We start from the raw sequence: 56,387 nt of genomic DNA on the forward strand, positions 1-56,387 counted from the left end.
GCAGCTTTTGTGAACTGGCGAATCGTCGTTGCTGGCGGCACCCCGCTCCTGGCACTTGCTTTCAATGTTTAAGTGCTGGTGTGAAAAGGGGACAGATTTATTTTTCACACGCTGCCTTGACCACGCGTTGCACGGCGGCAAGCCTGGCGCGAGGTGGCTCGTCATCGCGGTGTTCGACGTAAATCAAACGGCTGCCGAACTGGAACTCGCATTGCCAGACACCCGAAGGAGTACGCCAGTGGCCAAGCATGGATTCGGTCAGTAGATTGATGTCCATATCGGTACTACACAGATGGGAAGGTGCTCAGGTTAACCTTACAAGCACCATCCTGGAAATGCCGTAGGCGCTTGGGCTATTTGTCCAACATCCACGGGATCTGACCGGCAGCATTGGTTCGATGGTAGCCCTTCGCGACAGACAGCAATCGGCCAAAAGTAGACCTTCAAAGCTAGCCCTCAAGGTCGCGCATTATTTCTAGGACCATCGGCTTCGTGTACTTCTCACTTGGGTCGGTACCCGGTGTGTCGTTACTGCGAATCCATTCGCCTTGATCGAACGCGTGATAGAGCGAGAAGGCTGGCTCTGGGAGATCGCCAACCATGCCCAAGTCAACTATGGCGCTTATGATCCCGTTCATGACACCGTCGCAAAACTCATAGGTCAGAGATCCCAATAGAAAGCCCTCGGCAACCTCAATGGATAGCTCGTTCAGCACTTCTTCTGGGGCAACTCCAAACTTCTGGCAAGTCGCATCAAGACTACTCAGCGTTAAATTACTTTCTTGAGCTTCAACTGATAGTGCCTGAAGTTCATTTTTCGGTAACACCCTAGTCATGAGGACCTCTTTCAGCTAAGGGCGAAGACGGTGCTGGTTTTCACTCATAAAACTTGCCGGCCAGCAGAATTGCCGCACAGCGCTGCCATACGTTCAATACAGCAACGTCTATCAGGGAACGTCTAGTACTGGCGGTTGCCCATGAAGCCGCGGCATCAAGAAACGAGTCAACCGACCCGTTCTCCCACCCCAAGGCACCTGGCCCATAGGGAGATGATGGAGAAGTCTCTTCCTGCAAACGCTCGCTGGCAAAATCAGAGCCAAGAGCCTCGATAAATCTGATGAAGGACTCCTCATCACTCACGCGTTCCAACAACTCATGAAGATCTATAGGCATAGGCATCCTGGCAGCGGCGTAATGACAAAATAGTGCTGAACGACATGCTGCTATGCAGCAACATAGGCGGTCAACCTCGGGTGAAAAGGAGACAGACTTACTTATCTGCCATCAGCCTCGACGCAATGAAAAATAAATCTGTCCCCATTTTCCCCGGTCCCCATTTTCCCCGATGGCCGTTAAGCCGTGCCGACTGGTTCAAACTCATAATCGCAGCCGCACGTGTACCGCTGCGTAAGGAGCCCGCGAATAGCCAGTTTGAACGCCCGAAAGCCCATGGCCGGATTTGATTTACACATCAGTGAATTGCTCCGGACTTGCTAGACACATGATGTTTGCTTTGGGTCGAAAGCAGCTTTTCGTGACTTGCAGCTATTGGCCGATAGCAGTCGCTTAAAAGCGACCGCTTACGGCCGAGGCTGTGTAAAAACTTTTTTGATCGTAATAGGTCGCTGAATTCGACACAAAAATTGCGCTCCTACGCAAATTTCAGGTCTGCTGAGTTGCCGAGTACCAGCATTCCTAGAGCTCCACTTTGTTGTTCGCGGACTGCGTCAAAAACTCGGTGATCAGTGACGTAACCTGCTGTTGGATTACCTCGCGTGGGCGAGCATTGTCGCCATCCCCGCAAATGATGCCATCGCCAGGAATGTCCTCTTCGAGCAATGCCACTGCACCTGGTTTGCAAATCGACAAGAAGCTGAAATGGCTGGCGTCACTTATCTCGACATAGCGGCTGGACGCTTGGGGCAGGCGTGTGGCCAGGTTGGCGGACTCCAACTGAGCAGGCAGTTCCACCGATGGTGCGCCGGCAGCGATAACTAGCACCGGCACCGGCAGTGCCGCAAGGCTCTCATCGGTCATCCCGCGCGAGAGTCCCAGGTCCAAAGAAACCACAGCGGTGACGCGTTGATCGCGCAAATCGCCGGCCAGACCAGCCTTTAATGCCGGAGTACTCTCAGGGTTGATCTTTTGATAATTGGTGCAACTGGATAACTGCGGATGGAGTTTGCAGTCACGGGCAAACAGGGCCGGGTCGAAACGAGCGCCGGCGATCTCCATTGCAGTCCAGCCGCCGAGTGAATGGCCCACTACAGCAATTTGACGCTTTGCGACCACGCCAAATTTTTCAGGTTGAGTGGTGACCGCCTCAATGGCCCGATGCAGGTCAATGGGCCGCTGCCATAACTGCGCCGCCGCTTGCGGGCTGCGATCATGGGTCGTGGTGCCGGGGTGGTTGACCGCTGCGACAATGTAACCCTTATGGGCCAATGCACTCGCCAACCAGTTCTGATTGTTCCAATTGCCTCTGAATCCATGGGAGAGCACCACCAATGGGTGCTCGCCAGCAGAGGGTGGCGCGTTGCGAACCGCAGAAGCACCGACAAACACCACATCGTCGCCGATCAACTGTGGGGTGACGGTCGTTGTACTGGGATACCAGACGACCATCTCCAGCGGACGCTCATTGTGTGGGTCCGGCAAGGTGGAGGATTGGAAGCCGACAGAGTTGACGTCAGCGAGAGCGTTGGTCGTCAGACAGGTTAAAAGCAGGACGCCGAGAGCTGTTTTCAATGGGGTTGTCTTCCTTGATTTAGAGAGGGATTCAGAACCTGAAACCCAACGATAGCGTGCATCACATCTCGCAAATTATAGAAATCCAGCGCCGTGAGCAGGTGAATCTGCAGCGACATTAAAGCCGATACTCCGACTGACATTCATAGTTTTCGTTATCTGCATTGACCGGTTGAGCGCGCCGTCCCCTTTTTCCCTTAATTCAAGCGCTGTTGTCGATTGATGGGTGATAAGGATTGAGCCTGCTAGCATTGAGTGTCAGAGAGCCTAGTAAGAGCACTGATGATGCAGATGATTAAAGTTGAGGCGAGCGGTTTGAATCAGCTCCGCGCGTCTTTGAGTCAAGCTGGATTGCCCTGCGATGATGTGAGCGATCCGCGACGGCAGTTCTACCGGTTCGACGTGGATGGGAAATTGGTTGCTTATGGAGGGTTGGAGGGTACTGGCCCCGATCTCCTGCTGCGCTCTATGGTCGTTTGCGCGGAGCATCGTGGAACCGGACTGGGTAAAGCGGTGTTGTCGGAACTGGAACAATACGCGGTCTCCCAAGGCGCAGTCCGACTGCATTTGTTGACCCAAAGCGCTGTTAATTTTTTCGCTGCCAACGGGTACGAACTGCTTGATAGGGGTCTGGCACCTGCCGCAATTACCCAGACAGCTCAGTTCAAGCATTTGTGCCCTTCATCAGCGAGCTACCTGCGGAAAACTTTAAGCGCTCCCCTCAGTGCTGAATGAGCCATCGAAACGCTTCTGGACCATAGCTAGTGTTGGTAGCCAATGATTGAAAAGTGGACAAATTTATTTTTCATCGCGTCGAGGCTGATGGCCGATAAATAAGTCTGCCCCATTTTCTTTTTTTAGATCCGCCACCGTTCAAGCAAGCGCCATCACCCTGTTTACCCGCCTCACCAACTGCCAGTGGACGATCCACAGCGGCAACGCCAAAGCTCCTCCCAGCGAACCAAGTTCGTTGGGCAGCAATGAAACAATCTGCGCGGTACACCACCCCAGCCCTGAGAACAGGCCAAAGCTTTTGAACGAGCCCAGAGCTTTGTTATGCCTGGCTTCACGCCGTAGCGATCGGGCCACGTGAACGACAATGAAAAAGTCTTCAATGAAGTTGTAAGGCAGCAGAAACATCAGCCATACACTTCGAGGCGACGCCACCCTGGATGGAGGTTTGACCAATGTCAGCGAACGCTGAAGGTCGCGGCAATAAAAGAATACGGCGATCAGGAACACCAGCGTCAATATCCACGCCCCGATGCTGCCCAATGCCTCCAGTTCGCTGAAGATTCCCCCGGCCACCGAAGGATGCACCAAGGGCCACGCCAACGCCCAGGCCACGGGGAGGGTCAGCAGAACCTTGAAGACGACGAGCAACATCGGCGAACCCTGCAATAAATGACAGTCGCCATTATGCCGCAGCGGATTTTGCCTTGAATGCGGTCACAGGTCGCAGGCGAGTCCCTACAACGGGGGACGGATTGATTTTTCCGGAAATAAATCTGTCCCCTATTTTTATATGATCCTCGCTACACATTGCGCCGATCTCAAAGGTGGAAGCTGTAGGAGAGAGGTTTTTTGGTGATGCGGGCGGCTTGTTCTGCTCTGGAGCTGGGGCTTGCTCGCGATAGCGGTCCAACTCCCAACCGGTCAATCACTGCCAAAACTGATAAGGACGCAGCTACGCTCGACTCCCTGGAAAAAATGCTCGCCAAGGGTGCCTGCTTAACTGACCGGCATTCACCGCTCCCCGCTCCAGCCAGATGAAATGATTTGAATCCAATACGCTCGTTGTAGAGAATCGCCACCTTTACCTCAAAAGGAAATGAGCGATGAAGTTCGAAGGGACTTTCCAATACATGGGCAATCACGGGATTGTCTTCAACATCTCGCAGATCACCCTCACCGACAGCGAACGTGGGCGCCTGCGCGAGCTGCATTTTGGCGAGGCAAAAAACGCCCACTATGAGGTCAACAGCAAGGTCGTCGAGGTGTACGACAAGATGCTGGCCAAAAACCTGCCGTGTGTGATGATGATCGGCATCTCCAAGCCGTTGACCCGGCAACAGGGCGATGCCCTCAACGCCCAGCGCACCACGATCGCCAACCTTGCAGCCACGGCCTTCACTGCCGCCGCCAAGGCCGTGGCCCCCTCTTACGTGGCGATATCTGTAGGGGCCGGTGTGCGCACGTATGCCAATGAAATCCTACCCACCTACCATGCTGGCGACGTACTGGTCAGCATCGAGGCGCAGGTCAACGGCGGTATCGGCCCGCAACGCACCCTCTCGACATTGATCATCAAGACCTGACTGGAGACGTACATGTCCGTAATTACTCAATTGGTCATTGCCTTGGTGTTGTCCTTTCTGCTCGATCAATTCCTCAAACCGTATCTGCTACGCAAGTGGCTAGGAGTGTTGTTGGTGGCGGCGGGTGCGGTTGGCTGCGTTGTGGCAGGTCAGATCCGCTTGTTGGGGTTTGATCTGGGGTTGCTGTCGGTTTTTGCCGTGGCGATGGGGATGGGATTGTTCATGAAGCGGCGGCGGTTTGAGTAGGTTGGCTGAGCGAGAAAGGCGGGCGGATTTAATATCAGAAAATAAAGCCGTGGTGCGCTCAACCGGTCGGCGCAACAAGACGTTGCAACCTATCAGCCGGTGTTTCGAAATCCAAGGTTTTGCGTGGTCGTTGATTCATCTGTAATGCAACGGCATTGAGATCGGATTGAGAATACCCACTCAAATCGGTGCCGTTGCGAAAGTACTGGCGCAATAAACCGTTGGTGTTTTCATTCGTACCACGCTGCCAAGGACTGCGCGGATCGCAAAAAAACACGTTGATGTTTGTGTCCAGCGTAAATCGTTTGTGCTGGGCAAGCTCTGTGCCTCGATCCCAAGTTAAGGAGCGCCAGAGCTGTTCTGGAAGTTGTTGGACCTCGCGTATCAGGCCATCCACAACACTCTTGGTATCTTTCCCCTCTACCCGGACAAGAACCAAAAATCGAGTGGTGCGCTCTACCAGCGTGGCAATGTGGCTGTTTTTAGAGCCGGTTATCAGGTCTCCTTCCCAGTGCCCTGGTATGGCCCTGTCAGCCACCTCAGCAGGGCGTTCGGATATCGAAACGGCATCAATGATATGACCTCTGGGTTGCCCCTTGCTCGTAGCAGTTTTTGCGCGGCGCATCATGCGTCTGGAGCGAAGTACGGCAACCAATTCCTTCTTCAAGACACCTCGTGCTTGAATAAACAGGCTTCGATAGAGCGTTTCATGGGAAATCTGCATGGCGGGAGCGTCGGGATATTCGCGTTTGAGCCAACCCGAGATCTGCTCGGGTGACCAGTAGAGCTTCAGCTTACTCGATACCACTTCGCACAGTTCAGGGGACTGATTCAATCGATACGGTTTGGGGCGAAGTCCGCGTGTCCAGGCTTGCGCATCTGCGTCCGTTGCGCGGTAAAGACCTCGTCCTTGGTTTCTCGATACTTCACGACTGACCGTTGAGGGCGAGCGGTTTAATTGGGCTGCGATGTGGCGAATGGAATGACCGATCGCCATTCCCCTGGAGATTTCTTCGCGCTCGCCCAGCGTTAAAGCAAGCCGAGAGCGGTGCCTGATTCGCGGGGAAATTCCCCCATTGCGAGCCAGTAATGTATGGACAGTGCCTGCTGGTTTTTGAATGGCCAGCGCTATTTTGCTGAGGGTTTCGCCCCTGCGCCACAACCGCCAAAGCTCTGATTTTTGTTCAGCAGAAAACCCATGTGTACCACTGCGTGCCATTTCTTACCATGCCCCAATCAACGAGCGGAAAGTGTACGTTGCGTTGACCGGTTGAGCGCGCCGTCCCCTTAAGTAGGCTCTACGGATTTCTGGGGAATCGAGGGATGTAATGAGCAACCTGATTTCAATCGCAAGCCATAAATCGAAGTACAGCATCGGCTTCTATCCGACTTTTGCCGTTGACGGAGTACCTCTGGAGGTTTGGCTGCCTAGGCATAACCCGGATGCTGAGCTTCATCTCGTAGCGGCCCATTCAGGCTTGTACAGCGATGAAGATACTTGGTTGATATGGGATCGGATCTATTCCACTGCACCGGGATGGAAGACCCTGGTTCCCTTGCTTGTCTGCTCTGATGACCTAGACCTGACCTGCACCGTTATTGTCGCTGAGCAGTGCGCTGATGAGCATCAACTCCAGTGGAGCCGATTTGGCTTGCTAAAGGATTTGATTACGCTGGAACTTCCATCTGTTGACTGGTACGACGCGATACCCTACCTGACCTTTGAAAGGTCCCATTATCAGAGCGTGCTGGACGAGTTCCGAAAACAAGAAAATATCAAAATGGACTGGGAATAGCTGCGTAAGCTATCTACCTGTGATTAATCTCGCCGTTTACTGAAAAGGGGACAGATTTATTTTTCATCGCGTCGAGGCTGATGACAGATAAATAAGTCTGCCCCATTTTCACTTTTTAGATCCGCCACCGCTCAAGCAAGCGCCATCACCCTGTTTACCCGCCTCACCAACTGCCAGTGGACGATCCACAGCGGCAACGCCAAAGCTCCTCCCAGCGAACCAAGTTCGTTGGGCAGCAATGAAACAATCTGCGCGGTACACCACCCCAGCCCTGAGAACAGGCCAAAGCTTTTGAACGAGCCCAGAGCTTTGTTATGCCTGGCTTCACGCCGTAGCGATCGGGCCACGTGAACGACAATAAAAAAGTCTTCAATGAAGTTGTAAGGCAGCAGAAACATCAGCCATACACTTCGAGGCGACGCCACCCTGGATGAAGGTTTGACCAATGTCAGCGAGCGCTGAAGGTCGCGGCAATAAAAGAATACGGCGCTCAGGAACACCAGCGTCAACATCGACGCCCCGATGCTGCCCATTGCCTCCAGTTCGCTGAAGATTCCCCCGGCCACCGAAGGATGTACCAAAGGCCACGCCAACGCCCAGGCCACGGGGAGGGTCAGCAGAATCTTGAAGACGACGAGCAACATCGGCGAACCCCGCAATCAATGACAGTCGCCATTATGCCGCAGCGGATTTTGCCTTGAATGCGGTCACGGGTCGCAGGCGAGCCCCTACAACGGGGGACGGATTGATTGTTCCGGAAATAAATCTGTCCCCTATTTTCTCAGATAATTCGTGGAGTAAGCGTAGAACTCTGGGCCGCCTGGAGCAGCCGTCCAGCGGGCTTGAGGATCCGTCAGCGATAGGCGTTTCGGTAGCGTTTCGGCCAGAGCCTCTTCATCGAGGGCTTCAAGATACTCACGCACGGCGCGGGTGCTCAGGGCCGGATCGCTCCAGTTGACCTGTTCATCACCCGGTACACCGCGCTGCCGACTCGCATCCGCTTTGATGATGCTGGCGTCCACGGCAAAGCCTTCACCTTTGACCAAGCCTGCGTCCATGCAACGACGCAGCACTTCATTGAACAGCCAGCGAAAGAGATCGCTGTCCCGAAAACGGCCGTGTCTATTTTTGGAAAAGGTCGAGTGATTGGGGACTTCATCTTCAAGGCTCAACCGGCAGAACCAGCGATACGCCAGGTTCAAATGGGCCTCTTCGCACAATCGCCGCTCTGAGCGAATGCCATAGCAGTAGCCCACGATCAGCATGCTAATCATCAGCTCAGGGTCAATCGAAGGACGCCCAATTGGGCTGTAAAAATCGGCGAGGTAATGGCGCAAGTCGCTCAGATCGAGACACCGATCAATGCTGCGCAGAGGGTGATTGGCTGGGATGTGATCTTCAAGGTTGAACGAGTAAAACAGTCGTTCCTGCCCACTCGATAACTGTCCCATCATGCTGCGTGCTTCCCTGCTGGCCAATGTAGCGATTTTGCCGCAGGCCAGACAGGGGAGCTACTTTTTCAACAGAATCGGCCAATAGCAGTCATTCGTATCTAATACGGAGCTCACTGCACGTCTGGTAATGTAGTTACCCACTCGTGATGCGGCACGGCGGTATCCTCCGCGACGACAGAGCAATCGAGGTCGAATTGCTCCAGCAGCGCACCCACCACATCTAAATAGCTAATTGCCACCAACAGGTTGTGTCGGTTAAAACGTTGTCATCAATCGCCATCCGTCGGGCGTCCCGCCCGATATGCTCGTATTAAGGTGGTTCACATGGACATGACGAACCGATGAACAAATTACATTTTCAGGTGGACTCACGCCTGGCAACTTTGCTCAGTCAGGAGTACGCCTCAACGGAGAAGGCGTTGAAAGAGCTGGTAGACAACGCTTGGGACGCTGATGCAGAACACGTATCGATCACTCTGCCATCCCCTCTCAGCAGTGATCCAATTCTGATCATTGATGACGGTACGGGCATGACCGCTCAGGAACTCTCCGCCCATTATCTAAAAATCGCATCCGATCGCCGTTCCAAACGAGGTCTGCGAACGGCTGGTAAACAGCGGCTGATCAAAGGCCGGAAAGGTATCGGTAAGTTTGCAGGCTTGATGGCAGCGTCAGTGATGAAATTAAAAACTCGGGCGCGAAGCAGTGAAGTCAGCTTCACGTTGAGCCTTAAGGCGCTAGAGGAGCAGTCTGATATTGAACACCTACCGATCGACGCCGAGGTGCAGCCATGTCCGCCGGACCTGCACGGCACATCAATTACCCTATCAGAACTGCATCAAGAACTCGCCTACCCTGATGCCAACAAGCTCCGCCAAATCCTTCTGCAAGAGTACGGTAGACAGAAAGACTTCAGTATCACGGTCAACGGCAAGCCGCTGGCCATCGATGACCTCTCTGGCACTTACAGCGAAGACAGTACCACTCTCCCGGAGGCAGGTGACGTAACTCTGCGCTTCGCCATCAGTGATGCCAAAGCTGGCCTGCGACAGCCGGGGATCACCTTGATGGTCGACGGAAAAGCGGTTGGAAAGCCAAGCTTCTTCGGCCTAGACGAATGCGATGATTTTCCGCCCAAGCTTCTCAGAAAGTTGTTTGGCGAAATTGACGCGGATGGTTTGAGCGAACAGGTCACTGCCGGATGGGATGCTGTGGTGGAGAACAGCGAGCTGTTTCATCAGGTTTCAGAGCACGTACAGGGGAAGCTAAGAGCTGCGTTTGTGGAAACACATGGAATGGAAATGCGTCTGGCCCATGCTCGACTGCAGAAGACAATCCATGAACGATTGGCTGGAATGCCAGAGTTCAAACGTGAGTACGCGGATCGCGCCATCAAGCGAATTTTAGAAAAGTATTATGACGAAGCACCGAGCAAGGTCGAGCCAATAGTATTCGTGATTTTGGAAGCGCTTGAGCGATCCGACTACCGGATTCTTCTTGAACATGTAGCAGAGGCAAAGCGTCGTGACATCTCTGCCGTGGTGGACTCACTAAGCGAATTTGGCCTTGCGGATATGGCCTTCCTGGTAGAACAAGCCAACGCTCGATCTGCTTACTTAGACCAACTCGAGATGTTGGCAGCAACGACCAATACGCTTGAGGCGACCATGCATCGAGCCATAGAAAACAGCCTCTGGATCCTCGGGGCCGAGTACTCGCTCTTCAGCTCGAACAAGACGCTGCAACGTCAGGTGGAAGACTACCTCGGCGACCGGTACGTAGGTGAGCTTGCCTCCAAGCGACCTGATCTCCTCCTGAGCGAAGACCTCAATGGAGAGTACCTGCTGATTGAGTTCAAGCGACCCAGTCACGCACTCAAATACGTCGATTACCAACAAGCCACCGGCTATCGCCATGACTTCGCCAAGCATGTCAGCAAGCCGATCAAGGTCCTGATAATAGGGGGCAAGCGGTCTGAGGACTTTCCGGTGGCAAACCTTGAACCTAACGTTTCGGCAATGCTGTTCGTCGATGTCTTTTCCACTGCAAGAAGACAAATCCAGTGGCAATTACGGTCACATCCGGCCTAATCCAGCCCCACTAGAAACCTTATCAGCAATGACACTCTTAACGATTACAGGAAGCCGGGACTATGATCTTTGACGCCAATAGGTATGCCGAAGCCTATTACCTAAATATCCAGCCCTCGCCGGGCAACGACTACCCACGACTCAAAGCCTGGGAGTTCCTTTACGAGTACATCTGGGACGAATCCCGTACTGACTGGGCTAACCTCATCTCAGAGGATCAGATAGAGACGACAGCGCTGCACATTGGTTTCTACCTAGCTAACTGGGGGATGTTCCGCGGTTCCTCAGGACTTCTACAGAACAGCAACCTTGATCTGATGAAAGCTTTAACCAAGCTTCTTTTCGAAGGACAAGGCCCGGAGCTGCTGGAGCTCTCTATGGATGATTTCGCCGAAGACGCTCCAAATTTGGCATACCACCAGCAACTGCTGGATTCAGTACTGGACTCTATGGAGTCGTTAGCATCTAACGTATCCTGGACAGATACTCTCAAGACCAAGATCCTGATGGGGATCTGGGGAGAATGCCCGGCCCTTGACCGATTTTATATCGCTGCTTGCCGAAATTTATTCCCACGTCGCCCCTCTATCACCACTGCCAGCGGGAAGGGCCTTACCGCTCTGGTCGGTGTGATTCAGGAGCTAGATACTCCCTCCCCGCCCCTGAAAACAGGACGTTTAAAACTTACTTACCCCACTGCTCGAGTTATGGACATGGCGCTATTCCAATACGGACTCGAACTACAGAGAGGAGAATGAGGGACAACGGCTATAAACAGTTGTCAATGAGCAGGGCTTATTTTAATGAAACGAATGAAAAGGGGACAGGCTATTTCTCTGTCACCAACCTTGACAGCAATGAAAAATAAATCTGTCACTTTTCCACCCTACTTTTTAAATTTTAATCAGTTAAAACCAGGAAATTATGGATTTTTCGAATCTTAATGGCGAGCAATTCGAGTCCTTGATTGAGGAAGTATTAATTGCGAAGGGCTTCACTGTCACCAGCAGACCAGCAAGAGGGCCAGATCAAGGTTGCGACATCATAGTAGAGAGATATGTGACAGATGATATGGGGCTATCACAACAAGAAGTCTGGCTAGTGCAGTGTAAAAACAACTCAGTTAGCGGAAAGTCGGTAAGAGAGAGCGATATCGGAAACTTTTATTTAAAAATGCAGCAACATAGAGCAAACCGATTCCTTCTAGCCACAACCACGACACCTGCGGAGACTGTGAAATCACAGTTTAAAGCGCTCAACGAAGATAGCTCGCTAAATAGAAAGGCTATATTTTGGAACTATCAGGACCTCATAATTATTCTTGATAAATTTGAAGAAATCAGAAATCGTTACCAATACTGGGACGCTGAGGCAGAAAACCTGTGCGAGCTTATAACTTCAGATCATAAACTTTTCTCCTATCATCGAGGTGTTATGCCTTGGGGCGACAAGAAAACTGCCATTTATGGAAACGACGGCTATGACCCGAATCCTGGAGAGCCAATAAACGAATTCACACGCCGTACTCGACGACAAGTTGAGATCCTCATCAAACTTGTCAAACAAGAGGATTTGCAGACACTAGCCTTCGGAAAGTCGAAAAGTGGTGCTACATGGGTTGTTCTAGTCAACTCAAACGATCAAGTCAAACTGAGCGAAATGCTTAATTCTGCCTTTTGGGCTGCTTATGAGGAACAGATTGGACAAAAAAATAGTGTAGAAAGGGAATAGATTTATTTATCTGCCGTCAACCTCGACGCAATGAAAAATAAATCTATCCCCTTTTACAATCGCCTCGTTACGGGGCTGGACAGCCTCTGACCGACTGACTGCTTCGGCCGATTCTGTTGAAAAAGTCGGTTTTCTGAAACGGCCAGGATAGCCATCGGTGAAAACGTCTTTTTAGGACGCTGCTACGTGAAATCTGAGTCCAGCAACCTCTCTCGAAGGTAAAGATTTCAATCTCAGACGCACGCTTTTCTGCTGCGGAAACCATGGCCGACTTTTTCAACAGAATCGGCCGAAAGCTGTCTGTCGCAAGCTGCTCCTAGCGCCCCATTGCTGCCGGTCAACATCGGCAGAGATCGGCCAGAGGCATTCATTCGGCTGAAGGCTAGTCATCAGCCTCCTCAGGGCGAAGTAAAAATCCTTAAATCCACATCTAATTCATCCGCAGTGCTCAGCCAATCCTCGATAAGCTGAAAGGCTTGAATACTCTCGGGCGAAGACTTGAGTGGATTTCCCATGCTTTTGATGAAGTGGTCACTGGAAAACGAATTTCCGCCTACGATCCAGATCTCTTTTTTGCATCTCATTGATTTTCTTCGTTCGCAAATAAGATCCCAGACCCGCTCAGAAAGAGAGCCATCAGGCGCTACTGGATGATTTATCTGACCATCGAATAATCTATAACGCGTCCCGAGCGGATAAGTTGCATCGTTGGAGGGCCAGTACCCATTCCACGTTTTAAAATTTCCCGGCTTTATATTCTTGTTGTTTGAAACAAGCATATGAATATTTTTTATCGCTTGACTCCCGACCTCGGCGAGAGCACCTGCTGATGATCTTGGGTTGAGGGTATCGCCACACTTGACATGAACGAAACATAGCCTCTCCGGGGATGACAAAATGAAATCACCCGGTTCAACACCCATATCGCAGCAAAGCACGAGATCACAACCAGGTATGAACTTGGCGAACGGCCCTAGCTCGCCGTGTGGAGTGCCTGAACTACCATATCCCTTTAGCCTGTCGATGAGGTAAAAAATCGAGTCCGTATCAAAGCTATCTTTGGTGGTTCGAAAATATTTGTGATCCCGGACGTGACCTTTCTCCTTTAGATTTTGGCTCCGCATCTCTGGAAGTGGAAACAGTGAGGCACACGCAAAACTTTGTTCTGCCTCGATTCCCCGCTCATAAGGAAGTGCCAACCGGTAAAAATTTCCACCTAGATACGTTACCCCATCCTCATACAGAACTTTCAATCGCTGGCCAACATTTAGATATTCCACTACCCATTTATGATCAGCCCTTTCTTCAGAAACACCAGCAAGCTGGACTTCGAAACATGAGTCATCATCCGAGTATGTCAAAGCCAGCTCCACCAACTCACCCTGTGCATGGAAGCTGACTCCGTCATTGAAATCTACGTAAAGAAACTCAGCATGGATCTCGCCCCGGCCAATCTGCTCAGGTCCGTCTAGTTCAGTGAAATCCAGCAATACAGAAAGAATTTTTGTGTCCGGCCTTTCAGCTATCGGCTGCGCGTAAGACTTGATAAGCCGTCCAGCATTGCCTCCTGCCTCGATGCATTCGCTAACTATATCGATCCATTGAGAAAGATCATAAAGCGTGAAATTTGATTCCTTCTGATCGACCACTCGGCCTGATCTGGCCCCAATGTAGTAGCTGCTGTCTTTCTTCCCGTCCAGGCCGATATTGTCGACTTTCACCATAGTTAGGGCATATCTGGAATTGCTCTGATTACTACGACTTCCATCTAGGTTCTGTCCCTTCAAAGCCACAGACTCCGGACGTCGTACAGCTTGACCAATAGCTCGGGCGTGAGTCTCCTTGACCTGATGAATCGCTGTCCTGGCCGCCAACGCAGTAAGCTTGTCGATATGGATGGCATTACGAAGCCGATACTGCTCTTGGTTGTAGTATCGCCCGCCGCCGCTATCGAATATTGCTACAGCTGAATCCATCTCCTTTACGACAATTACATGCAGTCTTGGCTCAAAAAACAGCTTGTTAGAAAAGAATTTTGAGCTATTAAACGACACGTAGACCATAACTTTTAGGTCGAGAACCTCCTCATAGCTCTTGACCAAAGCCCCGGTTCCATGAAGCTCCCAGTAGAGGCGATCCATAAGTAGGGACAGGGAGAATTCTGCCTCCTTCTGCACGAAGCACACCGAAGCTTGAGGGATTTTGATGTCGTCCTCAGGAACTAGCTCATTGAGATCCACACGTTCCTTAAATTTACCGTCGAAATAGCTGTACTTGGGGAAGCTATCGAGGAAGGACTCGATTAGGTAACTCGTACTGAGAGACTTTACAAATTCTGACGCTCCTCCACTGGCGAGATAATCGTCAAATTTTTGGTAGCCATCCCACATCCCCTCATTCGCCCCCCGGCTAAGATCCAATACCAAGGGCCGCGCATTCCCATAACGCCGGACGATCCGGCCGACAGCCTGTACCAGCTCTCGCCCACTACCCAACTCGTAGGTCAAGACCAACAGTTTGGCTTCGGGAATGTCTATGCCTTCGTCAAGCTTATGCTGGTGGACGATTACCCTGAGGCCATCAACCTTAAGCGCTCGTCCAACCCGCTTAAACTTATTTTCCTCGTCTTGATTTTCCAATCGTTCATGGACACTTGCGGTGCAAAAAAGTGGAGCTAGTAGTTCGTGATATTTCTCGATTTCCTCAAGGCTCTTGCACTTGACGATACATTTTAGATTATCGTCAACCTCCAGATAACCCGTAATCCTCGCAAGCATTTTCGCTTCATCGGCAACCTGCTCATAAAAAGGCTCCGAAATCACTCCATCGCCTACAGCGTCTTTAAAAGTGAAGACATAGAAATGTTCTGTACTCACATTTAATTCAAATAGATCATTTCTATAAGGGGTCGCAGTAATCACCACTTTCATAGCGGAAGATTGTCGGATTATTTCTCGCCAAACGGGGGACGGCTCAGAGTGGCCTTCATCAACAATAATTAGATCGAAGTCCTGCTGAACTTTTCCAAGCACCTCATCTCCGATAAATGTTAACTTCTGAAAACTGGTGATATAAATACCATCACCTTGACCGAAATCAGAGTCCCTGAAAGTTCTTTTCAGCTTGAAGTCCGCATCATTGATCGTAACACGAAAGAATTTTTTAGAAATCTCTCGGAAAAGTTGATCCTTTACTGCTTTGCGGTGACATATAACAAGGACTTTAGCTGCACTAGAGAGATGGGATATAAGCGAGATGACACCCGTTTTTCCCGCACCGGTAGGCAGATTTATTAAGAAGGCCTTATCCGCATCGCTTTCCTCGGCATACTTCACGAAACTTCGCACCGCGCTGAGTTGGCAGCTTCTTAGCTTTTCTTTCGCTGACTCCAAGTATTCGAGAATGTTCACAACGTTCGTCCATGTCGAAATAGGGCGTGCTCGTAACACCTCTGCCTACTAAAGCAGTGCCTTAGCAGGCAAATGCATCTAAATGCCATGACCTACAGTATCTGGATACTAAGTGACGGTAAAGTGAGCGATTACAACCGCACGGGAGCAAGAGGGTGAGGCTCATCCTTGCTTCTCATCATGTACCGCTTCCTACGTCGGTACCAATTTGTTGCGTCCACCGGTTGAATCCACAGTCGCTTGTTGCCATTGCCGATGGGCGCCCCTTTTTGTACAAGGGCATAGTAAATCGGAGACTTTCGGTGCATGCAGAATAGCCAAGATCGCAGCCTGCGGCAGCTCCTACGCCGGGCAGTCGAGTCCATACGTAAATCCGCAGGCCGCAATCTTTCAAACGCTTAACAGACAGGCATCACACCTTCAAACCGCCCGCCTTCACTCACTCCCCCGCCTCCTCCCGCAATCGTCTACCAATCACATCCATCAAATCGCACCCATCGCGCAACGGAATGGCCAGCAGTTTGGCGAAGTCGGCGAGCACCACCGTATCGCTCTCGATATCAGCACGAAAGGCGATATTTTCCAGCACCTGAGTAACCGTGCGGATTCGATAATCAGCAGTGGCTTGCAGCACGTCGAGTGGGGCTTGGGTGTCGATGAGCAGGGAGGCAGGGATCAGGTCGATTCCGGTGAGGGGCATGTATCGATTCATTTTGAAGATCTCTTATTAATGGGATCCTCTGTGATCAGGTCGCCAAACCTAGTCGCCATGTGGGCGACGGGACGAACTATAAGCCCCACCCCATCACGGAACAAGGTGACGGATTCTTGGGTTTACGTAGGACCCGTATTGATACGCTCCCGAACCTTTAAACACCTCGTTGTACCCGACCAGCATCTTTATCAAATCTTTATTTCCCCGCCCCGAATCCTGTCAACAACTTTCCAAGCGTCCATTTAGGCTTTCCTCATTCCCGGAGGAAACGCCATGGACTTCTTCTATCTGCTACTCGGTGCACTGTTTCTCATCATTCTGGTCGGTCTGACCTACGGCTGCGCGGCGCTCAACAGGAGGCGGTCATGACCGGTTTCTATCTTTTCGGCGGCCTCATTGCGGCCGGCTTGCTGGTTTACCTCGTCGCCGCGCTGCTGTTTCCGGAGGACTTCCTGTGACTATTCAAGCCTGGGTTTTACTCGGCGCCTTTCTCCTGGCGCTGGGCCTTCTGGCCTGGCCACTGGGGCGTTGGCTGACCACGGTGATGGAGGGCCGGTTTGCCTTTGGTTCGCGCATCGAGTCGCCGCTGTATCGCCTGGCCGGCGTCAAGCCTGAAGCGCAGATGGGGTGGCTCCAGTACGCGCTGGCATTGATTCTGTTCAACGCGTTGGGGGTGCTGGCGGTTTATGCCTTGCAACGGTTGCAAGGCGTGCTGCCGTTCAACCCGCAGGGGTTTGCGGCCGTCACTCCCGACTCCTCGTTCAACACTGCTTTCAGCTTCGTGACCAACACCAACTGGCAAGCCTATAGCGGTGAGTCGACGATGAGTTACCTGACGCAGATGCTCGCGCTGACGGTGCAGAACTTCCTGTCCGCCGCCACCGGCATTGTGGTGGCGGTGGCGCTGATCCGCGGGTTCGCCCGCCACAGCGTGGACAGCATCGGCAACGCCTGGACTGATCTCACCCGCGTCACCTTGTGGGTGCTGCTGCCACTGTCGCTGATACTCGCGTTGTTCTTTGTCAGTCAGGGCGTGATTCAAAACCTTGACCCGTATAAAGACGTCTCGACACTGGAGGTCATGCAGTACCAGAACCCGGTGCTGAATGACGCCGGCCAGCCGACCCTCGATGCCCAGGGCAATCCGGTGACCAAGGCCGCCAGCACCGACAAGCAGACGATTGCCATGGGGCCGGTCGCCTCGCAAGAAGCGATCAAGATGCTCGGCACCAATGGCGGCGGTTTCTTCAACGCCAACTCGTCGCACCCCTACGAGAACCCGACCGCCATCACCAACTTCTTCCAGTTGCTCGCGATCTTCCTGATCCCGACCGCGCTGTGTTTCGTCTTCGGTCATGTCGTCGGTGACATACGCCAGGGCTGGGCGCTGCTGGCGACGATGACGATCATCTTCGTGATTGCGGTGGTGGCCGTCACCCATTACGAACAGCTGGGCAATCCACAGTTTTCAGCGCTGGGCATTGATACGGCGGCGGGCAACATGGAGGGCAAGGAAGTGCGCTTCGGTATCAGCGCCTCCAGCCTGTTTGCGGCCGTGACCACGGCGGCTTCATGCGGTGCGGTCAACGCGATGCACGACTCGTTCACCCCGTTGGGCGGTGCGGTGCCGCTGGTGCTGATGCAACTCGGTGAAGTGGTGTTCGGCGGCACCGGTTCCGGTCTGTACGGCATGCTGATATTCGCCATTCTCGCGGTGTTTATCGCCGGTCTGATGATCGGCCGTACGCCTGAATACCTGGGCAAGAAGATCGAAGCCTTCGAGATGAAAATGGTCGCCATCGCGATCCTGGTGACGCCGTTGCTGGTGCTGTTCGGGACCGCCATTGCGGTGATGGCCGAGGCCGGCAAGCTGGGGATCGCCAACCCTGGCGCCCATGGTTTCTCGGAGATCCTCTACGCCTTCACCTCGGCAGCCAACAACAATGGCAGCGCCTTCGCCGGTCTGTCGGCCAACACCCCGTTCTACAACATCATGCTGGCCATCGCCTTTTGGCTAGGCCGCTTCGGCGTGATCGTACCGGTGCTCGCCGTCGCTGGCAGCCTCGCCGCGAAAAAACGCCTGGCGGTCACCGGCGGCACGATGCCGACCCACGGGATGCTGTTCGTTGTACTGCTGATTGGCACGGTGTTGCTGGTCGGCTTGCTGAACTACGTACCGGCGCTCGCGCTGGGGCCCGTCGTCGAACACCTCATCATGATCAAGTGAGACCACGAACATGACACGTAAAGCGTTCTCCTTGTTCGACCCGAAACTGATAAGGCCTGCGATGGTCGAGTCGGTGCGCAAACTCAGCCCACGAATCCAGTGGCGCAACCCGGTGATGTTTGTCGTCTACATCGGCGCGATCATCACCACTGCCCTCTGGGCGCAGGCCCTCAGCGGCAAGGGCGAAGCCAGCAGCGGGTTCATCCTCGCGATTGCCTTGTGGCTGTGGTTTACCCTGCTGTTCGCCAACTTTGCCGAAGCGCTGGCTGAAGGTCGCAGCAAGGCCCAGGCGGCCTCCCTGCGCGACCTGAAAAAGCAAACCTGGGCCAAGAAACTGCGCGAACCGCACTACGGCGCCGAGTGGCAGTTGGCTCAGTCGAGTGACCTGTGCAAAGGCGACGTGGTGGTGGTTGAAGCCGGTGACCTCGCGAACTCGGTGATCCCCGCCGACGGCGAGGTGATCGAAGGCGCGGCTTCGGTGGACGAGTCGGCGATTACCGGCGAATCGGCTCCGGTGATTCGCGAGTCTGGCGGCGACTTCTCGTCGGTGACCGGCGGTACGCGGGTGCTGTCGGACTGGATCGTCGTCCGCGTGACCGCCAACCCCGGCGAGACCTTCGTCGACCGCATGATTGCCATGGTCGAAAATGCCAAACGGCAAAAGACCCCGAACGAAATCGCCCTGTCGATCCTGCTGGTCGCATTGACCATCGTGTTCCTCGGCGTGACAGTGACGCTCCTGCCCTACTCCCTGTTTGGGGTCGCAGCCGCCAAATCCGGCTCGCCGGTCTCGATCACCGTGCTCATCTCGTTGTTGGTGTGTCTGATCCCCACGACCATTGCCGGGCTGCTGTCGGCGGTCGGTGTGGCGGGCATGAGCCGCATGATGGAAGCCAACGTGATCGCCACCTCCGGGCGGGCCGTGGAGGCTGCCGGTGATGTCGACGTGTTGCTGCTCGACAAGACCGGGACCATCACCTTGGGCAACCGCCACGCCTCGGCGTTCTTGCCGGCGCCGGGGATCAAGGAAGCGGAGCTGGCGGATATCGCACAGCTTGCGTCACTGGCCGACGAAACGCCTGAGGGGCGCAGCATCGTGGTCCTGGCCAAACAACGGTTCAACCTGCGCGAACGCGACATCACCGCGCTGCACGCGCACTTCGTGCACTTTTCGGCGCAGACCCGCATGAGCGGCGTCAACATGGATGAGCGGCAACTGCGCAAGGGCGCCGGCGAGGCGATCCTCAAGCATGTCCAAAGCCTGGGCGGACACTTTCCGGAAGCGGTGCAAACCATCGTCGACCAAGTGGCTCAGCGCGGCAGTACGCCGCTGGTGGTCGCCGATGGGGCCAGGGTGCTGGGCGTCATCGAGCTCAAGGACATCGTCAAGGGCGGCATCAAGGAGCGCTTCTCCGAGCTGCGGCGCATGGGGATCAAGACTGTGATGGTGACCGGGGACAACCGGATCACCGCTGCCGCCATCGCCGCCGAGGCCGGTGTCGATGACTTTTTGGCGGAAGCCACACCCGAACAAAAACTCGAACTGATCCGCAGCTATCAAGCCGAAGGCCGGCTGGTGGCCATGACCGGCGACGGCACCAACGATGCCCCGGCACTGGCGCAGGCGGATGTCGCCGTTGCGATGAACTCCGGGACTCAAGCCGCCAAGGAAGCCGGCAACATGGTCGACCTCGACAGCAACCCGACCAAGTTGATCGAGGTGGTGGAAACCGGCAAACAGATGCTGATGACCCGGGGTTCGCTGACCACGTTCTCGATTGCCAACGACATCGCCAAGTATTTCGCGATCGTGCCGGCAGCCTTTGTCAGCACTTACCCGCAGCTCGCGGCACTGAACATCATGGGCCTGACGAGCCCGAATTCGGCGGTGCTATCGGCGGTGATTTTCAACGCGCTAATCATCATTTTCCTGATTCCCCTGGCGCTCCGAGGCGTGAAGTACCGCCCGGTCGGTGCCGCGCTTTTGTTGCGCCGCAACCTGTTGATCTACGGGTTGGGTGGGGTGATCGTTCCATTCATTGGCATCAAAGTGATCGACATGGCGCTGTCCGCTGTCGGTCTGACTTGAGGGAGTATGGCTATGTTATCTCTGCTGCGTCCGGCGTTGACCCTGCTGATTGCACTGTCACTGCTCACCGGCCTGGCCTATCCACTGGTCACAACCGGCATTGCCAGGCTGGTCTTTCCGCATCAGGCGGCGGGTAGCCTGATCGAGAGAGACGGCAAAACCGTGGGCTCGCTGTTGATCGGTCAGGGCTTCAGTGATCCGAAGTATTTCTGGAGCCGCCCTTCCGCCACCAGCCCCATGCCCTACAACCCGCTGGCCTCGGGCGGCTCGAACCTCGGTCCGCTGAACCCGGCGCTGGCGGATGCGCTGAAGGGCCGCATCGATGCCTTGCACGCTGCCGATCCCGGCAACACCGCCACGGTGCCCGCCGACCTGGTCTACAGTTCCGCCAGTGGGCTTGATCCGCATATCAGCATTGCCGCGGCGCTGTACCAGGCGGGCCGGGTTTCGCGGGTGCGCAACCTGCCCGTCGACAAGGTTCGCGAGCTGATCAACCAACACGCCGAAGGCACGCTGTTCGGGTTTCTCGGCGAGCCTCGGGTCAACGTTCTGGAACTGAACCTGGCACTCGACGCCGCACATTGAGCGTTAACACACGGTGAGCTTGATGGCCGAAGAACGTCCTGATCCGGACCAGCTACTGGCCCGGATTCGCGAAGAAGAAGCGCAGGCCAAACGCGGTCGGCTGAAGATTTTTTTCGGCGCCAGCGCCGGTGTCGGCAAGACCTACGCGATGCTTGCCGCGGCACAGACCGCGAAGCTGCAAAACATCGATGTGCTGGTCGGCGTGATCGAGACCCACGGCCGCGCCGAGACTCAGGCCCTGACAGAGGGCCTTGAACTATTGCCTCGCAAGCAGGTGGTCGACAAGAACCGTACGTTGACCGAGTTCGATCTGGACGCCGCGCTCGCGCGCAAGCCGGGCCTGATCCTGATCGACGAACTGGCTCACTCCAATATCGCAGGCTCCCGACATCCAAAGCGCTGGCAGGACGTAGAAGAACTGCTCAGCGCCGGTATCGATGTCTGGTCGACGATGAACGTTCAGCACCTCGAAAGCCTGAACGACATTGTCGGCGGCATCACCGGGATTCGTGTCTGGGAGACCGTGCCCGACCATGTCTTCGACACCGCCGATGAAGTGGTCATCGTCGACCTGCCGCCCGACGATCTGTTGCAGCGCTTGAAGGAAGGCAAGGTCTATATGGCGCAACAGGCCGAGCGCGCGGTGCAGAACTTCTTCCGCAAGGGCAACCTGATCGCCCTGCGCGAACTGGCGCTGCGCCGCACCGCCGACCGGGTCGACAGCGAGATGTTGCAGTATCGCCAAAGCGGCGCGGTGAAACCGGTGTGGGGCACCCGCGAGTCGTTGCTTGCCTGCGTCGGCCCCAATGATCAGGCCGAAAAAACCGTACGCTCGACGGCGCGCCTGGCCGCTCAGCTCAACGTGCCGTGGCACGCCGTGTATGTCGAAACCCCGGCCTTGCAGCGCCTGCCCGAGGTCAAGCGGCGTCGGGTGCTGGCAACCTTGAAACTGGCTCAGGACATGGGCGCGCAAATCTCGACCCTGGCAGGCCAGGACATTGCCGAAACGCTGGTCAAGTACGCCCGGCAGCACAACCTTTCAAAAGTCGTGCTGGGCCGTGATGAACGTCCGCGCCAACGACTCTGGCGGCGGGTGCTTGCCGATCGGATTGGGGTGCTGGGCGCCGATCTCGACGTGATTCAAATCTCGCTGCCGGAGAGTCGCCGCCCACCAGCCGAGACGACCTCCACCGCCAGCGACAGCCCGATCACCTGGCGCCCGTATCTCTGGAGCGTCGCGATCTGTGCGGTGACGACCCTGCTGGCCATGCCGCTGTTCCAGGTGCTGGAACAGGCCAACATCGTCATGCTGTTCCTGCTGGCGGTCGTTGCCGTGGCGGTGCGCTTTGGGCGTGGCCCGGCGATCATGGCGGCCTTCGTCTCGGTCGGCGCCTTCGACTTTTTCTTTGTGGCGCCACGCTTTTCATTCGCCATCGCCGATATCCAGTATCTGGTGACCTTCAGCGTCATGCTCGTGGTGGCCCTGGTGATCGGGCAAATGACCGCCAGCCTGACTTACCAGGCACGAGTGGCGCAACGGCGCGAAGACCGCATGCGCGGGCTGTACGAGATGTCGCGCCTGCTGTCCGCCGCACTGTTGACCGAACAGGTTGCGGAAATCGGCGCACAGTTCCTGGCGGCCGAGTTTGGCGCCCGGTCGGCGTTGCTGGTGGCCGATGACCACAACAAACTGCAGGCGCCGATGGTCACGGGAGAGGCACCGCAAGTCGACGTTGCCATTGCCCAGTGGTCGTACGACAAAACCGAACCGGCCGGATACGGCACCGACACCCTGCCCTCCAGTTCCACGCTTTACCTGCCCTTGTCGGCGCCCATGCGGGTGCGCGGAGTATTGGCCGTGCAACCGCGCGATACGACTCGGTTGGCGGTGCCGGAACAACGCCGCCTGCTCGACACCTGCGCGTCATTGCTGGCCATCTCGCTCGAACGGATTCACTACATCAACGTCGCCCAGGACACCACCGTTCAGATGGAATCCGAGCGGTTGCGCAACTCGCTGCTCTCGGCCATCTCCCACGATTTGCGCACCCCGCTGTCGGTCATGGTCGGGCTCGCCGAAGCGCTCAAGCTGACCAAACCGCCCCTGACCGGCGAAACCGCCGAGATCGCCACGGCGGTGGGCGAGTCTGCGCTGCGCATGAATACGCTGGTCAATAACCTGCTGGACATGGCTCGCCTCGAGTCCGGCAAGGTGGTGTTGAATCGTCAATGGCAGCCCATCGAAGACGTGGTCGGTAGCGCCCTGAGAGCTATTCATCCGATTCTGGCAGGACGTTCGGTGCAGGTCGCACTCGAGGAGGACTTGCCACTGGTTCGCATCGATGCGGTGCTGATCGAGCGCATCCTCATCAACCTGATCGAAAACGCCATCAAGTACACCCCAGCCGGCACGCCGATCAGCCTGGGCGCCAGCGCCACGCCCGAGAACATTGAGTTGTGGGTCGCCGATGAGGGACCGGGCTTGCCCCGTGGACATGAAGAGGCGATCTTCAACAAATTCATGCGCGGCAAAAAGGAAAGTTCGATTCCCGGCGTCGGCCTCGGCCTGGCCATCTGCCGAGCAATTGCCCAGGCGCATGGCGGAACCATGCTTGGTGTTACCCGCCCGGAAGGCGGTGCGCGCTTCACCTTGCGTCTGCCCCGAGAAGAGCCGCCGAACATCGAAGCGCTTTCGCCGCAAACTGACGAGGACCCATCATGAGCGAACCGGTGCTGCGTGTTCTGCTGGTTGAAGACGAAAAGGACATTCGCCGTTTTGTGCGGATGGCCCTGCAAGCCGATGGCCTGGAAGTGCATGAAGCCGAGACCTTTCAGCGCGGCCTGATCGACGCGGGAACGCGTCGGCCGGACCTGATCGTGCTGGATCTCGGCCTGCCTGACGGTGATGGCGTTGACCTCATCCGGGATCTGCGCACCTGGTCGGAGGTGCCGATCATTGTCTTGTCGGCCCGTGGCGCCGAATCCGACAAGATCCTCGCCCTCGACACCGGGGCCGACGATTACCTGGTAAAACCCTTTGGCACTGGAGAACTGCTCGCCCGCGTGCGTGCCCTGTTACGCAGGCGCGTGAAAGATACCGAGAACCGCTCGGTCCTGGCCTTCTCCGATATTCAAATTGATCTGGATCGACGCGTCGTGGAGCGCGCCGGTGTGCCTTTGCACCTGACGCCGCTGGAATACCGCTTGCTGGTTCATCTGTGCTCGCACCCGGACCGGGTGCTGACGCACCTGCAACTGCTCAAAGCGGTATGGGGCCCTTCGCACACCACCGATACGCCGTACCTTCGGGTGTTCATGGGCGGCCTGCGCAAGAAAATCGAAGCAGACCCTTCGCAGCCGCGCCATCTCGTGACCGAAACCGGTGTCGGTTACCGCTTCATTCCTTGAATCCTGAGCGGCACACGTTGAATTCAAACCCGGGCTTCATGCCCTGAGCTCCCGTGGCTACCGTTCGTCCAGGCTGAAGTGGGAGCGCCCTTTCCTCGTCTACACCTTTAGACAGGAGACCTTTTACGGTCGATTGGACACCGGGTATCTCATTCGATGGCATACGAAGCGCCATACGGAACAGCAGTAGTTCAAGCTTCGGGTTTCATTTCTCAAGGGATAGAAAAATGAGTACTAGCAGCAAAGACTGGCATGCATGGCTGAACGCGATGCCGCCGAAACCGGATGACTTCCACGTGGTAGGCGATGTTGAAGTTGCCAATCCGGGAATTGAGGCCTATCTGACCATGCGAGCCCCGCAAGGCTTTAATCCGTCGATCCTCATGCTGGATCTGCACTTGATCCAACGGCCTGGAAACTGGGCACAAATGCTGTCCACTGCACAGGCCAGATACGACCGGGTCATGCCCCCCAGCGCACCCCATTACACCGCCGTTGACATTTACCAAAATGGCGAGCGATTGGCGTACATCGACTACATCCCCACCGTCACCTGACCGGCCCGTAACCGGGCACTAGAGGTCGCAACAAAGGCTGTGCCGGCAACGTTCGAAAAGCGCCACGTATACAAGGTCGGGAGGGTCCGGAAAAACGCGGCGCTATCGTCTTTTGGTTACATCGGCGAGATGGTCGCAAGTGCACCGATCACGATGGTCAATGCCAGAAATCCACCCAGGAAAATCGCCATCTTCAGCATTTGGCCTCCAAAATAATACGTCTGTGGTTGCAGCGTCATTGTGAGGCTCGGGCTGGATTCATTACAGAAGCAGATAGCGCGGGAAAATACGGATCAGTTCACCAGGACGGCCTCCCTGTGCTCAACGGCAATGGCGACGCGACATGCCATCGGCACACCGCCGGGTGCGAGCGTCCGCCCGCCCGCCCGCACCGACGTGTTGTGCGCCACGGCGGCGCGACCGGGCGCCTTAATATTTCTTCATCGTGTCAGTGCCCATATCGCTCTTTTTCTCCATGCCCTCGCTCTTCATCTCGCCACCTTTCTCCATGCTTTCTTTTTTCATGGTGGCACTCTTGGTCTTCTCGCCCTTGGTCTTGTAGTGGTGCTTGGTGGTCTTGGTGGCATTACTTTTCATTTCGTCATTTTTCATCGTGTCCTTTTTCATCGTGTCCTTGCCCATCTGATCCTTGGACATATCATTCGTATTGGCTTCAGCCGCAAACAACGGGGCGGCCACCACCAGGACTACGGCAGCAATCGCCGCAGCAATCAGCTTCTTCATGTCACTACTCCTGTGCAGTTCGCGTTAAGGACAGCGGCAATGCGCCGCGTTTCAGAACAGCCGATTGCTCAGCTGCCACTGAACCAGTTGTAACCCTGATCCTCCCAATATCCACCGGGGTAATCGTTGGTCACGAAAATCTCCACCACATGTTTCGGGTTCTTGAAGCCCAGCTTTGTCGGCATACGCAGGCGCAGCGGGTAACCGTATTCCGGCGGCAATACCTGATCGTCATAGCTCAGGGTCAGCAGCGTTTGCGCATGCAGGGCCGTCGGCATGTCGATGCTGGTGTAATAGTCATCCGCGCATTTGAGCCCGACATATTTGGCACGGGTGTCGGCGCCCACACGTTGCAGAAAAGTCGAAAAGGTCACGCCACCCCATTTGCCGATGGCGCTCCAGCCCTCCACGCAAATCAGCCGTGTGACCTGAGTGGTGCGCGGCAACTGGTTCAATTCGGCGAGGGTCCAGCTGTGTTTGTCCTGGACCAGACCGCCAACCGTGAGTGAGAACTCATCTTCCTCGATGTCCGGAATGCCGTTGCGGTCGTAATAGGCATTGAACGGAAACGGACGCGTCATCATCGACTCGGGGTAGGTCGGTGCCAATCGGGCCGGATCGAACAGCGCTGCCTGAACCTTGTCATTGAAGCGCGAGACCATTTTCAGCATGGACTCCACTGAGTTGCTGTCGTCCAGGCGACAGCCTGTCAGCAAGGCAATCCCGCCCAGCGTCCAGGCATGCCGAAGAAATTGCCGGCGCGCAGGCAATTCAAGTTCCTGCGCCACCGATCTGATGATGGCGGGATCATCCATCCGGTCTTTACCAGTCGTTCTGTTCATGAGTTAGCGCCCCCGCAGCATGGCAATCAGGGTGCGTGGCACAAGCGCCACCATCACCAGATGCACCACGGTAAAAGCGACCAGCAACGCCATGCAGACAAAATGCACGATGCGCGCCGAGTCGTAGCCGCCCATCAGCTCCCTCAGTAATGGAAACTGCACTGACTTCCAGATCACCAGGCCCGACAGCACCAGCACAATGAGATCGAGCACGGCAAACAGGTAGGCGAGCTTTTGCAGGGTGTTGTAGTGCCGCAAGTCCGCATGGGCGAGCTTGCCTTTGAGGGCGGCGAGGAAATCATGCAGGACTTCGCGGGGGGGTATGGGGAAGAACTTGTGGGCGATACGCCCGGAAAAGATATTCAGCAGCAGGTAGACAATACCGTTGATGAACAGTACCCACATCGCCGCAAAGTGCCACAGCAGTGCACCGGCCAACCAACCGCCCAAGGTGATACTGGCGGGAATCTGAAAGGAAAAAATCGGCGAGGCGTTATAGATGCGCCAGCCGCTCATCACCAGGATGACCACGGCGATGACGTTGATCCAGTGGGTCAGCCGTAGCCAGATCGGGTGAATAGTTTGCGAACTACTCATGATGCCTGCCCTGCCGGCAACGCGCCGGTAAAATCCCCCCGACCACCACGACGTGTGTTGGCTCAATCCCCCATGGTTAACCGGCAACTCAAATGGAGTCGCAAACAGCGCCGATCTGGCGACGTATCTACCAAGACTAGCAGCGACTTTTAGAAACCGTTTTACATTATTCGCCCTGGCACTTTGTGCAGATGAGCACAGCCTGATCCCGGAGGACCGCTCATCCAGCCGATTTGGCGCGAGCGCCCGCCCGCACCGACATGTTGAGCGCCACGGCAGCTCGGATGAGCGCCGTCAGCGCTTGTTCATCAAGCCTGTCGCCTTCGTGGATATCAATGGCACGCCGGGTGTTGCCTTCGAGGCTGGAGTTGAAGAGGCCTGAAGGGTCCTCCAGCGAAGCGCCCTTGACGAAGGTCATCTTCACGACCTGCTTGTACGTCTCACCAGTGCAGATGATTCCGCCGCACGACCATACCGGAACCCCTCTCCACTTCCATTCCTCGACCACGTCAGGAACAGCCTGCTTGATCAGCGCCCGGACCCGAGCGAGCGTTTCGCCGCGCCAATCCCCCAGTTCCTTGATCCTCGCCTCTATCAGCTGAGAGGCAGAGCCCTCCTGCTCTCCTTCAATTGCGCCGAGCGTTTCCTTCTTCATGATGGTTGTCGTCCTCTTCGTGGTGATTGCCGCTCACGTGCCACTGAGTATTGCGCAAAGTCTTAAGACGGCGAGCCGGCTCCTCACACCGGTCCTCGCCAAAATCCCCCGCTCTACGCCAAGTCCAGACACCCGCAGGAAAAAACCCAATTGCCCGCCCGCCAGGAATCCTGTTTCATGGCTGTCCGGTTCATCATCAAACGGACCATCCGGCGCGCATCGGCCATGATGTTTGCATTCATGCCCGGTCGCCGGAGAAGATGAAAGCAGCACGATTGCTCTGGCACTGACTATCCTGATGCTACTGAGCCTGTCGGGCTCGATAACATCGTTCTCAGGGAATATCGAATGACCGCAAGACAAGTTATCAATGCTTCGGTGAGCCCAAAAGGCAGCCTGGAGACGCTGTCCCAACGCGAAGTTCAGCAACTGAGCGCCGCAGGATCTGGCAGCATCTACTCTCTCTTCCGCCAGTGCGCCCTGGCAATCCTCAATACCGGCGCCCATGTCGACAACGCCAAGACCATTCTGGAAGCCTATCGGGACTTCGAGATTCGCATTCATCAGCAAGATCGTGGTGTCCGCCTGGAGCTGCTCAACGCCCCCGCAGACGCCTTCGTCGATGGCGAAATGATCGCCAGCACCCGTGAGATGCTGTTCAGCGCCCTGCGCGACATCGTCTATACCGAGAACGAGCTGGACAGCCAGCGTATCGACCTGAGCTCGTCCCAAGGCATCAGTGACTACGTCTTCCACCTGCTGCGCAACGCCCGCACCCTGCGTGCCGGCGTGGAGCCCAAAATCGTCGTGTGCTGGGGCGGTCACTCGATCAGCAGCGAGGAATATCAATACACCAAGAAAGTCGGCCACGAACTCGGCCTGCGCAGTCTGGACGTGTGCACCGGCTGCGGGCCTGGGGTGATGAAAGGCCCGATGAAGGGCGCGACCATTTCCCACGCCAAGCAACGGATCACCCACGGTCGCTACCTGGGGCTGACGGAGCCCGGGATTATTGCGGCTGAAGCGCCGAACCCGATCGTCAATGAACTGGTGATCCTGCCGGACATCGAGAAGCGCCTGGAAGCTTTCGTCCGCGTCGGCCATGGCATCATCATTTTCCCGGGCGGCGCCGGTACTGCCGAAGAGTTCCTTTACCTGCTCGGGATCCTGATGCACCCGGACAACCGCGACCTGCCCTTCCCGGTGATCCTGACCGGGCCGAAGAGCGCGGAGCCGTACTTGCAGCAACTACACGCGTTCGTCGGCGCGACACTGGGCAAAGACGCGCAAAGTCACTACGAGATCATCATCGACGACCCGGCCCAGGTGGCCCGGCAAATGACTAAAGGGCTCAAGGACGTCAAGCAGTTCCGCCGCGAGCGCAACGATGCGTTCCATTTCAACTGGCTGCTGAAGATCGACGAAGGCTTCCAGCGCCCGTTCGATCCAACCCACGAAAACATGGCCAGCCTGCAACTGCGCCACGACCTGCCACCGCACGAACTGGCGGCAAACCTGCGCCGGGCGTTTTCCGGCATCGTTGCCGGTAACGTCAAGGACAAGGGCATCCGCCTGATCGAGAAATACGGTCCTTACAAGATCCACGGCGACGCAGCGGTCATGCAACCGCTGGACAAACTGCTGAAAGCGTTTGTCGCGCAACACCGGATGAAACTGCCCGGTGGCGCAGAGTATGTGCCCTGCTATCAGGTCATCAGCTAACCCCCCCCTCGGGTCGACAGGCTCGGAACCGTGCGGTTCCGGGTCTTTCTTCCCTTTTCGCGGTACGCGTCCCTCCAACACAGCCTGAGTGATTTCCAGTGCAGAGCACCCGTTTGACCCTGATCTGTCACGCCCGGACAGCAGCCCAGAAACTGGCGCGCTTTGCCGAGGATGAATCAGTGGAAATGGATTGGCAGAACGCAAAAGGCTCATTGGCCAAGCGTTTCAAACGAGCACCACGCCTGCTCAGCGCCCCGGAAGCCCGGACCCGAGAGACCGCCGCGCTGTTTGGCGCGGACATGGAAATTGTCCCGGCACTGCGCGATTGTGATTTGGGTCGCTGGAAGGGGCTGCGGATCAATGACCTGCAACGAGACGAACCCGAGCTGCTGCATGCCTGGTTGAGCGACAGCACCAGTGCTGCACATGGCGGTGAATCAGTGGCCCAACTCTGCGAGCGGACCGCTGCCTGGCTGGAGACCCTGGTCAACCAACCCGGGCACCTCCTTGCCGTCACTCACCCGTTCGTGATTCGTGCCGCACTGATGCACGTGATGCAATGCCCGCCCGCGCTATTCAACACGATAGACGTCGAACCGCTGGCCGCCGTCGAACTACGCTACAACGGCCGTTGGCGACTGCGCCTGACGCCAGCCTGAACCCGTGACGTCAAAGGTTCTGCCAGCCGGCAACCTTCTGCGCACTGATACTGATCCCACCACACACGATGATTACCACATCATGGGCTTCGGCAATCGCCGGGTGATCCAGATACGCGACAGCCAGCGAGACACCGCACGCTGGCTCCACCAGTTGACGCAGGTCATCGGCATAACGGACGACGCCCATGATGGCCTCGGCATCCGTCAGCACGACACAGGTGTGCGGGAAGTGCTGGATGTGCTCAACCGGCCATTGCGCAACTTGCAGCGCCCCGAGTGAGCTGGCAATGCTGCTGATTTCAGAGAGTTTGACCGGATGCCCGGCCTTGACCGCGGCGTCGAATGACGCTGCGCCTTCGGTTTCGCAGGCGATGATCCGGCAATCCAGCCGGGCGTGGCGTTCCAGTCCGGTGAGGATCCCGGCCAGCAAACCACCACCGCCCACCGACGCCACTATCGTGTCGACCTGAGGGCAGTCCTGCAGAATTTCATCGATCATCGTGCTGTGCCCTTCCCACAGCGTCGGGTGGTCGAACGCCGGCACGTATTCGGTATCGGGCGCCTTGGCGAGTTCCAGCGCCAACTGGTTGGCCTCGTCCCACACCTGACCGTGCACGATCACTTGTGCCCCGGTTTTGGCGATTCGCGCCCGGGTACTTTCCGGGGTGGTGTGCGGCACGATGATGCTCGCTTCCAGCCCCAACGCCGCAGCGGCCACTGCCGTCGCATAACCGGCATTGCCGCCGGACGGGCAGACCACTTTCTTCATGCCCTGCTCGGCCGCGCGGGTACAGAGCAAGCCCATGCCGCGCAGCTTGAATGAGCCGCTGGGTTGCAGGTTTTCCAGCTTGAGCCAGATGCGCCGGCTGGGCGTCGAGAGCCCCGGATGGAGTATCAACGGTGTTCTGATATGCAGCATCGTGGGCATCCTGATCAAAAAAACGGATAAATAGAAAGCGGGTACCGGTGCTGGCAAAGGCACATTCGACGAATGCCTCCAGGACCGGTCTATACCGCTGAGTTTAGACGTCGGCACCTTCCTGGCTCGGCCAACACTATCAAATCTGGTGGCCAGACGGCTCGGCCCTTTTGCCCACGATTCCAAATTCAACCGGTGCCTTGATGTAAAACAAGGCAATGTCTTCGGCCTCGAGCCGCTCGAACAGGCGAGTGCACTCCTCCTCGGTAATCGCCAGGCGGATCTCGGCGGGCTGATCGCCCATCTCGAAAAAATGTGCGGAATGCAGTTTCCCGGAATGCCCGAAGCCTTCGATACCGGTTGCCAGAGTGGCCCCGTGCAGGCCCATTTCTTTCGCCAGATCGATGAGCCAGTCACCGAGCATTTTTCCGTGATGACGGCGGTTCTGCTGAGTAAAGAAAATCACCAGAAAACCTTGCATGACGGATCTCCTCTTCAATGGCCTCAATGATTCAACATAAACCTGCCTTGCCGAATATTGAAGTGCCCGGGATTTGTTGCAGAGGCGGTAAAGAAGATCAGCGGTCATACGCCACATTCAGCAGGCTGCTATGCCTTCTCATGGGAGCTGTCGATCAAGTCAGCCGAGGGAGGCGCTGAAAACACATGCGTGGCCAGGGTCGCGGCACCTACCTTGTGCGCGCAGAGAAAAACCGGTGCCAGCCCCTGACAGGAGGTGGCAGATGCTCTACATCGTCAGTTGGTCAATCACTCCGGAACGTCGTAATAGCGCGATCGAACGTTTTCTCAAAACAGGCGGAGCCCCACCCGCAGGCGTCAAGATGCTGGGACGCTGGCATGCCGTAGGACGCATGACCGGTTTTGGTGTGGCAGAAGCCAGTGATGTCACACTGATACAGAAATGGGTGCTCGAATGGAGCGATCTGCTGGCCATGGAGATTCATCCTGCATTGACGGATGAACAGGCGGCTCCGTTGCTGGCAGCGGCGCTTGGCAAGTAACCGTCGGCGCCTGCAAAGACGCACATCATTGATCGTTCCCACGCATGGGAACGATCAATAAGCTGTTGATCTGCCCCGGAACAAACCGACAACTTGTGGCGAGGGGGCTTGCCCCCGCTCGGCGGCGAAGCCGTCGTAAAACCGGCAGATGCGTTCTCATTGACACAGTACGATCATCGATTTCAGGGCCGCTTCGCGACCCAACGGGGGCAAGCCCCCTCGCCACAGGTATTGCGTTCGGCGCACCTTTTTCTTAAATGGCCGGCGTTAGTCCAGGCGACTGTTCTATTCAACGTATCGAGCGGGGTTTACTTCGCGCCGTAGATGTCGAAGTCGAAGTACTTTTTGTTGATCTTCGTGTACGTGCCGTTAGCGAGAATGGTCGCCAGGGCCTTGTTCAGGTCTTCGCGCAGTTCAACGTCACTCTTGCGCACGCCGATGCCGTCACCGACGCCGAAGAACTCCGGGTTGTCCAGAGTGCCGCCGGCAAACGCGTAGTCCTTGCCCACCGGTTTATTCAGAAACCCGTAGCTGGCCTGAATCGAGCCCTGCAACGACGCATCGAGGCGCCCGACCACCAGGTCGGCGTAGACCTGATCCTGATTCTGATAGGAAAGGATCTCTACCCCCTGCTTGCCCCAAACGGCTTTCGCAAAAGCCTCCTGGGTCGAGCCCTGCTCCACGCCGATGCGTTTGCCTTTGAGCGACTCGACGGTCGGCTGCAGGTCCGATCCGCGCTTGATCACCAAACGTGCCGGCGCGTTGGAGACCTTGTCGCTAAACGCAATCTGCTCCTGACGCTTGGGGGTGACGGTCATCGATGACGCGATAGCATCGAACTTGCGCGCCAGCAGCCCCGGAATCATCCCGTCCCAGCTGCTTTCAACCCAGACGCATTTGGCGTGCAACTCTGCACACAGCGCGTCGGCGATATCGACGCCAAAACCGGTCAGCGTGCCATCCTGGTTTTTGTATTCCAGCGGTGGGTACGTCGGGTCAATACCCAGCCTCAACACTTTGCCGGACCAGTCGGCCGCACCGGCCAGGCCGGATGCGGTCAAGAAAACCAGTGAAACCGCCGCGATCATCTTATTCATTGTTATTGTCCTCCAGGGGTTCGCCGAGTCGGGTTACCGACCGTTTTTTGTATCACCGTGATGTTAAAAAACCGTGCGCCTCAACGCAGAAAACCCTCGGCCAACTTCACCCAATAGCTCGCGCCGATTGGCAGGCAAGCATCATTGAAGTCGTAACCGGGATTGTGCAGCAAACAGCTGCCATCGCCCTGGCCATTGCCGATCACCAGATAACTGCCGGGGCATTTTTCGAGGATGAACGCGAAGTCCTCGCTGGCGGTGAAGGGCCGCAGGTCTTCGATCAGTTGCCCTTCTCCCAGCCACTCCCGTGCGACCTGCCGGGCGAACTCGGTCTGCTCCGGATCGTTGATCAACACCGGGTGGCAACGGTAATAATCGATCTCGGCCTGCGCGCCGAAACTCGCTGCCTGGCCGTTGACCAGATCGGTAATCCTGCGTTCGAGCAACTGGCGGACCTCAGGTGTCAAGGCGCGTACGCTCAGGATCATTTCGGCGGACGCAGGAATCACATTTGAAACGTTCCCGGCATGAATCGAACCGACCGTGATGATCGCCGTTTCCTGCGGATTGACGTTGCGCGAGACGATGCTTTGCAGGGCGATCACAATCGATGCGCAGACCACCACCGGGTCGACGGCCTTATGCGGCACCGCGCCATGGCCACCGGTGCCGATGACTTTGATCGTGACGGTATCGGCAGAGGCCATGAACGGCCCGCTGTAAAACCCCAACTGCCCGGCGGGATAGCCAGGAATGTTGTGCATGGCAAAAATCGCATCACACGGGAAGCGTTCGAACAGCCCGTCCTCGAGCATCTTCTGCGCACCGCCCAGCCCTTCTTCGGCCGGCTGGAACACCAGGTTCAGCGTGCCGTTGAATTCCCGCGTTTGCGCCAGGTATTTGGCCGCCGCGAGCAAGGTTGCGGTATGACCGTCGTGGCCACAGGCGTGCATCACGCCGTCGATCCGGCTGGCATAAGGCAACCCGGTGGCTTCCTGAATCGGCAGCGCATCCATGTCTGCGCGCAGCCCGAGGGAGCGGCCCTCGCCATTTTTCAAGGTCCCGACCACACCGGTCTTACCCACGCCGGTGCTGACTTCATATCCCCACTGCGTCAAACATTCCGCCACCAGCTCACTGGTGCTGAACTCTTCAAAGCCAAGCTCGGGGTGGGCGTGAATACGCTGACGCAGGGTGATCATTTCATCCTGCAGCGCAGCGATTCCTGGCAGGACGTGGCCAGCATTCATGGGTGTGCTCCTCGATAAGAATATTCAGCTGCCGGCGATTCAACCTGGGCGCTGTCGGGTCGATCTTAGGGAATGGGCCGTAGGCTGGGGAGGCGCAGTTTGGTTATGATGACAACCAACAGTTGTCACCATGGTGGGCAGATGAAACTGCATCAATTACAAGCCCTGATTGCCAGCGCCGAGACCGGCAGCATCCGCGCCGCCGCGCGTTCGCTGGACATCTCCCAGGCCGCGGTGACCAAAGCCCTGCGCGAGCTGGAAACCGAACAACAGTTGCCGCTGTTTGTCAGAACCCCCAGCGGCCTGAATTTCACCGAGTTCGGCAAGGTGCTGCTGATGCACGCCCGGCTGGTGCTCAAGCAACTGGAGCATGCGCAGACCGAACTCGATCACCTGCGCGGCAAGGCCCAGGGGCGGCTCTGCGTCGGGGTCACGCCCTGGGTCGCGTTAACCTTCCTGCCCGAAGTGGTCCTGGCTTTTCGGGCACGCATGCCGGAGATTCATCTGGAATTGTTCGAAAGCCTGATGGCGGTGGCCCAGCCGCTGCTGCGTGACGGCAGCATGGATTTCGCCATCGGCCAGCTTAATCCGGCGCAAGCGACCGCGGAATTTGCCTGCGAAACTCTGCTCGAATACCAGACCTCGGTGCTGGTTCGCCAGGGTCATCCGCGACAGAACGCCCGGTCGATTCACGAGCTGCTGGACCAGGACTGGACCCTGAACTACGCGCCAGACGGTCACGATGCGCTGATGCAGGAGCTGTTCTGGAGGCACAACGCGCAGATCGATGAGCAACGCATCGTGCGCGCCCATTCACTGGCAATCCTGCAAATGATGCTGGAACGGGCCGACATGTGTACCTGGGGCCCGACCGTCCTCAGCACCGCCTCGCCTTTCCTCGGCCGGTTGGTGTCCGTGAACCTGATCGAGCAGTTCGAACCTAGACAGCTGAGCATCGTCACTCGCCGCAACGGCTCGCTGAGCAATCCGGCGCTGTGTTTTACCGATTGCCTGCTACAGGTGATTCGACGCCATGCGCGTTCGGCGAAGAAGGAAGACCGGCAGCTGTTTGAAACGCTGCAGTTGTTGGTATGAGGTAACGCAACGCCGCGTCATTCAACCGCCATACGTTCCAGGCTGTTGCTCAAATGCAGCAGCATGGCCGCTCTGGCCGCATCAGGGTCCTGTCGGCGAATCGCATTGAAGATCGCTTCGTGCTCCAGATTGGCGGATTGACCCAGCTTCATCAGGTCGGTGTCACCCCGCTCCTGCGCGTTGATCCGCGTGCGCGGTATGACCGAGTTACCGAGGTGATAGATGATGTCGGTGAAGTACGTATTCCCGGTAGCTTCGGCAATCAACCGGTGAAAACGCATGTCGGGCTCAACGCTGCTGTCGTTATTAGCCAGTGAATTCTGGTAGTCGTCCAGCGCCTGGCGCATCCGGACAAGCTGATCGTCGGTTCGACGTTTCGCCGCCAGGGCCGCGGCTTGCGTCTCCAGCCCCAGGCGAAGCTCGAGAATCCCCCGCACGCTGATGGCGGTGTCGCTGCTCAGGCGAAAACCCTGATGCGCGTCACGCTCCAGGGCGAACGTTCCCACGCCATGCCGGGTTTCAACCAGACCGGACGCCTGCAACTTGGAAATGGCCTCTCGAACCACGGTGCGACTGACGCCGTGCTCCCGAACAATCGTCGATTCGGAAGGCAGTTTTTCACCCGGTGCGATCTGCCCAAGCAGGATGCGTTGAGTCAGCTCGGCAACAATGTCGTGCGCCAGGCCTGGCGCACGCTTGCGGCCTGAACCGCTGGATTGGTTTTGCATGTGGTCCGACCCGTTCAAAGGAGGCTTCAGAATACTACCGTCATTACACAATCCGTAGCAGCTGGCGAAGCCTGCGTTCGGCTCGGTCCGCGTTCGGGCGCAGCGGTCGTAAATCCTGCATCCACGGTTAACCTGAAAAAACGCGGTGTCTGATTTTACGACCGCTGCGCGGCCGAACGCCGGCTTCGCCAGCTGCTACAGGGGATGTGTGACGGCTTAGGTTAGCGGTATTCGCCCTGGTGCTGATTTTGCGCCCCAACATGTCAGACAACATAGCTGTTTCAGCGGTTTTATTCGACTGCTTCGTTAGCATGGCGAGCGAAATGCTCATCTTTAAAACTGAAACGTCGAGTAAAAATCGAGCCTTAACCGCCTAAAACACATCATTTACATCCATTTAAATCTTACAAATCCAGTTTTTATAGCCATTTGGTCGCAAGTCTCGTATTGCAGCTCAAAAATCTCACTTGTATGATGACTGGCAACTTAAGTCGCAAAACAACGCTGCAGCACCACACCCGCATAACAATAATCAGTGGGAGTCATGAACCGTGAGCAACTCAAGCGCTGCACCTGCCGTCTCGCCGGACAATCCTGTCCTGGCGCGCGCCATTTCGAAAGTGAAGAGCCATGTGCTCCCGCTCTTCGTCATCATGTTCATCGTCAATTACATCGACCGCGTCAACATCGGTTTCGTCCGCACCCACATGGAACATGACCTTGGCATCGGTGCCGCGGCTTACGGGCTCGGTGCCGGTTTGTTCTTCATTGGTTATGCGCTGTTCGAAGTGCCCTCCAACATACTGCTGCAAAAAGTCGGGGCGCGTTTCTGGCTGACCCGGATCATGTTCACCTGGGGCATCACCGCCACACTGATGGCCTTCATCCAGAACGAAACCCACTTCTACATCTTGCGCTTTCTGCTGGGTGTGGCCGAAGCCGGGTTCTTCCCTGGCGTCATCTACTACTTCACTCGCTGGTTGCCCGGCGTCGAGCGCGGTAAAGCCATCGCGATCTTCCTCAGCGGCTCGGCATTCGCCTCGCTGATCTCCGGCCCGCTGTCCGGCATGCTGCTGCAAATCAACGGTCTGGGCATGCATGGCTGGCAATGGATGTACATCATTGAAGGCATGGCGTCGGTGTTCCTGTGCTTCTTTGTCTGGTTCTGGCTGGACTCCAAACCGCATGACGCCAAGTGGCTGAGCCGCGAAGAGCAAGATGCTCTGGTGGGCGAAATCGATCGCGAACAACGTGAGCGCGACGCCGCCCACACGGTCAAGCCGACCTTGGGCAAGTTGCTCAAGGACCGTCAGATCATGCTGTTTTGCGCGCTGTACTTCTGCATTCAGCTGACGATCTACGCCGCGACCTTCTGGCTGCCCAGCATCATCAAGAAGATGGGCGACCTCAGCGACATTCAGGTGGGTTTCTACAACTCGATTCCCTGGCTGATTTCGATTGTCGCCATGTATGCCTTCGCCGCACTGTCGGGCAAGTTCAAGTTCCAGCAGGCCTGGGTTGCGGCTGCGCTATTGATCGCCGCCGCGGGCATGTTCCTGTCGACCACAGGCGGGCCGATCTTTGCGTTTATCGCCATCTGCTTTGCGGCGATCGGTTTCAAGTCAGCCTCTTCGCTGTTCTGGCCGATTCCCCAGGGCTACCTCGATGCCCGAATCGCTGCCGCAGTCATCGCCCTGATCAACTCCATCGGCAACCTCGGCGGCTTCGTCGCCCCCACCACCTTCGGCTTTCTGGAGCAAACCACCGGCTCCATTCAGGGCGGGCTGTATGGCCTGGCAGGCACCTCGATCATTGCTGCGCTGCTGGTGTTTTTCGCCAAGACCAAACCCACGGTAACGGACACAGCCAACACGGACATTCACCAGCCCGTGCTCGGTAAATCGCACTGATCGGCGCTTGGCTCGAACTGACAAGACAGGAACTGAACATGAACACTGAACACCTGCACCACACCGGCAAAGCCCCGTTGATCACCAGCCTTCAGGTCATCCCGGTTGCCGGCCATGACAGCATGCTGATGAACCTCAGCGGCGCCCACGGCCCGTTCTTCACCCGCAACATCGTCATTCTCAAGGACAGCGCCGGCAACGTCGGCGTCGGTGAAGTCCCCGGTGGCGAGCGCATTCGTGAAACGCTGGAAGACGCCCGCAGCCTGGTGGTCGGGCAACCGATCGGCAACTACCAAAGCATCCTCAACGCCATGCGCAGTGCTTTCGCTGCCCGCGATGCTGCCGGTCGTGGCCTGCAAACCTTTGACTTGCGCATCACCATCCATGCGGTGACTGCCATGGAGGCGGCCTTGCTGGATTTGCTCGGTCAGTTCCTCGAAGTTCCGGTGGCGGCCTTGCTCGGTGAAGGCCAGCAACGCGATGCGGTGAAGATGCTCGGCTATCTGTTCTACATTGGCGACCGTCACCAGACCGATCTGGCGTATCGCAGCGAACCCGACGCGGATGACTGGTTCCGCTTGCGCCACGAACAGGCGATGACGCCTGAAGCCGTCGTGCGCCTGGCCGAGGCCGCCAAGGCCAAATACGGTTTCAACGACTTCAAGCTCAAAGGCGGTGTGCTGCGCGGCGATGAAGAAATTGAAGCTGTTACTGCTTTGGCCGAGCGCTTTCCTGATGCACGTATCACTCTTGACCCGAATGGCGCCTGGTCGCTTAAAGAAGCCATCCGTTTGTGCCGCGATCAGCATCATGTTCTCGCTTACGCCGAAGACCCATGCGGTGCAGAAAACGGTTACTCGGGCCGTGAAGTCATGGCTGAATTCCGCCGCGCCACAGGTTTGAAAACCGCGACCAATATGATCGCCACCGACTGGCGCGAAATGGGCCATGCCATCCAGTTGCAATCGGTAGACATTCCATTGGCCGATCCGCACTTCTGGACGATGCAAGGCTCGGTACGCGTGGCGCAGATGTGCCATGAGTGGGGGCTGACCTGGGGTTCTCACTCCAACAACCACTTCGACATTTCACTGGCGATGTTCACCCAGGTCGCGGCGGCTGCACCCGGCGATATCACCGCAATCGACACCCACTGGATCTGGCAGGACGGGCAACGCCTGACCCAGGAGCCACTGCAAATTGTCGACGGTCACATCAAGGTTCCAGCCAGGCCCGGCCTGGGCGTCGACATCGACATGGACGCGGTGGCCAAGGCTCACGAACTCTACAAAGGCATGGGCCTCGGTGCGCGCGACGACAGCGTGGCGATGCAGTTCATGATTCCCGGCTGGAAGTTCGATAACAAAAAGCCCTGCCTGGTGCGCTGAGCTTCGGCGGCTACGCAACGTGATGCCTTGAAACAAGCGAGGACAGGTTCATTGCCCTGTCCTCGCCTTCTCGCAAATAGATCCATCCCCTCCGCTCCCCCGCCTCCGCGTTTATCGGATCAGAAACAACCCTGTCAAAAAATTTATCCCGCCGAGAACAGGCCGAAAGATTGACCTCTCTAGGATGAGCGCACGCCTGAAGTTCAGGCAGCATTCGAGGCTAAATAACCTATGACGCGCCCACTTTCGACCAAGGCCAACTACAGCATTGTGTTGGTCAACTACAAATCGCTTGAACTGACCAGGACCTGCCTGGAACTGCTGCGCGAGCATGTGCAAGCAGCTGGCGTGCCGGTATTTGTGGTGGACAACTATTCGAACGATGCGAGCAGCGAATACCTGCGCACGCTCGACTGGATCAACCTGATCGAACGCAAAAGCAACGCCCCTGAAGCCGGGAGTTTTGCTCATGGCCGGGCCTTGGATCTTGCCCTGGAGCAGGTTGAAACCGAGTACCTGTTTTTGTTGCACACCGACACGTTCATTTACGACCCGGCCGTGTTCAGCCTGATGCTCAGCCTGTGCGCTGGCCCGCAGGAAGTGGCGGCGGTCGGCTGCCTGGAACAGCTAAACCGAGGTGTGGCCCGAACGGCCTGGCGCCTGACTTCACGGTTTTTCAAGCACTACACCCGGCGCAGCCTGCTGGCCCTGGGGTTGAATGCCAAGACACCGAAACCGTTCAGGGAAGTTCACTTGAAAAGCTTCTGCACCCTGTGGAACGTGCGCCTGGTTAAACAACACGGCCTGCACTTTCAAATGGATGGGCGCAATCCCGGTTACGAACTGCAAGATCGAATGGCGGCGCTGAACTACAAGATCAGCTTCATTTCGCCACGCACGATATTCCGTTATCTGGACCACATTCAAAGCGGGACGGTGTCAGCGATGGGCGGTTATGCGAATAGCCACCGCAGGGTCAAGGTGTACAACCAATTGACCGGACAACGAGCATTCAAGGCTGATGCATTACAGACAAATGGCTACGTGGGATCGTTCAAGCAAGCGCGCGCTCCCGCTATTGTTTGATGCCTGCTTCCAAAAGATCGTCCGAACGCGGCCCGAACCTTCGGCAGCTACGGATATCAATATCAACCGCCCACAATGAAGCGGCTCGCCGTCACCACTCAACAGGCCGAGCGTTAGCTCGCCTGCCGCTGTTGATCTTGATCCACCCGCCCCTATCGGGAGGCCGAGCGCAGGTGTTCATCAGGGGGTGGGCGCGCAGCGCCGTTCGACGAAGTCGAACACATCGAGAGGAGGTCGTCGCGAAGCAGACCGTAGGCGATGCCCCCTGATGGACACCGTAGCGAGGGTACGCCGAGCCTAGGCGAGGTGCCGTACGCTTGGGGCGAGCGTTTTTTTTGCTTACTTTTTTTAGGCGCTTGTAAAAAAAGTGAGTCGCCGTCAGGCGAAACCCTAAGTGGCCGTTACCGCAGCAATGGATATGTACACCTGCGAGAGGTTGGTCGGCTGTCAGGCCGCCATCGCGGGCAAGCCCGGCTCCCACAGTAGATTGGTGTACATCCGCAAGAGATAGGTCGGCTACCAGGCCGCCAAGGTCAAGAGATCGCAGCCTACGACACCAGAGGCCATTCAGCCAGCGCCCGATAGCGGCCTTTATGCGACTCGAACAACGCAAAATGCCCAGCACTCAAATGAAAGTCCGGGGGCGTTTCAGACTCCGGAACAGGCTCCCGAAAGTCACGCATCAAGGTCAAATGAGGACGATATTCCCGAGGCGCGTCGGCAAACCCAAGCGGCAGCATCGCCTGCTGCAAGGCATACACCAGCTGACGCAACGGCAACGACGACTGCGTTGGCGCGAGTAACAAAACACCCGCACGACGCCAGGCATCCAACTGGTCGAGAGAGACCGTCAAGCGCTCGCCCGGCGTTCTGACTTGCGCGGCAGCCGCGCAGATATCCGGAATCTGCGTCACCGCCACAGCCCCCAGAAACATCAGCGTCAGATGAAAATTTTCCGCTGGCACCGGACGTCCGCTAGTAAGCCGCAGAGCGCTTCGCCATTGGGCGATCGCTCGACGTTGTGCCGTGGCGCAGGGCAGCGCGAAAAACAATCGCTTGAACGGTTCGCCCTGCTCACGCGGTCCATTGTTCATGCCTTGTACCTCCCGACTGGAGTTCGAGTAACGCTCAGGACTTGCCGCCGAGCGCGGCCGACAATGCGGCATCCCGCCCATAAATATCCGGGGCATACAGCAACTGGCCTTGCCGGTCGGCTTGCACGGTCCAGTAACTGAGCAGGATCGGCACCGGCGTAGCCAGCCTGAATTCGTGGGTCAGCCCCGTCGCCAGCAACTCATTGGTCCGCTGACGCTCAGCCGGACTCAACAACAGATCGCGCAACTGCATTGCCTGCTCGACCCGCACACAGCCTGAACTGAACGCCCGCGGCGCCTTTTGGAAAAGCGCCTGGCTGGGGGTGTCGTGCAGGTACACGGCGAACGGATTGGGGAAGCGGATCGCCATTTGCCCCAGCGGATTCTTCGGCCCCGCGTCCTGGCGCAGGAGGATGTTGCCGGGGTTATCCCAGTCGATCTCGTCCACCGCCAACGGATGGCCGTCACTGTCCAGCACCTGCAGGTTCTGTTTACCGAGGAACGCCTGATCCCGGCGAATTTCCGGCAGCTTGTCTTCACGCATGATGGTCGGCGGCACGGTCCAGGTCGGGTTCAGGGTCAGGCGCGTAACCGACGACTTCAGCAGCGGGGTCTGCCGCTCGGCACGCCCCACCTGGGTGCGTGTCTGCCAGACCGGCGTACCGCCCTGATAGACGGTCAACGTCGCTGCGGCCACATTGACCAGCAGACCATTCGGTTCCAGATCCTGCGCCAACCAGCGAAAACGCTCGAGGTTGATCCGCAACTGCTCGCGCCGCAGCGCCGGGCTGACGTTCAGCTCGGTCAAGGTGCCCTCCCCCAGCACGCCATCCGCTTGCAGCGAATGGCTCAGCTGGAAGCTTTTCAGCGCGCTCACCAGCTCCTTGTTGTAGACCGTGCCGACACCCGCGGAAACGTTGGCCAGATAGCCTTCGCTGAAGAGTCGCTTCGCCAGTTCAGGTACTCGCGCATCCTGTGCGCCGGGTTGCAACAAGGGCCCACTGGCGAGCACCTGCCAATGGGGCAACGGCTGCTGACGCTGTCGGGCATAAACACGGCGCAAGCTCTGGTATTGCTCAAGGCTTGGACGCGCCAGTTGAAAAGCCGTCGCCATGTCTTGCAGACCCGGCCCGGCGATGGCCAGCACCTCGGCGGGTCGGTCGTACGGCACTGCCTGTGCATGCCACAACGGCTCGAAACGCGATTGCCGCAAGCGGCCGTAACGCAGGTCCTGCAGGGCTTGAAGATAACGCTGACTGATGCCGATATCGGCACACACTGCATCCCCTTCGGCAGCACCCGTGGGCAGGCTGTAGCGCTTCGGGTCCAGTCCGTCATCGGCCAACTGCTGCACCTGTGCCTGCAAGGCCGACAAGCGTCCGTTGGCCGTCCAGATCAGGACATAGTCCTGCTGCTGATAAAAAGCCTGCAACAGCGTTTGCGCCGACGCACTCAGGTGCGCGGCCAGGCGCGGGCAATCGACCGGCAATTGAGTGAGCGCCAGTTTCAATGGGCTGTCGTGATCAGCCAGCTCGTTCTGGGCAGTCGCGACCAATGGCGCAGCGAGCAGGAAAAGGCTCAAGTAACATGCGTGCTTTTTGATCAACTGCTTCACTCCACTCCATGACCGTCAAGTAGACGGTCAACCTCTGCAGCAGGTGCGGCAAGCACCAAGGCCAGCGTATGCACAGGCCTGCCGAGGGAACGACAGGAGGTCGGGAGCCAACAATAACAACAGGACTCTCTGCGCATGCTGACCTTTTTACGCCGACACTGTCTGGCAGCTATGACACTGGGCGCAATGTGCAGTTCGGCATTCGCCGCCGACACCCACGATCAAACGTTATATAACAGCCTCGCGCACGCCGCTCCGGAACTCAATCCCCAAGCACTGCAAAGTGCCCTGAACGCCATGCAATGCGCCGTCAACAGTGGCGCGAAGCAGGCCGAGCGCCTGGCCGTGATCGACTATTCGCAACCGTCCACGGCTCGTCGTCTTTGGATCTTCGATTTGCGCGAAAAGTCCCTGGTGCTGCGCGACTTGGTCGCCCATGGGCAAAAATCCGGGGAAAATTTCGCCACGCAATTCTCCAATCGCGTCGGCAGCTATCAGTCCAGTCTGGGCCTGTTTCGCACCCAGGAAAGCTATCAGGGCAGCCACGGCTACTCGCTGCGCATGGACGGTCTGGAACCGGGCTTCAATGACCGCGCACGTGATCGCGACATCGTGATTCACGCGGCCGACTACGTGAATCCCTTATGGAGTGAACGCCAGGGACGTATCGGTCGCAGCCAGGGTTGCCCGGCAGTGCGCCCGCAAGTGGCGCGCCAGGTGATCGATAAACTCAAGGACGGCCAGTTCATGTTTTCCTGGTATCCCGACCAGCACTGGCTGAAAGCCTCGGCCTACCTCAACTGTCGACCACATCTGGGGACCGACATCCTCACCGCGAATGGCAACTGACGTGTCCGGAGAGAAGGTTGGTGTTGTTGTGGTCAAGCATCACCAAAATTAACGACTACCGATGTAAAGCCCGCTTGATCACTGCCGATAAGCTTACTGTCCTGCGCCATATCATGCTCGCTCGAAATGATGGCAATCCGCCAATCGCGTGGTATATTGGAGAATCCTTCGCATTTACAGATCAAGTTCTGTCGTTAATTTTCCAAGAAAATCCGATACGATTTTAGTTTGATTTGCATCACGACAAGGGTGTACACGCGCTGAAGGAGAAGCGCCAGGGTTAGACCGAAAAGCTTCTCCGCTTTCGTGCATTTACATGGTCTAAATCTGGTTTTACCTAGGGAAGTATTGAAGGTGCATCTTTTATCATGAAAACCGTTTACTTGATCAGCAACGTCAATAATGGCGGAAAAACATACCTTGAATACTTGCTGCCAGCGCTAAATGCTCTTCGCGACAAGTACAACTGCATAGTACTCCAGACCAATACTGTCGGTATCAGCAAGCACGAAGCAGAACAGATCCTCAACAGTCCGGTTGAGGAGGTGGAACTGACGTTTATCGCAATGCTTAGATCGCAAACAGTCATCTCAAATGACGCCTCGATTGGGCGACTGCTGGACGAGTCAAATTTTGGCATTTTTATTGCGCATGGCAATGTCGGCATGCCCATCGACGACAAATACTATTGCTCCGATTGGACATCACATTGGGACGCGATTGTTTCTTCATCCCGATCGCTTTTTGACCTGATTAAAGCAGGTCTACAGCTTTACAGGCATGACAGGCACGCGCTGCGTAAAGTGTTTGAAGGAAGATCATTGCGCTCGGACCTTCGAAAAACAAGTGCAATATCTACACTGCCAGTCAAAATCCCCGAGCCTTTCAGGTTTCCCCCTGACTATCTGCGAACAGCCGATGAGTATGTCGTAGGTCTTCTGCCGACCCAAAAAGGAATATGCCCGAGCGGTGCTACTCTATATGAAAATATGGAGACCATTATCAACTCGGTCAAGTCCACTATTCCTCATGCGACATTTATTTTACGCCCGTACATGACTGACGTTGAAGCGCCGTATGTAAAAGAGTTGTGTGGACTGCTTTCTCAGTACCAATGGATCTCAATTGATGAATCCAAAGAAAGCAGTAAAGAATTCTACCAACGCTGTGACACCCTCATTACCGACGCCTCGAGCGGTGGTGTTTCCTTTATGCTGAACACCTGCAGACTGCCAATCTATTATGTTCCGGCAGCCAGCGAGAGCAACCCTATCGTCAAGGCCTGGCTGAAACAAATGAGTGGTTTGCTGCCAATAGCCAATAGTGGCGACCGCCTTAAAGAAATAGCCATTGAAATCGAATCGCTTACGCCTGATGAGCATTTTCTCAGGTATCAGAAATTCCATGAAGAAGAATACAGCGACCTGCATCACCCGAATGAAGTTTTTCAAGACCTGGTTCAGAAACAGCATGAGTCTGATTTCCGTTACTGTTCGATCGATTCTTTTGGAGAAATTGACAAGAGCGAAATCAGCCATCAAGAAAGCGTCCTGCAACCATCATGAGTCGCTGCTGATTAACACGTCTAAACTGAAAACAAGCTAGGTCGATATGACAGATGATTGCACCGGGCGGGTAGTATGGATTACAGGTCTTTCGGGTGCTGGCAAATCAACCTTGGCCCATGAGTTCGTTGCCGAACTGCGAAGCCGTGGCCAGTCGGTTGTCATGTTAGATGGCGATGAATTGCGCGACGTATTTGGCGTTACAGTTGCTAACTCACAAAACCATGGACGCGAGGGGCGATTGGCGTTGGCAATGCAATACGCCCACCTGTGCAAAGTGATTGCCGCGCAGGGGCTCACGGTGGTGATTGCAACGATTTCGCTGTTCCGCGAAGTTCATGCCTGGAACCGTACCCACCTGCCTGGTTATTTCGAGGTTTACTTGAAGGTGCCGGTGGAGGAACTCCGCCGTCGGGACCCCAAGGATATATATCGCCGGTTCTATGCGGGTGAGTTGCAGAATGTCGCGGGGCTCGATGTATCGATTGATGAACCGACAGCGGCAGACTGGGTGATTGAGTTCGAACCTGACCGCCCCGTGCAAACATTGACAGATGATTTACTACATCGATTTTATAAAAGGAAGTTGGTATGAAAACCGAATGGGATTACACCGCGCTGGCTGATGCTTATTTGAAACGTCCTGACTACGCTGACGCCGCGATCGATGCGATGCTCTCGATTGCAGGTGCCGAGAAAGGCGACAAGTTCTGCGATGTCGGAGCAGGCGTCGCACACCTGACCATGATGCTGGCTGCGCGTGGTCTGGATGTTGTTGCGGTGGAACCTAATGATGCGATGCGCGCGAATGGCATCAAGCGTACCGCAGACCTGGCCAACGTAAGCTGGCATGAAGGGACGGGCGAAGTCACAGGACAAACGTCGCACGCTTTCGACATGGTCACCTTTGGTAGCTCCTTCAATGTCTGCGACCGCCAGCAGGCACTCAAGGAAACCGCGCGCATTCTCAAGCCTCGAGGCTGGTTCGCCTGCATGTGGAATCATCGTCATCTTGATGATCCGATCCAGGCCCGCATCGAAGCCATCATCAAAGAACGGGTACAGGGTTATGGCTACGGTACTCGTCGTGAAGATCAAACTGCCGTGATCGATGCCAGTGCGCTTTTCGGCCCTGTTGTTCATCTTGATGCGCGTGTCATTCACGAACAAAGCATTGAAGAGTGTCTGGAAGCCTGGCGTTCGCACGCGACGCTGGAGCGCCAAGCCGGTGCGAATTTCCATGAGGTGATCAGCGCAATCGATGACTATCTGAAAAGCCTTCAGACGTCCTCGATCCAGATTCCGTACTCGACCAATATCTGGGTTGCTCAGTTGAGATAATGCCGATGGCGCTGCATTTCTCTACCAAGGCTGGCACATTGGCCAGCCTACAAGAGCGGCTCAAGTCGGCTCGCATTGCTCCGCTGTTGTCGTTCACCGTGAGGGACTGGCAAATCGGTGGGCAAGCCTGTTTTCGTGATATCCAGGGACAGCTGGGGGCCGGTCCCTGGATCGTGCGCTCCAGTTGTCTGCGCGAAGATGGCGCGCAAGCTTCCTGTGCAGGGGCCTTTCTCTCGATCCCTGGCGTCAATGAAGCAGGATTGGTATCAGCCGTTGAACAGGTGATTGCAAGTTATGGCGATGTACACCTGGCAGACGAGGTACTGATTCAACCGATGCTGGGTAACGTGGTTCGTTCCGGCGTTGCCTTTTCCCACGACCCGAATACCTGCGCGCCGTACCGGGTTGTGAACTGGTCGGAAGGCAGTGACACGGCATCAGTCACCGGCGGCATGGGCGGTCGACTTTGGCAGCAGGCGGCACTTAGCAAAGTGCCGCCGCCACCGAAATTCGCACCCTTGATCGCCTTGCTCGAAGAGTTGCTGGCGTTGTTCGATGGCGCGCCGATCGATTGCGAGTTCGCTGTCACACGCGAAGCAGAAGGCGAGGTATTGTGGCTGTTACAGGCCCGACCATTGATTTTGCCATCACGCCCGGAATCCGAAACAACGCAGGCCGCCCGGCTGGAAAGTATTCAGCGCAAGGTGGCGCGAGGCATGCAGCCGCACCCCTTCCTGATTGGCCAGCGTACCGTCTATGGCGTAATGCCGGACTGGAATCCGGCCGAGATTATCGGAATCCGTCCCAAACCGCTGGCGCTCTCGCTGTACCGGGATTTGGTGACCGACTCAATCTGGGCCTACCAGCGCCACAATTACGGCTACCGCAACTTACGCAGTTTCCCGCTGATGCCGCATTTCTTCGGGCTGCCGTACATCGATGTGCGCTTGTCGTTCAACTCCTTCATTCCTGCAGACCTCGATGAGGGACTGGCCGGGCGGCTGGTCGATCACTATATCGATCGACTGCTGGCCGAACCGACGCTGCACGACAAGGTGGAATTCGAGATTGTTTTCTCGTGCTACACATTGGATTTGTCGCAGCGACTGGAGCGCTTGGCCAGTGCCGGTTTCCTGGAGCACGAGCTAGAGGCCATCAGCACCAGTTTGCGCAAGCTGACCAACCGCATCGTTCATCCCAAGGACGGCTTATGGCGCGCCGATGCCAATAAGCTCGACATGCTAAATGCGCGACGCGAAGAATTGCTGGCCTCCAACGCCGACCCGTTGGAGCGGATTTACTGGTTGCTGGAGGATGCAAAACGCTACGGCACCCTTCCATTCGCCGGCCTGGCCCGCGCAGGCTTCGTCGCGGTGCAGATGCTTAGATCGCTGGTGACGGTGGGCGTGTTCTCGCAGGCTGACTACGATTGCTTCATGGGGGGGGTCTCAACCGTCAGCGGCCAGTTGGCACGTGACCGGGCGACACTGGACAAGGCGACGTTCCTCGCGCGCTACGGACACTTGCGCCCGGGCACCTACGACATCCTTTCGCCTCGTTACGATGAAGCACCGGAACTCTACTTTGACTGGACCCAGCGTCCATCCACCCCAGAGCCAGTACAACCCTTTTCGCTGACCCTTCCACAAATGCGCGAAATCGTGAAGCAGCAGGAGGCACACGGCTTGGAGCCTGATCCAGTTGGCTTGCTGGACTTCATGCAAGCCGGTATCGAACTGCGCGAGCTGGCCAAGTTCCACTTCACCCGCAATCTCTCGGATGCCCTGGCATTGATTGCTGAAGTAGGCGCCCAGCATGGCATTGGACGCGAAGACATGGCCTATTGCGACATCGGTGCCTTAAAGGAGCTGCACGTTGCTGCAGCAGACCCGAAAGATGTGCTTTTGCGCAGCATTGAACAGGGCAAGGCCCGCTACGAAAAGACCCTCAAGATATCGCTGCCACCAGTGATTACCCGACCTGAGGATGTCTGGTCCTTCGAGTGGCCGGAAACAGCACCCAACTTCATCACCCAGAAGCAGGTAACAGCCCCCGTGGTGCTCAGCGATGACCGGGAAAAGCTCGCCGGGGCGATTGTCTGCATTCCCAATGCGGACCCAGGTTTTGATTGGTTATTTGCCTACCCGATTGCCGGGTTGATAACGGCGTGGGGCGGCGCCAACTCGCACATGGCGATTCGTGCCGGTGAGCTCGGCCTGCCAGCGGTCATCGGTGCCGGTGAAGTGCTCTACCGCCGCTGGTCGTCGGCTCAGCGCTTACATCTGGACTGTCCCGGACGCTGGGTGGAGATGATGGCATGAAGGTCGTTGCCGTCAGCCAGCGCGTGGACGTAATTCCTGAACGCGGCGAAAACCGTGATGCACTGGATCAGCGTCTGGTCACCTTGCTTCTGGTTGCCGGATTTATACCGGTGCCGGTACCCAACGGGTTGTACCTGCAAACACCCGATGGAGAAGTGATTCACGGTGCCCTGGATGACTGGCTGAACGCGGTATCACCACAGGCCATCGTTCTTTCGGGCGGAAATGACATCGGTCAGTGTTCGGCACGCGACCTGACCGAAGGCAGACTGCTTGACCATGCACGATCCCACAACTTGCCAGTACTCGGAATTTGCCGGGGAATGCAGATGATCGCGCACTCGGAAGGCAGCGAACTAAAACCGGTTACAGGTCATGTGCGAACCCGGCATAAGTTGTCGGGACAGATTGTTGCCGAGGTGAACAGTTATCACAGTTTTGCCCTTGCCGACTGCCCGAAAGGGTTTGAGGTCTTGGCGCGAAGTGAAGATGGGGAAATCGAAGCCATTCGACACCTCAACCTGCCTTGGGAAGGCTGGATGTGGCACCCGGAACGAGAGGCGTTTTTTGCATCGCACGACATTCAACGATTGAAGAAGTTGTTCGGTGAATAAAACCTGTACCCGGCCTGAGAGCTGGTACTTGGCACCCCACTCGCCGAGACGAATTCCATTCGAAAACTCATGAGGTAGAACTGTTGTGAAAGCCATTATTTTGGCTGCCGGACGTGGCAGCCGCATGAAAAGCCTCACGGATGAACGTCCGAAGTGCATGGTCGAGTTGCGTGGCAAGACACTGCTGGAGTGGCAGCTTGTGGCGCTGCGCGCTGCTGGCGTTAGCGAGATAGCCATCGTTACCGGCTACAAACGCGAGCTGTTGGCAGACCAAGGGCTGATCGAGTTCCATAATTCACGCTGGGCGCAAACCAATATGGTGTCGTCATTGGCGTGTGCTGAAGCCTGGTTGCAGGCAGAGCCGTGCATCGTGAGTTATTCCGATATTTTCTACAGCCCGGCAGCGGTCCAGTCGTTGATGACATGCAAGGCTTCCCTGGCTGTCACCTATGACCCGAATTGGCTGGAGCTTTGGACACAGCGTTTTGGCAATCCATTACTGGATGCCGAAACGTTCCGCCTGACACCCGCTGACACTTTGGCTGAAATCGGCAACAAACCAGAATCAGCAGACGATATTCAGGGCCAATACATGGGGCTTTTGCGCTTCACGCCTGAGGGTTGGGCAGAAGTCATCCGGCTTCGCTCAGCATTAACCCCGGAGCAGTGTGACAAAGTGCATATGACGAACACCCTTCAGCAAGTCATTGATGCGGGTCGGGTCCCGATACACGCCATTCCTTACACAGGAGAATGGGGAGAGGTCGACTCCTCTGAAGACCTCTCCTTGTATCAATAGAATGAGCCGCAATGCTTGATCTGTCGCGATGACCCGCAGACTCAGCCCTTGGCCGCCATCGCGGTGACTTCCACGCGCATGCCTTCGACCGCCAGGGCGGCTACGCCAACGGCGGCGCGCACCGGCCAGGGCTTGGCGAAAAAGCGTTGATAGACCTCGTTGAAGGCGGCGCGGTCGGCCATGTCGGTGAGGTAGATGGTCAAATGCATGACCCGGTCCATGGAACTGCCAGCCCGTTCCAACGCGACCTTGAGTGCCTGCAGCGTGCACTCGCTTTGCTCGGTGATGCCACCCAACTCCAGGCTACCGTCAGCGCGGGTGGGGATCTGGGTCGAGACCAGCAGGCCGCCGAAACCGGCAACATCGGAGGAGATGGATTCCGGGTCCAGGTCGGGGATAAAGGTCAGGTCTTGGTTTGCCATGAGAGGATCTCTTGCTTGAAGTGCTAAAGGGGTGATCGTGTAAACCGCGGCCAGTTTACAACCCCATCGTCTGGGAGCAATCAATGCACGCAACCCTGTCTTCTCGGCGACGACTTCGACGCCCAGGCGGGCTCTCGGGCACTGTTGCCTAAAGCTTGTAGGTCACATACCGGCCGCGCCCGGTTTTTTTGGCTTGATACATGACGCGGTCTGCGGCCAGCAGAAGCATATCCGCAGAGCTTTCCCCGTTCCCCAGTGCAATGCCAATCGAAACACCCACGATGCAGACCGTACCGGAAATAAAAAACGGCGCTCCCAGTGCTTCAATACATTTAGTCGCGACGGTGCTCACGATCTCTTCGGCATCGTCCCCAAGGTCACTCAGCAGAACAACAAACTCATCACCCCCGATGCGCGCCAAGGTATCGGTCTCCCGGACAACCCGGCGAAAGCGCCTCGCCACTTGCCGCAGCACCTCGTCACCCGCCTCGTGGCCAAGGGTGTCATTGATATGCTTGAAGCCATCGAGGTCCATGAACAACAGGCCCACACTCGTCTCTTTGCGTTGTGCCAGAGCCAACACGTGACGAAGCTGGCCCGAGAGATGATGCCTATTGGGCAAACCCGTCAACATATCGTGATGAGCAATTTTTTTAAGCTGGGCCTGTTTGTCATCCAGCTTGATCAACAAACGATTGAAGGCCGAGATCAAGTGACCGACTTCATCATTGCGAGTGACTGGCAAGGGAGCCAGTGGTCGTTCATCACGCGTCATGCGGTCAGCCTGCGCGGCGGCATGAAACAGATGACGAAAGACAAAGTACAGGCCAATGGACGAGAACACGGCGAAAATCAAAATGGATATAAACGCCCCCCTGATCAAGAAATGCTGTGTTCGATCGACAGTTGCAAAAGCCTCACTGCTGGGCAAACGGGCAACGACGAACCAGCCGGTACTTGGAACCGACGCCATTGCTGAGACCTCCTCGCCCCCTTCGGCGTTGAGCGTTACCCCCGCACCGCGAAATCCGGCCATGGCCCGATCATGCAGCGCATTGGCGCCGGGAGGCGGCGTTGGCTTGAGCGTCATATCAAGCGCCGAGGATTCGACAAACAATCGACTTTCCGGGAAAACCAGCTGGAATCCGCCCGTCGTCTCCCCCATGCGGCTCTGGAGCAAGGAATCCAGAAACCCTGGCGCTGCGAGTGCCGTGACGCCCACGAGAACGGCTTGAACCCTACCGTGTTCATCCCTGATGGGCGCGGACATCGGCAGCAGCGGTTTTTGGGTTGTTTGATCCACCGCAGGACGCCCGACAAATGAACGTCCTGCCCATCCGGCTTCAATGTCATCACGCTCTGCGTAAGGGGTATTGAGTGGCGGTGTCAGGTCGGGATAGCTTGCGAGTAAATCCCCATTGGCGTTCACGATGTACACATCTGTCGAGAACAACGTCTGGTAGGCGTAATGCTCTTTCAGCCAGGCGCGCAGTCGCTCGGGTTGCTTGAGGAAATCAACAGGAATGGAGCTGGCAAGGAGCTCAAGCAAACGCTGACGCTGAATGATTTTGTCGTCGATGTCGCGAGCGACATAGGTCGCCAACGCTAATTGCTGGCCTTCCACGACCGCGCTCAAATCCTCACGCAGAAAGTCGGTGAGCACGTAATAACGCACGACCGCCCCAAACACGACAATGCACAGCGCCAATCCCAACAGCCGAGTGACGACACTGTTGAAGATTCGGGTGAAATTCAAGGGCATATGAGAGTTATTCGGCATGGCCGGAGTGTAGCCGAGGGCGTAGCGCTTTTGGGTGTTTTCCCTTCACGGCGCGGCCAATCCATCGTCAGGTATCCAGGTTCGAGCACAGGCTACTGCTCGGGCGCGACCACCCGAAACTTGATGTTGATCTCGTTGGAGACAACCCCGTAATCGGCCCATTCGCCCTCACCGATCTTGAAGTCTCCGCGTTTGAGAATGAACTCGCCATCGAATACGCCGATGGCGCTCTCAGGCTTCAAGGTGATTTGTGCACCGACCTCGCGGGTAATGCCCTTGAGCGTGAGCTGGCCAGAGACCTCGTAGCGATTGTTGCCGAGCGCCTTCACGCTGCTCGATACAAACTTCGCCTCTGGATAAGCCGCCGTGTTGAACCAGGCGGGCTTTTTCAATTCGCTGTTGGCATCGCTGTTCCCGGCATCGATGCTGTCGAGCTGGATGGTCAGTGTGGCGTGGGCCGCCGAGGGGTTCGCCGAGTTGAAATCGAGGGTGGCCTCGAATTTGCCGAACGTGCCATACACCCTCGCCCCCATCTGGTTATAGGTGAAGCTGATCTGGCTCGCGCGTGCATTTACTTTCTTGTATTCGACCGCCTGGGCGCCCGCCGTGGTACCGAATACAAGGGCTGCAGCCAGGATGACAGAACGTGGAAATCGGTGGGTCATGGGATTATCCGGTCAGTGGCCTGCTTCATGGCTTGAGATGCCGAGGGTCAGGCTGGCGCTTTGACGGCAGTATGCGCGTCAGCACGTTGTCGCGATCAACGAAGTGGTGCTTGAGCGCCGCGCATGTATGAACGATCACCAGCACCAGCAATGTGTAGTTGAGGACTTTGTGCACATCGATGAGACGATCGCCGAGCGCGTCGTCCTTGGGCAGCAGATCCGGCAGCGGCAAGACACCAAACCATGACGTCTGGAAGCCTTTTGCCGAACTCATCAGCCAGCCGCTGAGCGGAATCGCGAGCATCAGTGCGTACATCACCCCATGCGAAATGTGGGACGCGAACCGCATCACGGGCGACACGGTCGTCGGCAAGGGCGGAACAGGATGGCCCAGGCGCCAGCCGAGCCGTAGCAGCACCAGAAAAAACAAAGTCACCCCGGCCCACTTGTGCCATGAATACAGCTTCAGTTTGGTCGGCGAGAACGCAAGTTCAGGCATGTAGTAGCCGAGCGCGAAGGTGCCGATCAGCCCGAGGGCTATCAGCCAGTGCAGGCAAATCGCCGTGCGGGTGTAACGATCGTTCATGAGCGCTCCGTGTCGACTGACGACGTGACCGGGTAAAACCTCACTGCCTGACTGCCGGTACATTGTTGATCCGGACCGGTACTTGCGCAAATGCTTTGACGGCAAGCTTGCCTGCGCAATCGCCTTTTGCCTCGCAGAACCCCTGGCGCCACAATTGTGGTTAAAATGCCGCCCCTTTCATATTGCCGGCCCTGCCCGATGAACCCTGACGCCCTCGCCATCCTCCGCCAGCATTTACTGACGGCTCTGACCGCTGTCCCCGAAGAAACCCGCCGCGTGTTCCATGGCCGGGGCCGATGCTGGCCGGGGCTGGAACAACTGACCATCGACTGGATGCAGGGCGTGGTACTGGTCTCGCTGTTCAAGGAGCCTGACCCGGCGCAGCTCGAGGCATTGAAGCATTTGCTGATGGAGATCGCGCAGTCGCCTGAGTGGGAGAAATCCGGCGCGCATACGTTGCTGCTGCAACACCGCTACCTGCCGCAAAGCACCACCGAATGGTTGCTGGGGGAAATGGTCGAGGAATGGACGATCACCGAGGGCGGTCTGCGTTATCGCATCGACCTGGGCAAAAAACAGAACAGCGGCCTGTTTCTCGACATGCGCTACGGCCGCAATTGGGTGCGCGCCAATGCCCAGGGCAAACGCGTCTTGAACCTGTTCGCCTACACCTGCGGGTTTTCGGTGGCCGCCATCGAGGGCGGCGCGGAGCATGTGGTCAACCTGGACATGTCCCGCGGCGCCCTGAGCCGCGGACGCGACAATCACCGGCTGAATGGGCACGACTTGAGCAAGGTCAGCTTTCTCGGCCATGACCTGTTCAAATCCTGGGGCAAGGTCATCAACAGCGGCCCTTACGACCTGGTGATCATCGACCCACCGTCGTTCCAGAAAGGCAGCTTCCTGCTGACCAAGGACTACCAGCGCGTACTACGCCGCCTGCCGGAACTGCTCACCAGCGATGGCGTGGTACTGGCCTGCATGAACGACCCGGCCTTCGGCCCGGACTTTCTCATCGACGGCGTGACCCGCGAAGCCCCGAGCCTGCACTTCGAACAACGCCTGGAAAACCCACCGGAATTTCCCGATATCGATGCGCAAAGCGGTCTGAAGGCGCTGGTGTTCAGGGCAGGCTGATTAGCCATATTAGAATGGTTTGCTCAGCAGTCAGCCTCCTGAACAACCAGATTCAGGTAGGAAGCAAACACCGGAGCGCAACACCTTCAGTAACTTCCTGCATTGGGCTCGGACGGTTCTCAAACACAAAGTGGACCAGGCTGATATTCATCGTGTGCTTAAACGATTGAAATACCGAGCGAAAACTCCTATCGGTGTTCAGACCGCGCCATAGGCTTTGAAACCACTCATCAAGGCGACGTTGACCGAAAGGACCCCGCTCAACCACAATGCCCGAGGTAGCGCCAATGTAGCTACAAATAAACGATGAGGTCATTACCATGGGTGCATTGCTGAAAACTACCGACGTGCGTTGCCGCATTGATGAGGATCTGAAGGTGCGTGCCACTGAAGTCTTAAACGCTTGCGGGCTGAGCATCAGTGACGCCATGCGTCTTTTTCTCCGTCAGGTCGTTGCAACTCAGGGGCTTCCGTTTGAGGTGCGCGTCCCGTCGGAAAAAACTGCCCG

Annotated in this window: 56 protein-coding genes and 1 pseudogene (2 of these 57 only partly in view); 31 read left to right on the top strand and 26 right to left on the bottom strand. The window is 56.6% G+C overall.

All coding sequences use genetic code 11. The features are described 5' to 3' along the window. A protein-coding gene (locus AABM55_RS18515; protein WP_054598050.1) for a barstar family protein crosses the window boundary here: on the top strand, positions 1 to 72 show its end. 255 nt of this gene lie to the left of the window's left edge; only the last 72 of its 327 coding nucleotides appear in the window; its start codon lies beyond the left edge, outside the window; its stop codon occupies positions 70 to 72. 25 nt (positions 73 to 97) lie between these two features. On the opposite strand, the gene AABM55_RS18520 is transcribed toward AABM55_RS18515, so the two are convergent. The 4 genes from AABM55_RS18520 to AABM55_RS18535 form a co-directional block, all read right to left on the bottom strand. Then, positions 98 to 277 carry a hypothetical protein gene (locus tag AABM55_RS18520; RefSeq protein WP_347927251.1) on the bottom strand — a complete coding sequence of 60 codons (180 nt, stop codon included), beginning with the start codon at positions 275 to 277 and terminating at the stop codon, positions 98 to 100. A 172-nt stretch (positions 278 to 449) separates the two neighbouring features. Beyond that, positions 450 to 836: a hypothetical protein gene (locus tag AABM55_RS18525; protein ID WP_347927252.1), complete on the bottom strand. Its 387-nt coding sequence runs from the start codon at positions 834 to 836 to the stop codon at positions 450 to 452. 40 nt (positions 837 to 876) lie between these two features. Then, positions 877 to 1,173, bottom strand: a complete 297-nt coding sequence (locus tag AABM55_RS18530; protein WP_203226135.1) for a hypothetical protein — start codon at positions 1,171 to 1,173, stop codon at positions 877 to 879. A gap of 522 nt (positions 1,174 to 1,695) precedes the next feature. Continuing rightward, a complete protein-coding gene (locus tag AABM55_RS18535; RefSeq protein WP_103315999.1) occupies positions 1,696 to 2,748 on the bottom strand; it encodes an alpha/beta fold hydrolase in 1,053 nt (350 codons plus the stop codon). Positions 2,749 to 3,030: 282 nt separating this feature from the next. Between AABM55_RS18535 and arsN2 the strand changes: the two genes are divergently transcribed. Then, positions 3,031 to 3,483: an arsenic resistance N-acetyltransferase ArsN2 gene (gene arsN2 / locus AABM55_RS18540; RefSeq protein ID WP_347927253.1), complete on the top strand. Its 453-nt coding sequence runs from the start codon at positions 3,031 to 3,033 to the stop codon at positions 3,481 to 3,483. 138 nt (positions 3,484 to 3,621) lie between these two features. On the opposite strand, the gene AABM55_RS18545 is transcribed toward arsN2, so the two are convergent. Continuing rightward, positions 3,622 to 4,149 carry a hypothetical protein gene (locus AABM55_RS18545; protein WP_347927254.1) on the bottom strand — a complete coding sequence of 176 codons (528 nt, stop codon included), beginning with the start codon at positions 4,147 to 4,149 and terminating at the stop codon, positions 3,622 to 3,624. A 437-nt stretch (positions 4,150 to 4,586) separates the two neighbouring features. Between AABM55_RS18545 and AABM55_RS18550 the strand changes: the two genes are divergently transcribed. Then, positions 4,587 to 5,066: a hypothetical protein gene (locus AABM55_RS18550; protein WP_054598057.1), complete on the top strand. Its 480-nt coding sequence runs from the start codon at positions 4,587 to 4,589 to the stop codon at positions 5,064 to 5,066. Between the two features lie 12 nt (positions 5,067 to 5,078). Continuing rightward, entirely contained in the window at positions 5,079 to 5,312 is a 234-nt protein-coding gene (locus AABM55_RS18555; protein ID WP_054598058.1) for a hypothetical protein, read from the top strand. Between the two features lie 58 nt (positions 5,313 to 5,370). Here AABM55_RS18555 and AABM55_RS18560 read toward each other — a convergent pair whose 3' ends face one another. After that, positions 5,371 to 6,531, bottom strand: coding sequence for an IS30 family transposase (locus tag AABM55_RS18560; protein ID WP_347927255.1), 1,161 nt, complete (start codon positions 6,529 to 6,531; stop codon positions 5,371 to 5,373). A 109-nt stretch (positions 6,532 to 6,640) separates the two neighbouring features. On the opposite strand from AABM55_RS18560, the gene AABM55_RS18565 reads away from it, so the two are divergent. Then, complete coding sequence (locus AABM55_RS18565; RefSeq protein WP_237142948.1) at positions 6,641 to 7,108, top strand: hypothetical protein; 468 nt, start codon at positions 6,641 to 6,643, stop codon at positions 7,106 to 7,108. A gap of 131 nt (positions 7,109 to 7,239) precedes the next feature. Here AABM55_RS18565 and AABM55_RS18570 read toward each other — a convergent pair whose 3' ends face one another. Together AABM55_RS18570 and AABM55_RS18575 are read right to left on the bottom strand one after the other, a co-directional pair. Then, the gene (locus tag AABM55_RS18570; protein WP_347927256.1) at positions 7,240 to 7,752 is read right to left on the bottom strand and encodes a hypothetical protein; all 513 of its coding nucleotides are present in this window, start codon (positions 7,750 to 7,752) and stop codon (positions 7,240 to 7,242) included. A gap of 138 nt (positions 7,753 to 7,890) precedes the next feature. Then, positions 7,891 to 8,562: pseudogene (locus tag AABM55_RS18575) on the bottom strand (transposase); the annotation flags it as partial. Positions 8,563 to 8,903: 341 nt separating this feature from the next. Between AABM55_RS18575 and AABM55_RS18580 the strand changes: the two are divergent. The 3 genes from AABM55_RS18580 to AABM55_RS18590 all read left to right on the top strand — a co-directional run bounded on the left by AABM55_RS18580 (position 8,904) and on the right by AABM55_RS18590 (position 12,383). Beyond that, positions 8,904 to 10,652, top strand: coding sequence for an ATP-binding protein (locus tag AABM55_RS18580; RefSeq protein WP_347927257.1), 1,749 nt, complete (start codon positions 8,904 to 8,906; stop codon positions 10,650 to 10,652). A gap of 62 nt (positions 10,653 to 10,714) precedes the next feature. Then, complete coding sequence (locus AABM55_RS18585) at positions 10,715 to 11,410, top strand: hypothetical protein (RefSeq protein ID WP_347927258.1); 696 nt, start codon at positions 10,715 to 10,717, stop codon at positions 11,408 to 11,410. A gap of 166 nt (positions 11,411 to 11,576) precedes the next feature. After that, positions 11,577 to 12,383, top strand: a complete 807-nt coding sequence (locus tag AABM55_RS18590) for a restriction endonuclease (RefSeq protein ID WP_347927259.1) — start codon at positions 11,577 to 11,579, stop codon at positions 12,381 to 12,383. 398 nt (positions 12,384 to 12,781) lie between these two features. Here AABM55_RS18590 and AABM55_RS18595 read toward each other — a convergent pair whose 3' ends face one another. Continuing rightward, entirely contained in the window at positions 12,782 to 15,793 is a 3,012-nt protein-coding gene (locus AABM55_RS18595; protein WP_347927260.1) for a DEAD/DEAH box helicase family protein, read from the bottom strand. 439 nt (positions 15,794 to 16,232) lie between these two features. Then, positions 16,233 to 16,505 carry a hypothetical protein gene (locus AABM55_RS18600; protein WP_347927261.1) on the bottom strand — a complete coding sequence of 91 codons (273 nt, stop codon included), beginning with the start codon at positions 16,503 to 16,505 and terminating at the stop codon, positions 16,233 to 16,235. 368 nt (positions 16,506 to 16,873) lie between these two features. Between AABM55_RS18600 and kdpF the strand changes: the two genes are divergently transcribed. The 7 genes from kdpF to AABM55_RS18635 all read left to right on the top strand — a co-directional run bounded on the left by kdpF (position 16,874) and on the right by AABM55_RS18635 (position 25,374). Continuing rightward, positions 16,874 to 16,966: a K(+)-transporting ATPase subunit F gene (kdpF, locus tag AABM55_RS18605; RefSeq protein WP_019689681.1), complete on the top strand. Its 93-nt coding sequence runs from the start codon at positions 16,874 to 16,876 to the stop codon at positions 16,964 to 16,966. Continuing rightward, a complete protein-coding gene (gene kdpA / locus AABM55_RS18610) occupies positions 16,963 to 18,735 on the top strand; it encodes a potassium-transporting ATPase subunit KdpA (RefSeq protein ID WP_347927262.1) in 1,773 nt (590 codons plus the stop codon). Before kdpF ends, kdpA begins: the two co-directional genes overlap by 4 nt. A gap of 10 nt (positions 18,736 to 18,745) precedes the next feature. Further along, positions 18,746 to 20,824, top strand: a complete 2,079-nt coding sequence (kdpB, locus tag AABM55_RS18615; protein WP_347927263.1) for a potassium-transporting ATPase subunit KdpB — start codon at positions 18,746 to 18,748, stop codon at positions 20,822 to 20,824. Positions 20,825 to 20,836: 12 nt separating this feature from the next. Then, on the top strand, positions 20,837 to 21,409 hold the full coding sequence (gene kdpC, locus AABM55_RS18620) for a potassium-transporting ATPase subunit KdpC (RefSeq protein WP_347927264.1): 573 nt from the start codon (positions 20,837 to 20,839) through the stop codon (positions 21,407 to 21,409). Between the two features lie 22 nt (positions 21,410 to 21,431). Further along, positions 21,432 to 24,131: a two-component system sensor histidine kinase KdpD gene (gene kdpD, locus AABM55_RS18625; RefSeq protein WP_347927265.1), complete on the top strand. Its 2,700-nt coding sequence runs from the start codon at positions 21,432 to 21,434 to the stop codon at positions 24,129 to 24,131. Beyond that, complete coding sequence (gene kdpE / locus AABM55_RS18630) at positions 24,128 to 24,817, top strand: two-component system response regulator KdpE (RefSeq protein ID WP_347927266.1); 690 nt, start codon at positions 24,128 to 24,130, stop codon at positions 24,815 to 24,817. Before kdpD ends, kdpE begins: the two co-directional genes overlap by 4 nt. A gap of 227 nt (positions 24,818 to 25,044) precedes the next feature. After that, on the top strand, positions 25,045 to 25,374 hold the full coding sequence (locus AABM55_RS18635) for a hypothetical protein (RefSeq protein ID WP_054598066.1): 330 nt from the start codon (positions 25,045 to 25,047) through the stop codon (positions 25,372 to 25,374). A 116-nt stretch (positions 25,375 to 25,490) separates the two neighbouring features. Here AABM55_RS18635 and AABM55_RS18640 read toward each other — a convergent pair whose 3' ends face one another. The 5 genes from AABM55_RS18640 to AABM55_RS18660 form a co-directional block, all read right to left on the bottom strand. Next, entirely contained in the window at positions 25,491 to 25,613 is a 123-nt protein-coding gene (locus tag AABM55_RS18640; RefSeq protein WP_347927267.1) for a hypothetical protein, read from the bottom strand. 190 nt (positions 25,614 to 25,803) lie between these two features. Further along, positions 25,804 to 26,118: a hypothetical protein gene (locus tag AABM55_RS18645; protein WP_347927268.1), complete on the bottom strand. Its 315-nt coding sequence runs from the start codon at positions 26,116 to 26,118 to the stop codon at positions 25,804 to 25,806. Positions 26,119 to 26,186: 68 nt separating this feature from the next. Beyond that, a complete protein-coding gene (locus tag AABM55_RS18650; RefSeq protein WP_347930058.1) occupies positions 26,187 to 26,933 on the bottom strand; it encodes a molybdopterin-dependent oxidoreductase in 747 nt (248 codons plus the stop codon). A 30-nt stretch (positions 26,934 to 26,963) separates the two neighbouring features. Further along, positions 26,964 to 27,557 (bottom strand): cytochrome b/b6 domain-containing protein, encoded by a 594-nt coding sequence (locus AABM55_RS18655; protein ID WP_103316013.1) that lies wholly within the window; start codon positions 27,555 to 27,557, stop codon positions 26,964 to 26,966. 220 nt (positions 27,558 to 27,777) lie between these two features. Continuing rightward, complete coding sequence (locus AABM55_RS18660; RefSeq protein WP_347927269.1) at positions 27,778 to 28,212, bottom strand: DUF1801 domain-containing protein; 435 nt, start codon at positions 28,210 to 28,212, stop codon at positions 27,778 to 27,780. Between the two features lie 348 nt (positions 28,213 to 28,560). On the opposite strand from AABM55_RS18660, the gene ppnN reads away from it, so the two are divergent. Both ppnN and AABM55_RS18670 read left to right on the top strand, forming a co-directional pair. Then, positions 28,561 to 29,934: a nucleotide 5'-monophosphate nucleosidase PpnN gene (ppnN, locus tag AABM55_RS18665; protein WP_054598071.1), complete on the top strand. Its 1,374-nt coding sequence runs from the start codon at positions 28,561 to 28,563 to the stop codon at positions 29,932 to 29,934. Positions 29,935 to 30,032: 98 nt separating this feature from the next. Continuing rightward, a complete protein-coding gene (locus AABM55_RS18670) occupies positions 30,033 to 30,593 on the top strand; it encodes a histidine phosphatase family protein (protein WP_347927270.1) in 561 nt (186 codons plus the stop codon). 10 nt (positions 30,594 to 30,603) lie between these two features. On the opposite strand, the gene AABM55_RS18675 is transcribed toward AABM55_RS18670, so the two are convergent. Both AABM55_RS18675 and AABM55_RS18680 read right to left on the bottom strand, forming a co-directional pair. Beyond that, positions 30,604 to 31,515, bottom strand: coding sequence for a pyridoxal-phosphate dependent enzyme (locus AABM55_RS18675; RefSeq protein WP_347927271.1), 912 nt, complete (start codon positions 31,513 to 31,515; stop codon positions 30,604 to 30,606). 139 nt (positions 31,516 to 31,654) lie between these two features. Beyond that, entirely contained in the window at positions 31,655 to 31,996 is a 342-nt protein-coding gene (locus AABM55_RS18680; protein ID WP_054598074.1) for a DUF190 domain-containing protein, read from the bottom strand. 262 nt (positions 31,997 to 32,258) lie between these two features. On the opposite strand from AABM55_RS18680, the gene AABM55_RS18685 reads away from it, so the two are divergent. Continuing rightward, positions 32,259 to 32,537: a DUF3303 domain-containing protein gene (locus AABM55_RS18685; RefSeq protein ID WP_103316019.1), complete on the top strand. Its 279-nt coding sequence runs from the start codon at positions 32,259 to 32,261 to the stop codon at positions 32,535 to 32,537. Positions 32,538 to 32,845: 308 nt separating this feature from the next. Here AABM55_RS18685 and AABM55_RS18690 read toward each other — a convergent pair whose 3' ends face one another. Further along, entirely contained in the window at positions 32,846 to 33,634 is a 789-nt protein-coding gene (locus AABM55_RS18690) for an ABC transporter substrate-binding protein (RefSeq protein ID WP_347927272.1), read from the bottom strand. A gap of 80 nt (positions 33,635 to 33,714) precedes the next feature. Then, the gene (locus AABM55_RS18695; RefSeq protein ID WP_347927273.1) at positions 33,715 to 34,884 is read right to left on the bottom strand and encodes a M20 aminoacylase family protein; all 1,170 of its coding nucleotides are present in this window, start codon (positions 34,882 to 34,884) and stop codon (positions 33,715 to 33,717) included. Positions 34,885 to 34,989: 105 nt separating this feature from the next. Here AABM55_RS18695 and AABM55_RS18700 point away from each other — a divergent pair, with 105 nt between their 5' ends. Then, positions 34,990 to 35,979, top strand: a complete 990-nt coding sequence (locus AABM55_RS18700; protein ID WP_347927274.1) for a LysR substrate-binding domain-containing protein — start codon at positions 34,990 to 34,992, stop codon at positions 35,977 to 35,979. Between the two features lie 17 nt (positions 35,980 to 35,996). Here the strand turns inward: AABM55_RS18700 and AABM55_RS18705 are convergent, their stop codons facing one another. Then, positions 35,997 to 36,707 (bottom strand): FadR/GntR family transcriptional regulator, encoded by a 711-nt coding sequence (locus AABM55_RS18705; protein WP_347927275.1) that lies wholly within the window; start codon positions 36,705 to 36,707, stop codon positions 35,997 to 35,999. 551 nt (positions 36,708 to 37,258) lie between these two features. Between AABM55_RS18705 and AABM55_RS18710 the strand changes: the two genes are divergently transcribed. The 3 genes from AABM55_RS18710 to AABM55_RS18720 all read left to right on the top strand — a co-directional run bounded on the left by AABM55_RS18710 (position 37,259) and on the right by AABM55_RS18720 (position 41,091). Next, on the top strand, positions 37,259 to 38,617 hold the full coding sequence (locus AABM55_RS18710) for an MFS transporter (protein ID WP_347927276.1): 1,359 nt from the start codon (positions 37,259 to 37,261) through the stop codon (positions 38,615 to 38,617). Between the two features lie 38 nt (positions 38,618 to 38,655). Further along, a complete protein-coding gene (gene gudD, locus AABM55_RS18715) occupies positions 38,656 to 40,005 on the top strand; it encodes a glucarate dehydratase (protein WP_347927277.1) in 1,350 nt (449 codons plus the stop codon). A 231-nt stretch (positions 40,006 to 40,236) separates the two neighbouring features. Continuing rightward, entirely contained in the window at positions 40,237 to 41,091 is an 855-nt protein-coding gene (locus AABM55_RS18720; protein WP_347927278.1) for a glycosyltransferase, read from the top strand. Between the two features lie 548 nt (positions 41,092 to 41,639). On the opposite strand, the gene thpR is transcribed toward AABM55_RS18720, so the two are convergent. Further along, the gene (gene thpR / locus AABM55_RS18725) at positions 41,640 to 42,185 is read right to left on the bottom strand and encodes an RNA 2',3'-cyclic phosphodiesterase (protein WP_347927279.1); all 546 of its coding nucleotides are present in this window, start codon (positions 42,183 to 42,185) and stop codon (positions 41,640 to 41,642) included. Between the two features lie 34 nt (positions 42,186 to 42,219). Then, positions 42,220 to 43,791: a L,D-transpeptidase family protein gene (locus tag AABM55_RS18730; protein WP_347930059.1), complete on the bottom strand. Its 1,572-nt coding sequence runs from the start codon at positions 43,789 to 43,791 to the stop codon at positions 42,220 to 42,222. A gap of 144 nt (positions 43,792 to 43,935) precedes the next feature. Here AABM55_RS18730 and AABM55_RS18735 point away from each other — a divergent pair, with 144 nt between their 5' ends. From AABM55_RS18735 to AABM55_RS18765, 7 genes are all read left to right on the top strand, one after another. Further along, positions 43,936 to 44,649 carry a murein L,D-transpeptidase catalytic domain family protein gene (locus tag AABM55_RS18735; RefSeq protein ID WP_347927280.1) on the top strand — a complete coding sequence of 238 codons (714 nt, stop codon included), beginning with the start codon at positions 43,936 to 43,938 and terminating at the stop codon, positions 44,647 to 44,649. Between the two features lie 368 nt (positions 44,650 to 45,017). Next, the gene (locus AABM55_RS18740; RefSeq protein ID WP_347927281.1) at positions 45,018 to 46,214 is read left to right on the top strand and encodes a hypothetical protein; all 1,197 of its coding nucleotides are present in this window, start codon (positions 45,018 to 45,020) and stop codon (positions 46,212 to 46,214) included. A gap of 46 nt (positions 46,215 to 46,260) precedes the next feature. Beyond that, entirely contained in the window at positions 46,261 to 46,809 is a 549-nt protein-coding gene (locus tag AABM55_RS18745; RefSeq protein ID WP_347927282.1) for an adenylyl-sulfate kinase, read from the top strand. Beyond that, positions 46,806 to 47,555 (top strand): methyltransferase domain-containing protein, encoded by a 750-nt coding sequence (locus AABM55_RS18750; protein WP_347927283.1) that lies wholly within the window; start codon positions 46,806 to 46,808, stop codon positions 47,553 to 47,555. The genes AABM55_RS18745 and AABM55_RS18750 overlap by 4 nt, the downstream gene beginning before the upstream one ends. Positions 47,556 to 47,560: 5 nt before the next feature. Continuing rightward, a complete protein-coding gene (locus AABM55_RS18755; RefSeq protein ID WP_347927284.1) occupies positions 47,561 to 49,876 on the top strand; it encodes a PEP-utilizing enzyme in 2,316 nt (771 codons plus the stop codon). Then, positions 49,873 to 50,490, top strand: coding sequence for a gamma-glutamyl-gamma-aminobutyrate hydrolase family protein (locus AABM55_RS18760; protein WP_347927285.1), 618 nt, complete (start codon positions 49,873 to 49,875; stop codon positions 50,488 to 50,490). Before AABM55_RS18755 ends, AABM55_RS18760 begins: the two co-directional genes overlap by 4 nt. Before the next feature lie 85 nt (positions 50,491 to 50,575). Beyond that, positions 50,576 to 51,289 carry a phosphocholine cytidylyltransferase family protein gene (locus AABM55_RS18765; RefSeq protein ID WP_347927286.1) on the top strand — a complete coding sequence of 238 codons (714 nt, stop codon included), beginning with the start codon at positions 50,576 to 50,578 and terminating at the stop codon, positions 51,287 to 51,289. A 41-nt stretch (positions 51,290 to 51,330) separates the two neighbouring features. Here AABM55_RS18765 and AABM55_RS18770 read toward each other — a convergent pair whose 3' ends face one another. The 4 genes from AABM55_RS18770 to AABM55_RS18785 form a co-directional block, all read right to left on the bottom strand. Continuing rightward, positions 51,331 to 51,711 carry a RidA family protein gene (locus AABM55_RS18770; RefSeq protein WP_347927287.1) on the bottom strand — a complete coding sequence of 127 codons (381 nt, stop codon included), beginning with the start codon at positions 51,709 to 51,711 and terminating at the stop codon, positions 51,331 to 51,333. A gap of 148 nt (positions 51,712 to 51,859) precedes the next feature. Continuing rightward, on the bottom strand, positions 51,860 to 53,473 hold the full coding sequence (locus tag AABM55_RS18775; protein ID WP_347927288.1) for a sensor domain-containing diguanylate cyclase: 1,614 nt from the start codon (positions 53,471 to 53,473) through the stop codon (positions 51,860 to 51,862). 110 nt (positions 53,474 to 53,583) lie between these two features. After that, on the bottom strand, positions 53,584 to 54,156 hold the full coding sequence (locus AABM55_RS18780; protein ID WP_054598085.1) for a YceI family protein: 573 nt from the start codon (positions 54,154 to 54,156) through the stop codon (positions 53,584 to 53,586). A gap of 25 nt (positions 54,157 to 54,181) precedes the next feature. Next, positions 54,182 to 54,742, bottom strand: coding sequence for a cytochrome b (locus tag AABM55_RS18785; RefSeq protein ID WP_347927289.1), 561 nt, complete (start codon positions 54,740 to 54,742; stop codon positions 54,182 to 54,184). A gap of 198 nt (positions 54,743 to 54,940) precedes the next feature. Here AABM55_RS18785 and AABM55_RS18790 point away from each other — a divergent pair, with 198 nt between their 5' ends. Both AABM55_RS18790 and AABM55_RS18795 read left to right on the top strand, forming a co-directional pair. After that, a complete protein-coding gene (locus AABM55_RS18790; RefSeq protein WP_347927290.1) occupies positions 54,941 to 55,879 on the top strand; it encodes a class I SAM-dependent methyltransferase in 939 nt (312 codons plus the stop codon). A 320-nt stretch (positions 55,880 to 56,199) separates the two neighbouring features. Then, positions 56,200 to 56,387, top strand: the 5' portion of a protein-coding gene (locus AABM55_RS18795) for a type II toxin-antitoxin system RelB/DinJ family antitoxin (protein WP_054598088.1). 103 nt of this gene lie beyond the right edge of the window; only the first 188 of its 291 coding nucleotides appear in the window; the start codon lies at positions 56,200 to 56,202; the stop codon falls past the right edge of the window.

Source organism: Pseudomonas helvetica (genome assembly GCF_039908645.1).
Taxonomy (GTDB): domain Bacteria; phylum Pseudomonadota; class Gammaproteobacteria; order Pseudomonadales; family Pseudomonadaceae; genus Aquipseudomonas; species Aquipseudomonas helvetica.

Excerpts from the sequence above, each read along its gene's own strand:
- AABM55_RS18520 (WP_347927251.1), bottom strand. The coding sequence starts at position 277 with ATGGACATCAATCTACTGACCGAATCCATGCTTGGCCACTGGCGTACT.
- AABM55_RS18525 (WP_347927252.1), bottom strand. The coding sequence starts at position 836 with ATGACTAGGGTGTTACCGAAAAATGAACTTCAGGCACTATCAGTTGAA.
- AABM55_RS18530 (WP_203226135.1), bottom strand. The coding sequence starts at position 1,173 with ATGCCTATAGATCTTCATGAGTTGTTGGAACGCGTGAGTGATGAGGAG.
- arsN2 (WP_347927253.1), top strand. The coding sequence starts at position 3,031 with ATGATGCAGATGATTAAAGTTGAGGCGAGCGGTTTGAATCAGCTCCGC.
- AABM55_RS18550 (WP_054598057.1), top strand. The coding sequence starts at position 4,587 with ATGAAGTTCGAAGGGACTTTCCAATACATGGGCAATCACGGGATTGTC.
- AABM55_RS18555 (WP_054598058.1), top strand. The coding sequence starts at position 5,079 with ATGTCCGTAATTACTCAATTGGTCATTGCCTTGGTGTTGTCCTTTCTG.
- AABM55_RS18560 (WP_347927255.1), bottom strand. The coding sequence starts at position 6,531 with ATGGCACGCAGTGGTACACATGGGTTTTCTGCTGAACAAAAATCAGAG.
- AABM55_RS18565 (WP_237142948.1), top strand. The coding sequence starts at position 6,641 with ATGAGCAACCTGATTTCAATCGCAAGCCATAAATCGAAGTACAGCATC.
- AABM55_RS18570 (WP_347927256.1), bottom strand. The coding sequence starts at position 7,752 with ATGTTGCTCGTCGTCTTCAAGATTCTGCTGACCCTCCCCGTGGCCTGG.
- AABM55_RS18580 (WP_347927257.1), top strand. The coding sequence starts at position 8,904 with ATGAACAAATTACATTTTCAGGTGGACTCACGCCTGGCAACTTTGCTC.
- AABM55_RS18585 (WP_347927258.1), top strand. The coding sequence starts at position 10,715 with ATGATCTTTGACGCCAATAGGTATGCCGAAGCCTATTACCTAAATATC.
- AABM55_RS18590 (WP_347927259.1), top strand. The coding sequence starts at position 11,577 with ATGGATTTTTCGAATCTTAATGGCGAGCAATTCGAGTCCTTGATTGAG.
- AABM55_RS18600 (WP_347927261.1), bottom strand. The coding sequence starts at position 16,505 with ATGAATCGATACATGCCCCTCACCGGAATCGACCTGATCCCTGCCTCC.
- kdpF (WP_019689681.1), top strand. The coding sequence starts at position 16,874 with ATGACCGGTTTCTATCTTTTCGGCGGCCTCATTGCGGCCGGCTTGCTG.
- kdpB (WP_347927263.1), top strand. The coding sequence starts at position 18,746 with ATGACACGTAAAGCGTTCTCCTTGTTCGACCCGAAACTGATAAGGCCT.
- kdpC (WP_347927264.1), top strand. The coding sequence starts at position 20,837 with ATGTTATCTCTGCTGCGTCCGGCGTTGACCCTGCTGATTGCACTGTCA.
- kdpD (WP_347927265.1), top strand. The coding sequence starts at position 21,432 with ATGGCCGAAGAACGTCCTGATCCGGACCAGCTACTGGCCCGGATTCGC.
- kdpE (WP_347927266.1), top strand. The coding sequence starts at position 24,128 with ATGAGCGAACCGGTGCTGCGTGTTCTGCTGGTTGAAGACGAAAAGGAC.
- AABM55_RS18635 (WP_054598066.1), top strand. The coding sequence starts at position 25,045 with ATGAGTACTAGCAGCAAAGACTGGCATGCATGGCTGAACGCGATGCCG.
- AABM55_RS18640 (WP_347927267.1), bottom strand. The coding sequence starts at position 25,613 with ATGACGCTGCAACCACAGACGTATTATTTTGGAGGCCAAATGCTGAAG.
- AABM55_RS18645 (WP_347927268.1), bottom strand. The coding sequence starts at position 26,118 with ATGAAGAAGCTGATTGCTGCGGCGATTGCTGCCGTAGTCCTGGTGGTG.
- AABM55_RS18650 (WP_347930058.1), bottom strand. The coding sequence starts at position 26,933 with ATGGATGATCCCGCCATCATCAGATCGGTGGCGCAGGAACTTGAATTG.
- AABM55_RS18655 (WP_103316013.1), bottom strand. The coding sequence starts at position 27,557 with ATGAGTAGTTCGCAAACTATTCACCCGATCTGGCTACGGCTGACCCAC.
- AABM55_RS18660 (WP_347927269.1), bottom strand. The coding sequence starts at position 28,212 with ATGAAGAAGGAAACGCTCGGCGCAATTGAAGGAGAGCAGGAGGGCTCT.
- ppnN (WP_054598071.1), top strand. The coding sequence starts at position 28,561 with ATGACCGCAAGACAAGTTATCAATGCTTCGGTGAGCCCAAAAGGCAGC.
- AABM55_RS18675 (WP_347927271.1), bottom strand. The coding sequence starts at position 31,515 with ATGCTGCATATCAGAACACCGTTGATACTCCATCCGGGGCTCTCGACG.
- AABM55_RS18680 (WP_054598074.1), bottom strand. The coding sequence starts at position 31,996 with ATGCAAGGTTTTCTGGTGATTTTCTTTACTCAGCAGAACCGCCGTCAT.
- AABM55_RS18685 (WP_103316019.1), top strand. The coding sequence starts at position 32,259 with ATGCTCTACATCGTCAGTTGGTCAATCACTCCGGAACGTCGTAATAGC.
- AABM55_RS18690 (WP_347927272.1), bottom strand. The coding sequence starts at position 33,634 with ATGAATAAGATGATCGCGGCGGTTTCACTGGTTTTCTTGACCGCATCC.
- AABM55_RS18695 (WP_347927273.1), bottom strand. The coding sequence starts at position 34,884 with ATGAATGCTGGCCACGTCCTGCCAGGAATCGCTGCGCTGCAGGATGAA.
- AABM55_RS18700 (WP_347927274.1), top strand. The coding sequence starts at position 34,990 with ATGATGACAACCAACAGTTGTCACCATGGTGGGCAGATGAAACTGCAT.
- AABM55_RS18705 (WP_347927275.1), bottom strand. The coding sequence starts at position 36,707 with ATGCAAAACCAATCCAGCGGTTCAGGCCGCAAGCGTGCGCCAGGCCTG.
- gudD (WP_347927277.1), top strand. The coding sequence starts at position 38,656 with ATGAACACTGAACACCTGCACCACACCGGCAAAGCCCCGTTGATCACC.
- AABM55_RS18720 (WP_347927278.1), top strand. The coding sequence starts at position 40,237 with ATGACGCGCCCACTTTCGACCAAGGCCAACTACAGCATTGTGTTGGTC.
- thpR (WP_347927279.1), bottom strand. The coding sequence starts at position 42,185 with ATGAACAATGGACCGCGTGAGCAGGGCGAACCGTTCAAGCGATTGTTT.
- AABM55_RS18735 (WP_347927280.1), top strand. The coding sequence starts at position 43,936 with ATGCTGACCTTTTTACGCCGACACTGTCTGGCAGCTATGACACTGGGC.
- AABM55_RS18740 (WP_347927281.1), top strand. The coding sequence starts at position 45,018 with ATGAAAACCGTTTACTTGATCAGCAACGTCAATAATGGCGGAAAAACA.
- AABM55_RS18745 (WP_347927282.1), top strand. The coding sequence starts at position 46,261 with ATGACAGATGATTGCACCGGGCGGGTAGTATGGATTACAGGTCTTTCG.
- AABM55_RS18750 (WP_347927283.1), top strand. The coding sequence starts at position 46,806 with ATGAAAACCGAATGGGATTACACCGCGCTGGCTGATGCTTATTTGAAA.
- AABM55_RS18755 (WP_347927284.1), top strand. The coding sequence starts at position 47,561 with ATGGCGCTGCATTTCTCTACCAAGGCTGGCACATTGGCCAGCCTACAA.
- AABM55_RS18760 (WP_347927285.1), top strand. The coding sequence starts at position 49,873 with ATGAAGGTCGTTGCCGTCAGCCAGCGCGTGGACGTAATTCCTGAACGC.
- AABM55_RS18770 (WP_347927287.1), bottom strand. The coding sequence starts at position 51,711 with ATGGCAAACCAAGACCTGACCTTTATCCCCGACCTGGACCCGGAATCC.
- AABM55_RS18775 (WP_347927288.1), bottom strand. The coding sequence starts at position 53,473 with ATGCCCTTGAATTTCACCCGAATCTTCAACAGTGTCGTCACTCGGCTG.
- AABM55_RS18780 (WP_054598085.1), bottom strand. The coding sequence starts at position 54,156 with ATGACCCACCGATTTCCACGTTCTGTCATCCTGGCTGCAGCCCTTGTA.
- AABM55_RS18785 (WP_347927289.1), bottom strand. The coding sequence starts at position 54,742 with ATGAACGATCGTTACACCCGCACGGCGATTTGCCTGCACTGGCTGATA.
- AABM55_RS18790 (WP_347927290.1), top strand. The coding sequence starts at position 54,941 with ATGAACCCTGACGCCCTCGCCATCCTCCGCCAGCATTTACTGACGGCT.